Annotated in this window: 41 protein-coding genes and 1 pseudogene; 18 read left to right on the plus strand and 24 right to left on the minus strand. The window is 66.4% G+C overall.

Features of this window, described 5'->3' with window-relative positions; translation table 11 throughout:
• A partial coding sequence (locus tag JZ791_RS27485) for an alpha,alpha-trehalose-phosphate synthase (UDP-forming) (protein WP_216898156.1) occupies positions 1-1,310 on the plus strand: 1,310 nt, incomplete at its 5' end.
• Positions 1,311-1,633: 323 nt separating this feature from the next.
• On the opposite strand, the gene JZ791_RS27490 is transcribed toward JZ791_RS27485, so the two are convergent.
• From JZ791_RS27490 to JZ791_RS27545, 12 genes are all read right to left on the minus strand, one after another.
• Positions 1,634-2,122, minus strand: a complete 489-nt coding sequence (locus tag JZ791_RS27490) for an Rv1363c family protein (RefSeq protein WP_216898158.1) — start codon at positions 2,120-2,122, stop codon at positions 1,634-1,636.
• Positions 2,119-2,778 (minus strand): Rv1363c family protein, encoded by a 660-nt coding sequence (locus tag JZ791_RS27495; RefSeq protein WP_216898160.1) that lies wholly within the window; start codon positions 2,776-2,778, stop codon positions 2,119-2,121. Before JZ791_RS27495 ends, JZ791_RS27490 begins: the two co-directional genes overlap by 4 nt.
• Before the next feature lie 245 nt (positions 2,779-3,023).
• On the minus strand, positions 3,024-4,433 hold the full coding sequence (locus JZ791_RS27500) for an MCE family protein (protein ID WP_216898162.1): 1,410 nt from the start codon (positions 4,431-4,433) through the stop codon (positions 3,024-3,026).
• A complete protein-coding gene (locus JZ791_RS27505; RefSeq protein WP_216898163.1) occupies positions 4,430-5,668 on the minus strand; it encodes an MCE family protein in 1,239 nt (412 codons plus the stop codon). Before JZ791_RS27505 ends, JZ791_RS27500 begins: the two co-directional genes overlap by 4 nt.
• Positions 5,668-6,945 (minus strand): MCE family protein, encoded by a 1,278-nt coding sequence (locus tag JZ791_RS27510; protein WP_216898165.1) that lies wholly within the window; start codon positions 6,943-6,945, stop codon positions 5,668-5,670. Before JZ791_RS27510 ends, JZ791_RS27505 begins: the two co-directional genes overlap by 1 nt.
• Entirely contained in the window at positions 6,942-8,006 is a 1,065-nt protein-coding gene (locus JZ791_RS27515; protein WP_216898167.1) for an MCE family protein, read from the minus strand. Before JZ791_RS27515 ends, JZ791_RS27510 begins: the two co-directional genes overlap by 4 nt.
• A complete protein-coding gene (locus JZ791_RS27520) occupies positions 8,003-9,034 on the minus strand; it encodes an MCE family protein (protein WP_216898169.1) in 1,032 nt (343 codons plus the stop codon). Before JZ791_RS27520 ends, JZ791_RS27515 begins: the two co-directional genes overlap by 4 nt.
• Positions 9,031-10,245, minus strand: a complete 1,215-nt coding sequence (locus tag JZ791_RS27525) for an MCE family protein (RefSeq protein ID WP_254206403.1) — start codon at positions 10,243-10,245, stop codon at positions 9,031-9,033. The genes JZ791_RS27520 and JZ791_RS27525 overlap by 4 nt, the downstream gene beginning before the upstream one ends.
• A 5-nt stretch (positions 10,246-10,250) precedes the next feature.
• Positions 10,251-11,102, minus strand: a complete 852-nt coding sequence (locus tag JZ791_RS27530; protein WP_216898170.1) for an MlaE family ABC transporter permease — start codon at positions 11,100-11,102, stop codon at positions 10,251-10,253.
• A gap of 4 nt (positions 11,103-11,106) precedes the next feature.
• Positions 11,107-11,871, minus strand: coding sequence for an MlaE family ABC transporter permease (locus tag JZ791_RS27535; RefSeq protein ID WP_216898172.1), 765 nt, complete (start codon positions 11,869-11,871; stop codon positions 11,107-11,109).
• A gap of 283 nt (positions 11,872-12,154) precedes the next feature.
• Positions 12,155-13,060 carry a 3-oxoacyl-ACP reductase gene (locus JZ791_RS27540; RefSeq protein ID WP_216898174.1) on the minus strand — a complete coding sequence of 302 codons (906 nt, stop codon included), beginning with the start codon at positions 13,058-13,060 and terminating at the stop codon, positions 12,155-12,157.
• Positions 13,061-13,103: 43 nt separating this feature from the next.
• The gene (locus JZ791_RS27545; protein ID WP_216898176.1) at positions 13,104-13,292 is read right to left on the minus strand and encodes a ferredoxin; all 189 of its coding nucleotides are present in this window, start codon (positions 13,290-13,292) and stop codon (positions 13,104-13,106) included.
• Between the two features lie 176 nt (positions 13,293-13,468).
• On the opposite strand from JZ791_RS27545, the gene JZ791_RS27550 reads away from it, so the two are divergent.
• Entirely contained in the window at positions 13,469-14,662 is a 1,194-nt protein-coding gene (locus JZ791_RS27550) for an acyl-CoA dehydrogenase family protein (protein ID WP_216898178.1), read from the plus strand.
• Positions 14,663-14,678: 16 nt separating this feature from the next.
• The gene (locus JZ791_RS27555) at positions 14,679-15,803 is read left to right on the plus strand and encodes an acyl-CoA dehydrogenase family protein (RefSeq protein WP_216898180.1); all 1,125 of its coding nucleotides are present in this window, start codon (positions 14,679-14,681) and stop codon (positions 15,801-15,803) included.
• A gap of 172 nt (positions 15,804-15,975) precedes the next feature.
• Here the strand turns inward: JZ791_RS27555 and JZ791_RS27560 are convergent, their stop codons facing one another.
• Complete coding sequence (locus tag JZ791_RS27560) at positions 15,976-16,866, minus strand: aldo/keto reductase (protein ID WP_216898182.1); 891 nt, start codon at positions 16,864-16,866, stop codon at positions 15,976-15,978.
• Between the two features lie 223 nt (positions 16,867-17,089).
• Here JZ791_RS27560 and JZ791_RS27565 point away from each other — a divergent pair, with 223 nt between their 5' ends.
• From JZ791_RS27565 to JZ791_RS27585, 5 genes are all read left to right on the plus strand, one after another.
• The gene (locus JZ791_RS27565) at positions 17,090-17,602 is read left to right on the plus strand and encodes a TetR/AcrR family transcriptional regulator (RefSeq protein WP_254206408.1); all 513 of its coding nucleotides are present in this window, start codon (positions 17,090-17,092) and stop codon (positions 17,600-17,602) included.
• Positions 17,599-18,825 carry an MFS transporter gene (locus JZ791_RS27570; protein ID WP_216898186.1) on the plus strand — a complete coding sequence of 409 codons (1,227 nt, stop codon included), beginning with the start codon at positions 17,599-17,601 and terminating at the stop codon, positions 18,823-18,825. The genes JZ791_RS27565 and JZ791_RS27570 overlap by 4 nt, the downstream gene beginning before the upstream one ends.
• Positions 18,826-18,851: 26 nt before the next feature.
• Positions 18,852-19,697: a helix-turn-helix domain-containing protein gene (locus tag JZ791_RS27575; RefSeq protein ID WP_216898188.1), complete on the plus strand. Its 846-nt coding sequence runs from the start codon at positions 18,852-18,854 to the stop codon at positions 19,695-19,697.
• Positions 19,698-19,812: 115 nt separating this feature from the next.
• Positions 19,813-20,844 carry an alpha/beta hydrolase gene (locus tag JZ791_RS27580; protein WP_216898190.1) on the plus strand — a complete coding sequence of 344 codons (1,032 nt, stop codon included), beginning with the start codon at positions 19,813-19,815 and terminating at the stop codon, positions 20,842-20,844.
• 13 nt (positions 20,845-20,857) lie between these two features.
• Positions 20,858-21,610, plus strand: a complete 753-nt coding sequence (locus JZ791_RS27585) for a class I SAM-dependent methyltransferase (RefSeq protein ID WP_216898223.1) — start codon at positions 20,858-20,860, stop codon at positions 21,608-21,610.
• A gap of 117 nt (positions 21,611-21,727) precedes the next feature.
• Here the strand turns inward: JZ791_RS27585 and JZ791_RS27590 are convergent, their stop codons facing one another.
• Positions 21,728-22,126 (minus strand): nuclear transport factor 2 family protein, encoded by a 399-nt coding sequence (locus JZ791_RS27590; protein ID WP_216898192.1) that lies wholly within the window; start codon positions 22,124-22,126, stop codon positions 21,728-21,730.
• Positions 22,123-22,677, minus strand: a complete 555-nt coding sequence (locus JZ791_RS27595; protein ID WP_216898194.1) for a peroxiredoxin-like family protein — start codon at positions 22,675-22,677, stop codon at positions 22,123-22,125. The genes JZ791_RS27590 and JZ791_RS27595 overlap by 4 nt, the downstream gene beginning before the upstream one ends.
• A 71-nt stretch (positions 22,678-22,748) precedes the next feature.
• Here JZ791_RS27595 and JZ791_RS27600 point away from each other — a divergent pair, with 71 nt between their 5' ends.
• The 3 genes from JZ791_RS27600 (at position 22,749) to JZ791_RS27610 (ending at position 25,241) form a co-directional block, all read left to right on the plus strand.
• On the plus strand, positions 22,749-23,360 hold the full coding sequence (locus tag JZ791_RS27600) for a TetR/AcrR family transcriptional regulator (protein WP_216898196.1): 612 nt from the start codon (positions 22,749-22,751) through the stop codon (positions 23,358-23,360).
• Positions 23,361-23,449: 89 nt separating this feature from the next.
• Positions 23,450-23,866 carry a VOC family protein gene (locus JZ791_RS27605; protein WP_216898198.1) on the plus strand — a complete coding sequence of 139 codons (417 nt, stop codon included), beginning with the start codon at positions 23,450-23,452 and terminating at the stop codon, positions 23,864-23,866.
• Positions 23,867-23,960: 94 nt separating this feature from the next.
• Positions 23,961-25,241 carry a serine/threonine-protein kinase gene (locus JZ791_RS27610; protein WP_216898199.1) on the plus strand — a complete coding sequence of 427 codons (1,281 nt, stop codon included), beginning with the start codon at positions 23,961-23,963 and terminating at the stop codon, positions 25,239-25,241.
• A gap of 13 nt (positions 25,242-25,254) precedes the next feature.
• Here the strand turns inward: JZ791_RS27610 and JZ791_RS27615 are convergent, their stop codons facing one another.
• The 5 genes from JZ791_RS27615 to JZ791_RS27635 all read right to left on the minus strand — a co-directional run bounded on the left by JZ791_RS27615 (position 25,255) and on the right by JZ791_RS27635 (position 30,964).
• Positions 25,255-25,632: a DUF4189 domain-containing protein gene (locus JZ791_RS27615; RefSeq protein ID WP_216898201.1), complete on the minus strand. Its 378-nt coding sequence runs from the start codon at positions 25,630-25,632 to the stop codon at positions 25,255-25,257.
• Positions 25,633-25,839: 207 nt separating this feature from the next.
• Entirely contained in the window at positions 25,840-26,817 is a 978-nt protein-coding gene (locus tag JZ791_RS27620) for a sigma-70 family RNA polymerase sigma factor (RefSeq protein WP_216898203.1), read from the minus strand.
• 152 nt (positions 26,818-26,969) lie between these two features.
• A complete protein-coding gene (locus JZ791_RS27625) occupies positions 26,970-27,947 on the minus strand; it encodes an aldo/keto reductase (RefSeq protein WP_216898204.1) in 978 nt (325 codons plus the stop codon).
• Positions 27,948-28,113: 166 nt separating this feature from the next.
• On the minus strand, positions 28,114-29,760 hold the full coding sequence (locus JZ791_RS27630; protein WP_216898205.1) for an acyl-CoA synthetase: 1,647 nt from the start codon (positions 29,758-29,760) through the stop codon (positions 28,114-28,116).
• Positions 29,761-29,926: 166 nt separating this feature from the next.
• The gene (locus JZ791_RS27635) at positions 29,927-30,964 is read right to left on the minus strand and encodes an LLM class F420-dependent oxidoreductase (protein ID WP_216898225.1); all 1,038 of its coding nucleotides are present in this window, start codon (positions 30,962-30,964) and stop codon (positions 29,927-29,929) included.
• Between the two features lie 175 nt (positions 30,965-31,139).
• Between JZ791_RS27635 and JZ791_RS27640 the strand changes: the two genes are divergently transcribed.
• The 5 genes from JZ791_RS27640 to JZ791_RS27660 are packed head-to-tail and all read left to right on the plus strand — an operon-like array spanning position 31,140 to position 35,701.
• Positions 31,140-32,138: a Zn-ribbon domain-containing OB-fold protein gene (locus JZ791_RS27640; protein WP_216898207.1), complete on the plus strand. Its 999-nt coding sequence runs from the start codon at positions 31,140-31,142 to the stop codon at positions 32,136-32,138.
• 41 nt (positions 32,139-32,179) lie between these two features.
• Positions 32,180-33,238: a thiolase family protein gene (locus JZ791_RS27645; protein WP_216898226.1), complete on the plus strand. Its 1,059-nt coding sequence runs from the start codon at positions 32,180-32,182 to the stop codon at positions 33,236-33,238.
• Entirely contained in the window at positions 33,235-34,401 is a 1,167-nt protein-coding gene (locus tag JZ791_RS27650) for a thiolase family protein (protein WP_216898209.1), read from the plus strand. The genes JZ791_RS27645 and JZ791_RS27650 overlap by 4 nt, the downstream gene beginning before the upstream one ends.
• Positions 34,398-35,279, plus strand: coding sequence for a TIGR03619 family F420-dependent LLM class oxidoreductase (locus tag JZ791_RS27655; protein WP_216898211.1), 882 nt, complete (start codon positions 34,398-34,400; stop codon positions 35,277-35,279). Before JZ791_RS27650 ends, JZ791_RS27655 begins: the two co-directional genes overlap by 4 nt.
• Positions 35,279-35,701, plus strand: coding sequence for a nuclear transport factor 2 family protein (locus JZ791_RS27660; protein ID WP_216898213.1), 423 nt, complete (start codon positions 35,279-35,281; stop codon positions 35,699-35,701). Before JZ791_RS27655 ends, JZ791_RS27660 begins: the two co-directional genes overlap by 1 nt.
• A 71-nt stretch (positions 35,702-35,772) precedes the next feature.
• Here the strand turns inward: JZ791_RS27660 and JZ791_RS27665 are convergent, their stop codons facing one another.
• On the minus strand, positions 35,773-37,011 hold the full coding sequence (locus JZ791_RS27665; protein ID WP_216898228.1) for a cytochrome P450: 1,239 nt from the start codon (positions 37,009-37,011) through the stop codon (positions 35,773-35,775).
• A gap of 157 nt (positions 37,012-37,168) precedes the next feature.
• Between JZ791_RS27665 and JZ791_RS27670 the strand changes: the two genes are divergently transcribed.
• Positions 37,169-38,338 carry a steroid 3-ketoacyl-CoA thiolase gene (locus JZ791_RS27670; protein WP_216898215.1) on the plus strand — a complete coding sequence of 390 codons (1,170 nt, stop codon included), beginning with the start codon at positions 37,169-37,171 and terminating at the stop codon, positions 38,336-38,338.
• Between the two features lie 408 nt (positions 38,339-38,746).
• The gene (locus JZ791_RS27675; RefSeq protein ID WP_011207048.1) at positions 38,747-39,163 is read left to right on the plus strand and encodes a helix-turn-helix domain-containing protein; all 417 of its coding nucleotides are present in this window, start codon (positions 38,747-38,749) and stop codon (positions 39,161-39,163) included.
• 317 nt (positions 39,164-39,480) lie between these two features.
• Here the strand turns inward: JZ791_RS27675 and JZ791_RS27680 are convergent, their stop codons facing one another.
• The 3 genes and pseudogenes from JZ791_RS27680 to JZ791_RS27690 all read right to left on the minus strand — a co-directional run.
• Complete coding sequence (locus JZ791_RS27680) at positions 39,481-40,488, minus strand: hypothetical protein (protein ID WP_216898217.1); 1,008 nt, start codon at positions 40,486-40,488, stop codon at positions 39,481-39,483.
• A gap of 19 nt (positions 40,489-40,507) precedes the next feature.
• Complete coding sequence (locus JZ791_RS27685) at positions 40,508-41,017, minus strand: ImmA/IrrE family metallo-endopeptidase (protein ID WP_216898219.1); 510 nt, start codon at positions 41,015-41,017, stop codon at positions 40,508-40,510.
• Positions 41,018-41,105: 88 nt separating this feature from the next.
• Positions 41,106-41,303: pseudogene (locus tag JZ791_RS27690) on the minus strand (hypothetical protein); the annotation flags it as partial.

Consider the following 41,303-nt stretch of genomic DNA (forward strand, 5'->3'; position numbering starts at 1 on the left):
GGGCCGGGGTACCCGATGTGGATGTCGATCCGATCGTCCAGGACGGACTCGAGCTGCATCCGGTACCGCTGACGGCCACCGAGGTCGCCGACTACTACGAGGGGTTCTCCAACGCCACCCTGTGGCCGCTGTATCACGACGTCATCGTGCGTCCGGAGTACCGGCGCCACTGGTGGGCCGCATATGTCGAGGTCAACCGCCGTTTCGCGGAGCACACCGCGAAGGTGGCCGCCGAGGGGGCGACGGTCTGGGTGCAGGACTACCAGCTGCAACTGGTGCCCAAGATGCTGCGCATGCTGCGCCCGGATCTGACCATCGGCTTCTTCCTGCACATCCCGTTCCCGCCGGTCGAGCTGTTCATGCAGATGCCCTGGCGGACCGAGATCGTGGAGGGTCTGCTCGGTGCCGACCTGATCGGCTTCCATCTGCCCGGCGGTGCGCAGAACTTCCTTTACCTGGCCAGACGCCTTGCCGGACAACCGACCTCGCGCGGCACGGTCGGCGTGCGCTCGAAACTCGGTGTGGTACAGGTGGGTTTCCGGACCGTCCGGGTGGGCGCCTTCCCGATTTCCATCGCCTCGGCCGAACTCGACGAGCAGTCCCGGCGGCGCACGGTACGCGAGCGCGCGGCACAGATCCGCGCGGAACTGGGTAATCCCAAACACATTCTGCTGGGCGTGGATCGCTTGGACTACACCAAGGGCATCGACATCCGCCTCGCCGCGCTCGAGGAGCTGCTCGCCGAGGGCCGCATCGACCCGGCCGACACCGCGATGGTGCAGTTGGCCACCCCGAGCCGCGAACGCGTGGACAGTTACATCCAGATGCGCGGCGATATCGAACGCCAGGTGGGCCGCATCAACGGCGAATACGGGCGGGTCGGATATCCGGTCGTGAACTATCTGCACCGGCCGATCCCGCGCGACGAGTTGCTGGCCTTCTTCGTCGCCGCCGACGCGATGCTGGTGACACCGCTGCGCGACGGTATGAACCTGGTCGCCAAGGAGTACGTGGCCAGCCACAGCGGCCTCAACGGAGCACTGGTGCTCAGCGAATTCACCGGCGCCGCAGCCGAATTGCGGCAAGCGTATCTGTGCAACCCGCACGACCTGGACAGCGTGAAGGACGCCATCATCGCCGCGATCACCGACGACGCCGATGTGCGCCGCCGACGCATGCGCGCGCTGCGGCGTCAGGTGCTCGCCCATGACGTGGACCGTTGGGCGAGGGCGTTTCTGGACGCGTTGGCACAGGATCGCGTCGCGGGCAGCGCGCTACTCAGTGATCTGGACGTGGATCCCTCGAGCTGAGCTCGGCATACAGTGTTCCGAGGCGGGTCCACCGCCCGGGCGCACTACCGGAACGACCCCCGGAAACGTCCGGTTGTGCCGCGCGCCCTCCGACTCCCGGTCCTGGCCTCCGCCGGGACGGCGAATCCGCTCGCCAATCCCGCCGCCACCCCGGATTCCGCCGCACCCGTTCAAAAGACGCGCACGGACGGAACGGATCCTGGAAATCCTCCCCACCCCGGAACACTTCCTCAACGGTAGGGGCGGATGCGCGAGGACGACAAGAGTATTTTTCCCTACCGCCGCGCTCGACGTCGGCGCGTCGGCCACGGGAGCTGCGGCGATCAGATCGGTGTGACCTGGGACACAAGCCAGTGGCCGCCGTCGTCGTCGAGCGCGACGCGCACGCGGCTCGGCGTCACCACGCCCTGCGGCGAATCCTTGCTGGTCGTCACCTGATTCAGGTACACCAGCACCACCGCGTGCGACCGATCGGCCGAGACCACGCCCGCCGCCGTGGTGGTGGCCTGCACGGTCAACTGCTTCTGCTTGGCGCCCGGGGCGATGGCCTGGTTGATCAGCTTCAGGTAGTCGGCCCGGAACGACGGCGTCAGATTGTCGGCGGCCTTGGGCAACGCGGTGTCGACGGTCTTGAAGTCGTAGGTGAACATGGCCGCGACCGTGTGGCGGGCGGCGTCGACCGATGCCGCGCGCGCGTTCTCGGCCTGACGATCGGACCAGTACCGATATCCGGTGAACGCCCCGAAGGCCACGGCCGCGATGAGCAGCACTCCGGCGACGGCGAACAGGATCGTAGAACGTTTGTTTCTCATGCCACGAACTCCACCTTCGACGCGGTGACGGTGCCGTCATCGGCGCGGTTCACCGTGACCCGGAAGCGGTAGTACCGATCCTGCGGCTGGGCATCACCCGCGTTGGTCAGGGTCTGTTTGGCCGCGACGAGCACCGTCGCGGCGTCGTCGCCCTGGCTCTCGATGCCCGCCTCGATCACCTGGCCGCTGGCCTTCACCTTGGCCTGCTGCACGACCTGCGCGTACGCGTCCTTCTGCTGGGAGTATTCGGCCTTTAGATCGCCCGAGGCAACCGACAGCACGCGGTCGATGTCCTGCTGGGCGGTGTCGTCCTTGATATTGGTCAGGTTCAGGATTGCCTGTTTAGCGGTCTGGACGTATTGCGTGCGCTGAGAGGACAGCGCCTCGGCGCTGTTGCTGTGGTGGATATAGAAACCGCCCGACACGATCAACGCGATCAGCGAGACCGCGACGACCGCGACGGCGGCCCATTCGAGAGGGTGGAGCGTGCGGGATGCGGCGGTTTCCGAGGATTCGGTGTCCGCGTCGACCGGCTCGGCGGCCTTCGTCTTCGGATCGGTGGACGCAGCCGCTGCACCGGTGTCGTTCTTCGCGGCGCCGATGTCTTTCTTCGCGGCCGAATCGAGCTTCGCTGTCCGCTCGGCATCGGCGGTCACGGCGGTGGACTCTTTCGTACCAGCCGGCGCGGTCGCGGACTTCGCCGTGACCACCGCTTCGGCGCCGGTCTTCGGATCAGCCTTCGCCTCGGCCGCGGTCCCGGTAGTCCCCGTATCGGCACGCTCCGGGGTGACGGCCGCCGATTCTCCGGTGGTCGCGCCGACCTGGTCGTATGCGTCGACAGGCCCGGCCCCGCGGCTCGCGCGCCGCCGTGTCCGCCCTGCTGTAGGTGGTGTCGGTTCACTCATTGTTGCTGCTCCTCGAGCATCGCCTGCCACCCGGACGCTACCGTGCCCGAACCACCCGGCTTGACATCGCCCTCTCGGTAGGTCCGGCCATCGGGTCCGGTGAAGGTTCCGGTTGCCGTGTCGTAGCTCCTGTTCTCGAACGCCGCCGGATGCATACCGCCCGGCTGCGGCGCGGCGCCGCCCGAGGCCACCGGCTGCGGGGGGCCGAAGGGCGGATTGTTGCCCTCGGGCACATAGCCGCGCGGGTCGTCACACAGCTCCGGAGTCGGCGCGCGCTTACCCGGATGATCCTGGCACGGGGTGTTGCGGATACCGCGCACCGCCTCCTTGGCGTTCTGCGGGACCTTGCAGTACAGGTTGTCCGGTGTTGGCGGGGTGTCTACGAGCGCCGGCGAGCGCCACTGCGACGGCGGCAGGAAACCGGTGATGCAGCCCGGCGGATCGTTCAGACCGAGCATGAAGTCCACCATCGCGCCGTATTCGGCCGGCCCGCGCACGACGGTGAGCAGCGCCGAGATCATCTGCGGATAGATCACCAGGATCTGTTCCAGCCCAGCGTGATACGTGACGGCGGTCTGCCCGGTGCTGACCAGGTTGGACAGCAGGATGGGCAGGGTCGGTCGCAGGTCCTGGAACGTCTGGCTCACCTGCTGTGCGGCAGCCGGTGTGCGCTGCAACAGCTGGTTCAGCGACGGATCGTGCCGGCGCAGTTGATCGGTGACGACCGACAGATCATGGGTCCAGGTCCGGATCGAATCGGCCGACTGGTTCTGCGTATCCAGCAGTGGCCCGATCTTGTTCAGCAGATCCTTGGTGGGTCCGGTGTTCTTCTGCGCCTCCTGCACCAGCAGCGAGGCCGAGTCGATGAACTTCTGCAGGTCCGGGCCCGCACCGTTGAACGCGGTGAACGCGTCATCGATCAGCTCGCGCAGCTTGGTGTCCTGGATGGTGGACAGCAGCCGGTCGGCCTGATCGAGCATCGCGCCGACATCCTGCGGCAGTTGGGTGCGCTCGACCGAAATCACCGAGCCGTTGTACAGGTTGCCGCCCTGCGGATTCTGGACCGGAACCAGGTCGACGTACTGTTCGCCGATCGCCGAGACGCTCTTGACATACGCCTCGACGTCGCTGGGCACCTTGTAGTCGCTGTTGATCGACAGATGCGCGTCCACGCCCTGCGGGGTCAACTGGACACTGCTGACCTTGCCGATATTGGTGCCGCGATACGCCACGTTGGCCGTCGGGTACAGACCGCCGGTCGCCGCGAGTTTCACGGTGACGTTGTACCGGCCGATGCCGAACATCGCGGGCAGGTGTACGTAGCTGCCGGCCATCACGACCAGGCCGATCACGGTCAGGATCGAGAAGACGACCAGCTGGGTCCGGACGAATCGGGTGAGTTTCACCGGGCGCCTCCCTGTGACGCGCCGGGCACGGTGAGTCCCGGAATGGCGGGCAGGCCCGGAATCGGCGGCAGCCCGGGAATACTCGGCTTCGGCGCCGGGGTGGCGGGCGCGGGCGGCTGGATGTTCAGCGGTCCGGTGACCGGATCCCCCTTGCCCAGCGCGGTATTCGGGGCGATAGAGCCCAGTGCGCCCTCCACGCCGCCGAACCGGCCGCCGAGCGGGGTCCCGGTCAGGAAGTTGGAATCCAGACGCGCACCGGTCATGTCGACCGTCATCAGCAGATTCAGATAGTCGCCCCGCAGCGCGTTGTTCAGATTCTTCAACGGGAACGGGAAGGTCAGCAGGATCTGCAGCGAATCCGCGAGTTTGCCACCGGTGTCGGCCAAAGACTTCAGTGTCGGACCGAGATTCGCCAGATCCGCCTTCAGGTTGTCACCGCCCTGCTGGATGATCTGCTGCACCACATCGCTCAGACTGCCCAGCGCGGTAATGGTTTTGGTGATGTTCGCGCGGCGATCGGCCAGCACCGTCAGCGCGGGATGGATCTGGGTGATCGCGGTGGTCACCGCGTCCTTCTGCTGCGCGAGCACGCCCGCGAGACGGTCCAGACCACTCATCGCGTTGATGATGTCCGAGGTCTGGCCGTTGAGAGTGCTTGTCAGCTGGGCCAATTGCGGCAGCAGGTCGCGGATCGCGTCGGTCCGGCCGTGGAAGGCGGTGTCCAGTTCGTGCGTGATGGTCTCGAGCTGGGAGATGCCGCCGCCGTTGAGCACCACCGACAGCGAGGACAGTGTCTGCTCGGTGGTCGGGTAGTCACCGGCCCGATCCAGCGGGATCTCGTCGCCGTTGCGCAACTCGCCCTCGGGGGTCGTGGGCGGCTGCGGCGCGGCCAGTTCGACGTGGTTGCTGCCCAGCAGGCTGGTCTGCCCGATGCGCGCGATCGCGTTGGCGGGCAGCTTCACCCCCTTGTTCAGGCCGATGGTGACCAGTGCGTGCCAGCCCTCGACCTGAATGTCGGTGACCGTGCCGACCGTGACGTCATCCACCATGACCGGTGAATTGCGGGTCAGGGTGGTCACATTCGGCATCTGGATGCGCACCTGCCAGGAACCCTGCCCCGTCCCGGCCGTACCCGGCATCGGCAACGAGTTCAGCCCGTCCCACTGACAGCCTGTCACGCCCAGCGCCAGCACCAGGCCGATCGCCGCCCCGGCGATCTTCCGACGAACGCGCATCAGTGCCCACCTCCCGGAAGGGCCAGGCCCGCAATGCCGTTGGGCACGGTCACCGCGTTGCTGGAGACGTTACCCGCGAGCGGCTGCGCGGCCAGGCGGCCCGCCAGAGACGGCGTGCTGTAGGTCAGCTGGCTGGGGAACGCACCCTGCCCGGACGCCGGATTCAACAGCAGCGGTGGGTAATTCATCATCAGCTTCTGTATCACCGGCGCGACGTACTGCTTGCAGAGGTCCGCGGACCTCTGCGAATCGTTGTCCTCGAGCGCCTCGACCGAGCCGCACAGGAACGCGAACGGGTTGGCGAAGTTGTCCAGGACGACCGCACCGGTCAGCGAGCCCTGGGCGGGCTTGTAGATCTGATAGAAGTTGTTCAGTGCCACCGGGCCCGAATGCAGGACGCGCTCGACGTCGGACTTCTTGTCCACGAGTAGCTGTGTGACGTCGGCCAGCCGCTGCACGCTCTCGGTGAGCCCCGGACCGCGCTCCTGCAGGAATCGCTGCACATCGGCCACCGCGGTGTCCAGATTGTCCAGCCCCTGCCCCAGATCGCCCGAGACCCCGTCCAGCACCTGCGATACCGAGGCCAAACGCCCGCCGAACTGCACGATCTGATCGTTGCTCTTGGACAGCACGTCCACGAACTGCTGCAGATTGCGAATCGTGCCGAACAGGTCGGTTCGCCCGTCGGACAACGTGCCGAGCGTGTGGGACAACTCGGTGAGCGTATCCCGGAACGCCTGCGCGTTACCGTCCGCGAGATTGCTCTGCGCGGTGTTCACGAAACGCCCGAACGAACCCTGCGGATCCTGCACCGTCGGGCCGAGAGCCTTCGACAACTTGGACAGTTCGGCCTTGATGTCGTCCCATTCGACCGGCACCGCGGTGTGCTCGATCGGAATCACCGCGCCGTCGTGCATCTTCGGCCCGCCGGTGTAGGCGGGGGCGAGCTGGACGAATCGCGCCGACACCAGCGAGGGCGCGATGATCACGGCCTTGGCGTCACCCGGGATGGTGATGCCGCGATCCACGGTCATCGTCACCTTGACGTCGTCCTTGCCCGGATCGATCGAGTCGATCACGCCGACCTTCACGCCCAGCACCCGCACGTCGTCGCCGTTGTAGATGCCCGTGGTAGACGGAAAGTACGCCGTGATGTGGGTTTTCCCGATGTTCTCCACCGCGCTGTACGCGACCCAGCCGGCCAGCGCGACGACCAGCGCCACGGCGATATAGCGCGCCCAGCGCGGGACCTTGCGCACGGTACTCAATGCGTTCATCGCGGAGGCTCCTGGATGGAGGGACCGACGCTCAGCGGCGGGGTGTTCAGATACTTCAGGAACGACTGCGGCACATGCTGCGGCCACACCAGCGCGTCCACCAGCGGATGCAGCGTCATACTCGTCGCGTTCGACACGTAGGCCTGGAAGTACGGGCCGCTGCCGACCTGTTCGCCCAGGGCGCCGGTGAAGGGGCCGAGGGCGTCCAGGGCCTTGCCGAGCTGGTCCTTGTTCTTCTGCAGCAGGGCCAGCAGCTGATTGATCTTGTCCAGATCGGGTTTCAGCGAGGCCTCGTTGTCCTGGACGAATCCGGTGAGCTGCTGGGCCAATCCGTTGACGTACACGATCAGCTGGCTCAACGCGGTGCGGCGGGCGTCGAGTTCGCCGAGCAGGTTGTTGCCGTCCAGCAGCAGCGCGTTGATCTGGTCCGCGCGATCGGCCAGCACCTTGGTCACGTCCTGTGCGTGTCCGAGCAGATCGATCAGGGCCTTGTCACGGGCGTTGAGGCTGCGGGACAGGGCCGTGACGCCGTCCAGGGCCGATCGCAGCGGCGCGGGCGTCTGTGAGAAGGCCTGCGAGAGCGTGTCCAGGGTCTTGTTGACCTGATCGGTGTCCAGTCCCTGCACCGTCGTGGCCAGGCCGCCGAGCGCGTCCTGCAGCGAGTACGGGGAGGTGGTGCGCTCCAACGGGATCGTGTCGTCGCGCCGCAGCGCGCCCTCCCCGGACGGGATCACCTCGAGCGACCGGCGGCCGAGCACGGTGTTGGTCTTGATCTGCGCGGAGGTGCTGTCGCCCAGCACGATCGACTCGTCCAGGGAGAACTTCACCTTCACCTTGGCGCCGTCCAGTTTGACGGTTTCCACCTCACCCGAGCGCACCCCGGCGACCTGGACCTGGTCACCAGGTAACAGCCCACCGGCGTCGGCGAAAAAGGCGCTGAACTCCGCGCCGCTGCGGATGAACGGCAGTTTCTGGAATTGCAAGGCGGACAGCGCGATCGCGACCGCCAGGACGATACCGACGATGCCGACGTCGATCAGTGGGTTGCGTCGTTCGTTCACTTCGGGGCGCACCTTCCGGTCGTCTGCAAACCGGGCAGGTTGACATGCATCGGCTTACCGTTCGGACCGTCGATCAGGAAGTTCGTCCCGCACACGTACATGTTCAGGAACGAGCCGTAGGAGCCGAGCCGGACCAGCTGCTTGTAGGTGTCGGGCAACCGGTCCAGCACCCACTGCACATCGTCGGTGCGGTCGTCCAGGTTGCCCGACAGGCGACCGAGCTGGTCGAAATCGTTCTTCAGGTCCGGGCGGGCCTCGCTCAGCAGGCTGTCGAGGTCACCGGTCGCACCGGCCAGGCGCGGCAGCGCGTCGCCGATCGGATCCCGGTCCGCGGCCAGGCCGCTGATCAACCGCTGCAATTCGGTCAGCGTGGTGTCGAAATCCTTGTTCCGGCTGTCGATCGTGGCCAGCGCGGTGTTCAGGTTGTTGATCACGCTGCCGATCAGGGCGTCCCGGTCGGCGAGGGTCTTGGTGAACGAGCCCGAGCTGTTCAACAGCGCGACCAGCGTGCCGCCCTGCCCCTGGAACACCTGCAGCAGCGCATTGGTCAGGTCGTTGACCTGCTTGGGGTCCAGGCCGCGCAGCAGTGGTTTGAAGCCGCCGAGCAGCAGGTCCAGGTCCAGTGCCGGCGTGGTGTGATCGACGCCGATGGTGGCGTTGTCCGACAGCCGCTTCGCGTCGCCCGGACCGTCCATCAGCTCCATGTACCGGTCGCCGACGAGGTTTTCGTAGCGGATCGTCGCGCGGGTGCTGTCGTAGAGCGGGTACTGGTTGTCCACCGAGAAGTCGACGTGGGCCAGATGATCCTTGCCCACCGAGACCCGCTTCACCGATCCCACCGGCACTCCGGCGATGCGCACCTTCGAACCCGGCAGCATGCCCGAGGAGTTGGTGAAGATCGCGTGATACGTTGTCGCGCTGGCGAAACGCATCTGGCTGAAGACGACCGCGAGGAATCCCAGGACCACGATCATGACCACGGCGAACAGCGTCAGCTTGACCGTGACGGCGCGGGGTTTGAACCTCACTTGCCCACCCCCGGCAGTCCGGCGAACAATATCTGGAACACCCTGTCTCCGTTGAAGTGTGAGTTCAGCGACGGGGTCCACACCTCACCCTGCGAGGTGTCGGTGACCAGGTAGTTGGAGTGGCTGCCGGGCGTGCGGTTCTGGATGTTGTCGCAGCGCGGGCCGCCGGTGGCGTTCACCTTCGGCAGGTCCTTCGGGTACTGGTACGGCGTGCCGCCGGGCATGAAACTGGCGTTCAGGTTCACCCAGGGGCCCTGGCCGCCGAAGACCTTGTTCGCCACCGGCAGCGCGTTGGCCACGCCGACGACCAGGCAGCTCAACGCCGGGTTGTATTCGTTGAGCAGAGACAGGGTGGGCCGCAGCAGATCCAGCGCGGTCACCAGCGGCTGCTGGTTCTGTCGCAGGATCGGCTCGGTGGTGTTCACCAGCCCGGTCAGGTTGAGCAGCACCGCGTCCAGATCGTCCTTCCGGTTCACGATCGTCTTGCTCGTGACCGCGGCGTTGTCGGTGGTGCGCAACAGATCCGGCACGGTGTCGGCGTACAGGTTCGTCACCCCGACGCTGGTCCGCAGGTCGTTCTGCAAGTCGGTCAGGCTCGGGTTGATGTCCTTCAGGTACTGATCGCCAGTGGACATCAGCTGGCCCAGCTCGTCGCCGCGGCCCTGCAGTCCGGTGCCCAGCGCGGTGAGCGTCGCGTTCAGCTTCGACGGCTCGATCTTGCCCAGCACGTCGGTCAAATGCTGGAACAGCGTGTTGAATTCGACGGTCACATGGTTCGCGCTCAGCGTCGCGCCCGGTTGCAGGTGGTCCGCCGAGGGATCTTGTGGCACCGTGAAATTCACGTACTTCGCGCCGAATACAGTGGTGGAGCGGATATCCACACCGGCGTTGGCGGGCACCAGCTTCAGCTGATCCGGATTGATCGCCAGCGCCAGGCGCGCGCTGTCGCCGGTGAACGAGATCGAGGAGACCGTGCCGATCTGCACGCCGCGCATCTCGACCTTGGCGTCGCGGTCCATCACCAAACCCGCACGCGGCGAGTCGATGTACACGGCCCGGGTGCTGGTGAACCCGCCCGCGAACATGGTCAGCGCGACCGCGACCACAGCGGCCAGACTCAGCACGAAGCCCAGCCCGGCGAGCTTCACGCCCCACCCGGCGCCGAACATCTTTCCGGCGCCGCCTGTTTCGACGAGTTTATTGCGAGCCATACCGCCTACCCGGAGAGATGGAAATTGCCGGAGGTGCCGTAGATGGCCAGCGAGACCAGCAGGGTCACCGTCACCACCGCGACCAGGGAGGTGCGCACCGCGTTACCCACCGCGACACCGACACCGACCGGACCGCCCGATGCGTGATAGCCGTAGTAGGTGTGGATCATCATGACCGCCAGGGCCATGAAGATCGCCTGTACGAACGACCAGAGAATGTCGCTGGGAATCAGGAACGTCGAGAAGTAGTGGTCGTACACACCGGCCGACTGCCCGTAGATCACCACAGTCGCGAAGCGGCTGGCGACGAACGAGGCGATCACAGCGAGCGAGTACAGCGGGATGATCGCGATCATGCCCGCCAGCACCCGGGTGCCGACCAGGAACGGCACCGGCCGGATCGCCATGACCTCCAGGGCGTCGATTTCCTCGGCCACCCGCATCGCGCCCAGCTGTGCCGTCGCACCGGCGCCGATGGTGGCCGCCAGGCCGATGCCCGAGATCACCGGCGCGGCGATGCGCACGTTGATGAAGGCGGCGAAGAAGCCGGTCAGCGCCTCGACGCCGATATTGCCCAGGGAGCTGTAGCCCTGCACCGCGATGGTGCCGCCGGTGAACAGGGTGAGGAATCCGACGATCACCACGGTGCCGCCGATCACGGCCAATGCGCCGGTGCCCATGCTGATCTCGGCGACCAGCCGGATGGTCTCGAGCCGATAGTGGATGAGCGCCTTGGGCACCGCGCCCAGCGATTCGGCGTAGAACAGCGCCTGCCGTCCGATGCTGTCGAGCGACTCGGACATGCGGCGCACTCGTCGAACAGTACGCGGGAAGCGGGCGTGGATCACGAAGGACATGGGTTCACCGCACCGAGAACTTGATGCCGACCGCCGTGACCACGACGTTCAGTACGAACAGGACCATGAAGGAGAACACAACCGTCTGGTTGACCGCGTCGCCGACGCTCTTGGGACCACCCCGGACGTTCAACCCCAGATAGCAGGCCATCAGCCCGGCCGACAGGCCGAACAGGGTGGCCTTGACCTCGGCGATGATCAGCTCCGGCAGATGCGTCAGCAGCGTGATGCCATTGACGAACGCGCCGGGATTCACTCCTTGCAGGAAGACCGAGAACAGGAAGCCGCCGCCGATGCCGATCAGGCAGACCAGGCTGTTGAGCAGTGCCGCGACGAACATCGATGCCAGCACCCGCGGCACGACGAGCCGGTGGATGGGGTCGATGCCCAGCACCTTCATCGCGTCGATCTCCTCGCGGATGGTGCGGGCGCCGAGGTCCGCGCAGATCGCGGTGGCGCCGGCCCCGGCGACGATCAGCACCGTCACGATCGGGCCCACCTGGGTCACCGTGCCGAATGCCGCACCCGCGCCGGACAGGTCGGCGGCGCCGATCTCGCGCAGCAGGATGTTGAGGGTGAAGCTCACCAACACGGTGAACGGTATCGCGACCAACAGGGTCGGAACGATGGAAACTCGGGCGATGAACCATGACTGGTCGACGAATTCACGATGCTGAAATGGTGGCCGAAAGATGGCTTTGGCCACCGAGGCGGTGAGTTCGAAGAACCCGCCGACCGCTCGCAACGGCACGGCAAGAACCTCGTTCATTCCCGATTCCCTCCTCGCCCTGCCGAGCATGTGTAGCTTGTGACGGCGGTCTCACCCGCCGGTCCAGTGGAAGACTAGAACACGTTCACTGCATTGTCGAGCACCCATTCGGCAATTTCGAACTGCTCTTTCTCGCAAAACAGTGAACGCAAGTTGGAACGTGTTCATACGGCGTATGGAGTTCTGCCCGTTTAAGACAAATGTGACCGGACACCGTCGATCACCATGTCTACCAACTGGGAGACTGCCGATCAACCAACTCGAGCAACAGCTTGTGACTTACTTACCCGAGTTCGTTGAGTGAGGACGCGGAAAAGGTACGCCCCACAGGCGCTTCGGCGAAATAGCCGCCGAGCGTGTCGGCCAGGTCCGCGGGCGCCCATTCCGCGCCCGCGGCGTCGAACCGCCGCTCCACCACGGGAGCCGCCATCAGCGCGACCATCGGCCCGTAGACCACGAATACCTGCCCGTTGATCGCCTCGGAGGCCGGGGAGGCCAGGTAGGCGACCAAACGTGCCACATGATCCGGAGACAGCGGGTCCACGCCGCCTTCCGGTGCGTCGGAGAAGACCTTCTCGGTCATCGCGGTGCGCGCACGCGGGCAGATGACGTTGGCGCGCACGCCATATTGCGACAAAGCGCGCGATGCCGACAGCGTCAGCGCGGTGATACCCGCCTTGGCCGCACCGTAGTTGGCCTGCCCGACAGGTCCGAGCAGGCCCGCCTCGGACGAGGTGTTGATCAATCGACCATAGATCGGCGCACCGGATTCCTTGGATTTGCCGCGCCAGTAGGCGGCGGCGTTGCGCGACAACAGAAAATGTCCGCGCAGGTGAACGGCGATAACCGCGTCCCAATCCTCATCGGACAGATTAAAAAGGATTCTATCGCGAACAATTCCAGCATTGTTCACAACGATGTCCACGGCACCGAACGTCTCATCCGCGGTGCGAATCAAGGCGTCGGCGGTGGCTCGTTCCGCAATACTCCCTGCGACGAATTCGGCCTTGGCGCCCAAGGCCCGAATTTCGGCGAGAGTAGCTGCGACGGCATCATTTTCGGCCAGGTCGTTGATGACGACCGAGGCCCCGGCGGCAGCCAGGGCGAGCGCCTCCGCCCGCCCCAGCCCGGCGCCAGCGCCCGTCACGATCGCCGCTTTGCCAGCCAGGGTCAGATCCGTTTCACTCACACGGCGACTCTAGAACGTGTTCCAGTTATCGGCAAGCATCTGTTCACTGAAGCTTCAGTGCGGCCTTCGGACACTGGGCCACGGCGGTCCGCACATCGTCCAGCCGGTCGGCGGGTACGTCGTCGGCCGAGACGTGCAGGTTGTCCTCGTCATCGAGTTCGAACACGTCGGGGGCGTATCCGACACAGATTCCGTTGGCCTCGCACTGATCGAAATCAACCACGATCTTCATCAGAGAAACTCCTTAACGACGGCTACCGCCGAGCCTACAAGCCGGTCCCGGCACTCAGGGCTGTGATGGCCGGGTTCGACGTCCATACTGGAACATGTTTCAGTATTTATGCAATGATCAGGACAACTGCCTAGCCCATACCGGCTGGCTATCGAGGGAACGACGAGGTTACGGCGATGCGTATTGCGTATACCCCGCAACAGGAACAGTTGCGTGCCGAGCTGCGCGAATATTTCGCGAAGCTGATCACTCCGGAGCGACGCGCGGCGCTGTCTTCGCAGACCGGCGAGTACGGCGAGGGCAACGTCTACCGCGAGGTCGTCGCCCAGATGGGCCAGGACGGCTGGCTCGCGCTCGGCTGGCCCAAGCAGTACGGCGGGCAGGATCGCTCGACGATGGATCAGCTGATCTTCACCGACGAGGCCGCCATCGCCGGGGCCCCGGTGCCGTTCCTGACCATCAACTCCGTCGCGCCGACGATCATGCACTACGGCACCGAGGAGCAGAAGAGCTTCTTCCTGCCCAAGATCGCCGCGGGTGAGCTGCACTTCTCCATCGGCTACTCCGAGCCCGGCGCGGGCACCGACCTGGCCTCGCTGCGCACCTCGGCCGTGCGCGACGGCGACGACTGGGTCGTCAACGGCCAGAAGATGTGGACCAGCCTCATCCAGTACGCCGACTACGTCTGGCTGGCCGCGCGGACGGATCCGACCGCCAAGAAGCACAAGGGCATCAGCATGTTCATCATGCCGACCACGGCCGAGGGCTTCTCCTGGACTCCGGTGCACACCATGGCCGGTCCGGACACCAGCGCCACCTACTACCAGGACGTCCGCATCCCGCACAAGGATATGGTCGGCCCGGAGAACGGCGGCTGGCCCCTGGTCACCAACCAGCTCAACCACGAGCGGGTCGCGCTGACCTCGGCCGCGCCGCTGCAGATGGCGGTGGCACAGACCCTGGACTGGGCCAAGAACAACAAGGACGCCGGCGGCGGGCGCATCATCGATAACGAGTGGGTGCGCCTGAATCTGGCCCGGGTGCACGCCAAGGTCGAATACCTCAAGCTGCTGAACTGGGAGATCGCGTCCGGTGCGGACGCGGGCGGCGATTCGGCGCCCAAGCCGTGGAATGCCTCCACCTGCAAGGTGCTGGGCACCGAACTGGCCACCGAGGCGTACCGGACCTTGATGGAAATCCTCGGCCCGCAGGCATATCTGCGCCAGGACTCGGCCGGCGCGCAGTTGCGCGGACGGCTCGAGCGCATGCACCGCGCCTGCCTGATCCTCACCTTCGGCGGCGGCACCAACGAGGTGCAGCGCGACATCATCGCGATGACCGCCCTGAAGCAGCCGGCCGCCGCGCGTTGAAAGATAGGTAGCGACAATGGATTTCACTCACACCGAAGCGCAGCAGGATCTGGCAAGGCTCACCGCCGAGGTGACCGGCAAGCTGGTCACCGCCGACCGGCTGCGCGAACTGGACAAGAACACCGATTCCTCCGGCAACCCGACCGTGCGCTTCGACGAGACGCTGTGGAGCTCCCTGGCCGAGACCGGCGTGCTGGCCGCGACGCTGCCGGAGTCGGTGGGCGGCAGCGACCTCGGCGTGCTCGAGCAGACCGCGATCCTGCGTGAGCTCGGCAAGGCGGCCGTGCCGGTGCCCTACCTGTGGTCGATCGTGCTGGGCGCGGATGCGCTGGCGCGGTTCGGATCCGACGCTCAGCGCGCCGTGGCCGCCGAGGCCGCCTCGGGCGCGAAGGTTCTCACCGTCGCGCTGACCGAGGAGCGCAACTGGGAGCCGGACAAGCCGGTCACCACGGCCGCGCAGGACGGCGGCTGGCGGATCACCGGGCTCAAGATCACCGTGCCGTTCGCCCGCCAAGCCTCGCGAATCCTGGTGCCCGCCACGGTATCCGGCCAGGCCGCGGTATTCCTGGTCGATCCGTCCGACGCCTCGGCGCGCATCACCGATCAGGTCGTCACCGACCGCTCCCCCGAGGCCGAGGTCGAATTCTCCGGTACCCCGGCGGAATTGGTCGGCACCCTGGAACAGGGCCCGGAGATCCTGAATTGGCTGCTCGAGCGCGCCTGGCTGGGCCTGGCCGCCCATCAGCTCGGTGTCCTGGAGAAGGGCCTGGAACTGGTCGCCGAATACGCCCGCGAGCGCGAGCAGTTCAACAAGAAGATCGGCAGCTTCCAGGCCGTGGCCCAGCGCCTGGCCGACGGCTACATCGACGTCCAGGGCGTACGCCTTGCCGTCCAGCAGGCCGCCTGGCTGCTGTCCGAGGGCCTGCCCGCCACCTCCGAGATCCACACCGCCAAGTTCTGGGCCGCCGAGGCGGGCCACCGCGTGGCCCACACCGTCGTGCACATCCATGGCGGTGTGGGCATCGACCGCGACAACATCGTCAATCAGTTCTTCACCGCCGCCAAACACAACGAGTTCGCCCTCGGCGGCGCCACCGACCACCTGCGCGCCCTCGGCGCGCAGCTGGCGGAAAGCCACTGACACAGACGATTTCACAGTGACTGCGAACTGCCGTACCGACCGGCTCGGCCCGGATTCGGTGCGGCCGTTCGCTATCGAGCCAGTCTCCGGCTCGGGCCCTCGCCGATACGTCCTCGCCCCGTGTGTTCGCCCCTGGCTCGTGCTCGGTGAATCCGGCCGAATGATGCTCGCTCTACAAGTTTTCGAGTGTCTCCAGTAGTTCCGGTGGGAGGACGACGTTTCCGGCGGCGAGGTTTTCGTCGAGGTGGTCGGGGTTGGAGGTGCCGGGGATCAGGAGGGTGCCCGGGTAGTGGGCCAACTCCCAGGCCAGGCCTATCTGGGCGGGGGTCGCACCGAGGGCGATGGCGGCCTCGCGGACGGCCGGGTGGTCGGTGACCTTGGGAATGCCCTCGAAGGCCGAGCCGAGGGGGAAGTACGGGACCCAGGCGATGGCCTGGGTGCGGCACAGGTCCAGAACGGGCTCGGACGTGCGATCGAGCATGTTGTGCATATTCTGGACGCAGACGATTCCGGCGGGCAGGGCGCGGCGCAGCTGATCGACGGAGACGTGGCTCAGGCCGATTCCCGCGATCTTGCCCTCGTCACGCAGCGAGATCAGCTCGGCCAGCTGATCGTCCAGGTCGACGATCTGGTCACCCTCGGCGGTGATGCCCGGCGGCATGTCCGCACGGCGCAGGTTGACCACGCCCAGGGTGCTGGTATTCAGCGCCGCCAGGTTGTCCTCCACCTGTTCACGCAGCTGACGGGGCTGCTGAGCGGCCAGCAGGCGTGCGGCCTCGTCGTAGACCGCGCCGACCTTGGTAGCCAGCACCAAGTCCTCGCGATACGGCGAGAGCGCCGAGCGAATCAGGTCGTTGACCACCCCCGCTCCGTAGAACTGGGCGGTGTCGATATTGGTCACGCCTCGCTCGACAGCGCGGCGAAGGATGGCGGTGGCCACCTGCTTGTCGTAGGTGCGGCCGTGATGGTCGGCGAGCTGCATCGCGCCGAATCCGATGCGCGCGACGCGACGATCGCCGAGCAGCGCGGTGCCACCGGGTGCGACTGATTCCTGACGTGCCATCTGCTTGGTCCCGTTCTGGATGAGATAGTGGAATCGAGAGTTATTCGGAGGAGCCTCCGTATAACGACCACCCTAGCAGAAACGGAGGAGCCTCCGCTTGTCTACCGGAAAACGCGGCAGCAGAGCGAGCCACGAACCCGCCGAACCTGCGGTAGCCGCCACCTCGACCGGGAACGGCGGCGCGAAACCCGCGCGGGCGGACGCCGAACGCAATCGGCAACGCCTGCTCGAAGTCGCACACGACGCTTTCGCACTGGGCGGCAAGGTGACGCTCGAAGGCATCGCCCGAGACGCCGGAGTCGGCATCGGCACCCTCTATCGGCACTTCCCCACCCGCGAGGCATTGATCGAGGCGGTCTACCGCACCGAACGCCGCCGCCTCTGCGACGAGGCGGCCGACCTCGCGGCCACCGGCGACGCGGCGGTGGCCCTGCGCACGTGGATGGACCGCTTTTCCGACTACATGGCGACCAAACGCGAGATGGCCGACGCTCTGCGCGCGGTCATCGCCTCGGGCGCGGTCACCGCCGCGGAGGCCCGCTCCGAAATGTCCACCGCGATACAACCCATCCTCGACGCCGGAATCGCCTCCGGCACACTGCGGGACGACGTCCTCGCGCAGGACGTGATCGTCAGTCTGCTCGGCATCGCGCTCGCCAGCGGCCGCCCCGAGGAGCGCGAACAGGCCGGGAGGATGATGGATCTGCTCTTGGCCGGCGTGCGGAGATGCCCATGATCCAGCGCGCGACCGCGATCCCGATCCTGGCCGCCTGCTGCGGCATCACCTCGGCCAACATCTACCTGCTGCAACCCATCGCGGTGCTGGCCGCACACCACTTTCACGTGGCCGGCAGCTCGGCGGGATTCCTCGCATCCGCCATGCAGATCACCTACGCGATCGGGATCGCGGTCTTCGTGCCGCTCGTCGACCTCGTCCGGGCCCGCTCGCTGCTGCTTCCCTTGATCGGGGTCAGCACAGCGTGCCTGGCGGCCATGGCTATCGCGGCGGCGACGGGATCGTGGCCCGTATTCGTGGTCGGCGGGTGCGTACTCGGGCTGTTCTGCCCGATACCGCAGATCATCATCCCGGCCGCGGTGGGCATCTTCGACGACGCCGGCTCCAAGCTGATCGGACTGCTGCAGTCCGGCCTGCTCGCGGGAATCCTGTTCTCGCGCTTCTATTCCGGGCTCGTCGCCTCCGCACTGTCGGTGGCGGCCGTATTCGCGATCTCCTGCGTGCTGACGGCGATATCCGGCGCGCTGGCGATGGTTGCCCTGCCGAGTAAGCGAATCCCCGGTGGCTCCCGTGCGGCGTTGATCCCCGGTGTCGCGTTACTGGCCGGACTTCCCCGCTTCCTTCAACGTCCCGCGACACTGTTCACCTGCCTGTCGGGCCTGCTGGTCGGCGTCTCGTTCGGCATGTTCTGGAACAGCCTCACCTTCTTCTCCACCAGCTGGTACGGCCTCACGTCCTCGCAGATCGGCCTGTTCGGGATCGTCGCCGGAGCCTCCGGCGCGATGTCGCCGATCGCGGGCCATCTGGCCGACCGTTTCGGGCTCGGCCGGGTGCAGATCGTGGTGTGCTGCCTCATCGTCGTCGGCTGGATCCCCCTGCTGTGGGGCGAGCGATCCCTCGTGATCGCCGTGCTCGCGACGATATTCATCGACGTCGGCGTGTGGTCGAATCAGGTGCTCAACCAATCCGCGATCTTCGCCGACACCGCGATACCGCGAGGGCTGTCGAACACCCTCTACTTCACGCTGCGCTTCCTGGGCATCTCCGCCGGCTCGGCGATCGGCTCGACGCTGTTCATCGACCATCACTGGCCGGTGGTCGTGGTCGGCGCGGTGATACTGACACTGCTCGGACTCGTGATCTTCCTCTGGGCGGCGCGGCGCGGCGCTGCCGAGAATGACGACTCTCCGCGCACCGAGGCGGTACAAACGTCCGGCGGCTAGTCCGCACACTCTCGTACCATGGCAGCATGCCTGTCGTCCCGGCGCTACTGGCCGGAGTGGCGGTGGATATCGCCACTCCGCCGCCCTCGACTCGCCTGGCCGGGGTGAGTATGGCCGGGTTTCACAGCAAGGCAGCACAGGCGGCCGAGCTTCGGATAGTCCCCCATCCGGCACTCACGATATTCCTCGATTTCGGCGACGCGGTACTGGTCGACGACGTCAGCGGCGAGCGCAGGCACGGCGCCATCGCCATGGGTCTCGCACCCGCGGGAATCCGAGGATCCGGGCGCAATGTCGACCTGCTCCAGGTGCGGCTGTCCCCTCCGGTCGCGCATGCGGCGCTGGGAGCCTGTGCGGAGTTGGGCGGGTCGGTGGTCGCACTCGAAGATCTCTGGGGGCGCGAGGCCGGGCGAATCCTGGAACGGTTGCACGCCGCCGGATCCTGGGACGAGCGGTTCGCGATCGCGCGGGCCGCACTCCTCGAGCGATGCGCCGCGGGTCGGACGGTGGATCCGGAGGTCGCCCACGTCTGGCGGCAGATCATGACCAGCCGCGGACAGGTCCGGGTCGAGCATCTGGCAGACGAGGTGGGCTGGAGCCGCAAGCGGCTGTGGTCCCGCTTCGGCTCCCAGATCGGTCTCACGCCCAAACGCGCCGCGACGCTGGTTCGTTTCGATCATGTGGCGCATCGTCTCGCCGCGGGCCAGCGTGTCGCTGCGGTGGCGGCGGACAGTGGCTTCGTCGATCAATCACACCTCAATCGTGACGTCATGACGTTCGCCGGCATGACACCCACTGCCGTGGCGGACGCACCGTGGCTGTCGATCGACGACATAGCCTGGGCCGCAATCGCACACACGTGCCGAGTGTGACCGGGGCATCGCTCGTGGGCGCGGAACATTTCTCCAATACTTTCGCCCGCGCGGCGACGACCCTGACAGATATGTCCGTTTACACGAATTCCGGCATCCGTCCCCGGAGGCCACGATGACCAGCAAGGCTCCGTTTCGCACCCGCATCCTGAGGGACGGCACGGACTGGGAGACCATCACCGAGGATCACCTGATCGCCCAGCGCGAGAAGGTCGATCGCCTGGCGTCCTCGCGGGCCGCGCGGATCGTCTCGGGGCTTCCGGACCGGCACGCCCGCATCGACGGCACGGCGATCGACCTCCCCGGGCGCCGCCTGACGCTGCGGGTACTCCGCCCGAAGACCGCTAACCATCCACTGCCACTGATCGTCTCGTTCCACGGTGGCGGATTCATCGGTGGCACCGCCGCGCAGAACGACTGGCTCAACAGCCATCTCGCGGCGCGCTGCCCGGCGGTGGTCGTCGCGGTGGAGTATCGCCTCGCCCCGCGGCATCCGCTACCGGAGCCGGTCGATGACGGCTACGACACGCTCGTCCGGTTGGTCGACGAGGCCGCTGCATGGGGCATCGACCCGAATTCCGTTGCGGTCGTGGGTGAAAGCGCCGGGGGCATGATCGCGGCGCTCATCGCACTGCGGGCCCGTGCGGACGGCCCGGCGCTGCGAGCCCAAGTCCTGAACTATCCGGCGACGGACTGGACCGACACCGCGACCGACTACCCGTCGATCACCGAGAACGCCGACAACCCCACGCTCCCGCTGTCCAAGTTGCGCGCCGCGCGGCGGCTGAGCCTGCCGCCGAACCTCGACCCGCGCAGCGTCTCTCCGCTGAAGTTCGACGATCTCGGCGGTCTGCCACCGACATTGGTCGTCACCGCCGAATTGGATCCCGTCGCCGATCACGGACGGCGTTACGTCGAACGGCTCCGCGAGGACGGCACCGACGCCCGCCTGTCCTGCTATCCGAGGGCCACCCACGTATTCCTCAGCACCCCCGAGCTGGTCCCGGCCGCCCGGCCCGCGCGCCGGGAGATCCTCGGGTTCCTGCGCGGGCACCTGCATTCGGCCGTTCCGGAATACCCCGGCAACACAAGACGTTCCGCGAAATTCGCGACCGAGAAAGCACTACCGCGAGGCGACAATGAGTGATGTAACAATCGAATTGCACCGCCGCAAAGGCGATTACGGGATCGACGGGGACTTCGAGAAGATTTCGGCAGGATGGGTGCTCACGGGTGTCGCCGCGATCCTCGTTGCCCTCGTCGTGGCCACGGTGTGGACCCTCGCGGCAGGCCTGCTCATCACCGGGGTGATCATCGGCGTACTCACACTCGCTTTCATGTTCTTCCAGGGCACATATCTGTGGACGACACTGATCGGCAAGTTCCGAGTGTGGGCGCGGATACTCGGCAACCTGCGGCTGCGCGGCGATGAACAGGTGCTGGACCTCGGCTGCGGGCGCGGTGCACTGCTGCTCACGGTCGCCCAACTGCTACCCCGAGGTCGGGCGGTCGGCATCGATCTGTGGACCGCCGACCAGAGCGGCAACAGCCCCGAGGCCACCCTGCGCAATGCCGACCTCGAGGGCGTGGCCGACCGCATCGAACTGCACACCGGCGACATCACCACCCGACTACCGTTCGCCGACAACACCTTCGACCTGATCCTCAGCAGCCTGGTAGTACACAACATCCCCTCCGCCGAGGGCCGTCGCGCCGCCATAGACGAGGCCGTCCGAGTCCTACGCCCGGGTGGCCGCATAGTCATCGCGGACCTCCTCCACACCGCCCGATACGCCACCCGCCTGCAAGAACTAGGACTGACCGACATCCACCGCCGCAACCTCGGCCCACACATGTGGTGGGGCAGCCCCCTACTCGCCACCCGACTAGTCACGGCGACCAAGCCCACCTGACCCAACCGAGAACCGGCCTCGAGCTCCATTCTGCCGACCCATTCGCCGGAAACCCGCATTCTTCGGCCGGAGAATGGAGCAGGAGGCCGGGCAACGCTATTAGTCCGCGCCGGGAAATCACGACACGGTTCGGGTGCATTGATCGATCGCGCTGATGCGGCCGTCGTCGGCGAGGCGGCCGAACAGGTAGACCTCGGTGGAGATCGTGGCGCCGGTGCGCATGGTGGCGGCCAGGGTGTAGCGGGCGGAGATTCGGTCGCCCGAGAGGAGTGCCTCATGCACGTCGACGTGCAGTGTGCTGGCGTTTCTGCGGGCCGGGCGGACGTGATCGATCAATCGCTGTCGCTCCAGTGGCAGACCGTCGTTGCGGAAGGTGAATCCGGGGGCGAACCAGCGATCCATCACGTGGCCGGGTTCGTCGTCCCCGAACGCCATCTGTTCGGGATAGCGGATCAGGAAGTCGATGAGGTCTGCTTCGGTGCGCAAGGGATTGCGATCGGGGGTGGGCGCGCTCATCGAACCGTCCGTTCCGCTGGGACCTGCGTGAGCAGTTCGTCGACCGACCACTGGTCGTCGGCATGTGCGCCGTGCTTGGCCGCCAGGACCTTGCCATCGGAAGCGATCAGGTAGTCGGCGGGCAGTCCGAATCTGCCGCCTTCCGGATTGCGGGGTGGCATCGGCCGGGCCTCGTACCGCACAGCCCGCAGCTCCTGCGTTACGCCGCGCGCGATGGCCGACCAGGCGTGCGGATCGAGCAGTGCCTGAGCCCCGGATTCGACGCCGAACTCCCGATACAGCACATGGTCCGGATCCGCGATCACGTGCAGCGGAAGGTCGGCAGTGTACTTTCGCAATTCCATTGCACTGGAATGAAATACGACCACCTCGGTGATTCCGGCCCCGATGATCTCGCGATGACGCGACACGATCGAACGTAGGTGCAGACTGCATACCGGACAACCCGCGAAGCGGCGAAATTGCAGATGGATCAGGCGATCCGGATCGGGAATGGGCACCTCGACCCCCTCGATCGTGGTCAGAACTCGGGCGGACACCGTGGACAACATGTTTTTCCCTTTCGTAGGAGTACTCCGTACGCCTACGTCCAGTATGCGCGTATCTTGTACGCTGTCAATCCATGCCGCGCCCCCGCTCGCTGACCACCGACGACCTCGCCGCCGCCGCCCTGACGGTGATCGATCGGGACGGGCTGTCCGCACTCACCATGCGGTCGGTCGCGAAGGAACTGCGGATGGCCACGATGGCGCTGTACCGATACGTCACGGATCGCGACCAATTGGAGATCCTGGTCGCCAATCGGATTCTCGATCCGCTCGACGTGTCGATCCCCCCGAATCCCGATTGGCGCGAGCGTGCCGCGATCCTGCTCGACCGCGTCCGCGTCACCGCCTCGGCGCATCCCGCGGCGATACCACTGACGCTGAAACATCGCCAGGCATCGCCACCGACCATGCACTGGATCGAGGCGATGCTGACCGTCCTGACCCACGCCGGATTCACCGGCCGAGACCGGGTCGTCGCCCAGCGCACGATGATCGATTTTCTGCTCGGATTCCTGCAGAACGAGCACTACGCCTCGATCACCGGCTACGGAACCGCCACGCTCGCGCAGGCCCCCGGCGACGAATTCCCCCTCCTGGCACAGACCGCGACCGAGGCGCACACCATGTCCGCCGATGACGAATTCCACAGCGGCGTCGCCGTCATCCTGCGCGGCCTGGCGCCCTGAACGAAATCCGCAATCATCCGATGAGTTTCGGCCGTTCGGATCGTCGGTATCCGTGACAACCGTTCGTCTGTCCGGGTGGAGGATCGCCGATGGCCAGCAAGATGATCTTCGTCAACCTTCCTGTGGATGATCTGGACAGGTCGAAGCGGTTCTACGAGGCGCTGGGGTGGACGGTGAACAGAAATTTCACCGACGACAACGCCGCATGCGTGGTGGTCGACGACAACATCTGCCTGATGCTGCTGATCAAGCCGTTCTTCGAGACCTTCACCCGGCGCCCGATCGCCGACACCATCGGCACGACAGGATCGATCTACGCGCTGTCGCTCGGCAGCGCCCGCGAGGTCGACGATCTCACCTGCGCCGCCCTGGGCGCCGGCGGCACCGAGGAGATCGACGCGGACAAACGCGCACAGGAACGCCAAGTCGGAATGTACGGCCGCACCTTCGTCGACCCGGACGGCCACCACTGGGAGCCGTTCTGGATGAACTACCCGCGCAACTGATTCCGCGACGACGAGCGCCGTCGATTGCGCTAGATTCTCGTGACGTCCGCAACACTGTCAGGGGTGGGGCTCATGCGTGATCGGGAGGGACGTAGTGCGATTGCAGCCGGGTGCTGTATTTGCTGGATTCACCGTCGAGCGGATGCTCGGGGCGGGTGGTATGGGCACGGTGTATCTGGCCCAGCAGCCGCGATTAGGACGGCGGGTGGCACTGAAGGTACTCACCGAAACCTTCGGCCTGGATCCGAAGACGCGCTCCGCCTTCGACCGCGAGGCGGCCGTCGCCGCGAGGCTCGATCACCCGAATATCGTCCCGGTCTACGATCGTAGCCCTGCCGGCGATCCGTCCCTGTGGTTGACGATGCGCTATATCGACGGCGGTGACGTGGCCACACTGCTGGACGTCAATCCGGGCGGGCTGGCGCCCGCACGGGCGATACGGATACTCGCCGACGCCGCGCGGGCACTGGATTACGCGCATGCGCAGGGTGTGCTGCACCGGGATGTGAAACCGGCGAATCTGCTGATCGACAACGATCAGCGCCATGGCGAGCGCGCGGTGCTCACCGATTTCGGCATCGCCCGCACCCTCGACGACACGGTCACTATGTCCGGCATCGCCGTGAGCTTCGCCTACGCCGCACCGGAGAGGTTCACCAGCGCGGACTCCGATCATCGCGCCGACATCTACTCACTGGGCTGCACACTGTTCCAACTGCTGACCGGGCAACCGCCGTTCCCGCGCAAGGATCAAGCGGCGGTGGTCGGCGCACACCTGACGGCGCCCCCGCCCGCGCCCCGCGACGTGCGACCGGAACTCCCGGCCGAACTCGATGCTGTGATCGCCACCGCGCTGGCCAAGGCCCCGCAGGAGCGATATTCCAGCTGCCTGGCCCTCGCCGAGGCCGCGACACAGGCTCTCTACCCTTCCGAGGAGGTCTCGCCCACTGTCCGCGCGACGATTTCGCTGGTACCACTGCATATCGATGCGACGCCACGACGCCGGGCGACCAAGGCCCCTGGTTCGGCTCGTCGCCGGATCGCGGTCGGCTCGGGACTGTTCCTGGCCGCGGCCGGTCTGACCGTCGGCATCATCTCAGCGACGCACGGCCACTCCGGATCCGCCACGAGGACGCCGTCGCTGACCGTTGCGCCACAACAGATTACGTCGACGGCCCCACCGATCCGGCACAGCAGCCCGCTCGCCTCGCCACCGCCGGCCGACACCTCGCTGGCTACGGCCGAACAGCCCGCCACAGAGCAGCCCACCGAACAATCACAACCCAGGGGCACCACCGCACCGCCGCAGGGCCACACCTTCTTCCAGCCACCGCCGGTGGTTCCCCAGACGCGGTCGTTCCAGTGGAACGGGTGAGACCAGGTCGTGCTCATCGGGCATTCGAGGTGCAGATGGTGTCCAAGACGAACGCCGGCTTCGTTACCGGGGTGACCGGCGGGCTCATGGACTCGAACAGTTTCGCCTCACGTTCCGCAGCAACAGCCGTGACACCGGCCCCGACAAAGTAAACGGGCCCGGTAGTCAACAGCTTCCGTGCGTCGCGCTCAACAACCGACGCACACGCGTTTTGCACCCGCGCCTTGATGCGACAGAGGAACGGGTCCCCGTGATCGCACGCTCGCAGAGCAGCCTCGTCTGCTGCGATCTGGGTCGGATAGTCGGTCGCCTCGCCGACCTGGTCACTCCCCACGGCGATGGCTGCGTACAAACTGCCCGCCGCGTGCGCGGTCCCGGCCGCGATGACCATGAGCAACCCAGCGCACGCAATCACTATGGCCAGTAAGGACTTTCCCGACAACATCGATGAACCCCCGCAATCGAAAACCGTATCGGGCGATCATTGCGGCAATCCTGCCGACTGTCCACCCTCAGCAGCTCGGCGCGATGCGTAGCCCGCGCCGAGCTCTTCACTCCAGGCAGATTCGGCGACAGTCCAACGAGTCTCGACGTGTGACTAAACCCGCAGCTCCGGTGGCAGGCCGAACAGGGGGAACAGGCGTTCGGTGTCGAGGAAGAAATTCAGCCCGCTGATAGTGCTGCCCTCGAATTCGAGCACGACCACTGCCCACGGCGTGAACACATCGGGCTGCTCGCTGGGCTTGTACTGACCGAAGGCGGGCAGGCCGTTGGCGCCCTCGAGGGGGATCAGGTGGGAACCGCGGCAGGCGGAGGGGCCGGGGCTGGTCATGAAGGCGGCGACGTCGGCGGGGCCGCGGACCCAGAGTGGCAGTGGCGGCATCGAGAACGTGACGTCGTGTTTGAGCAGGGCGGTCAGGGCGTCCATGTCGTATGCCTCGAAGGCCTTCACGAAGCCGTCGACGAGTTTGCGCTGTTCGGCGTCGGACTCGTCGTAGCCGCCCTCACCGGGCTGCACCTTGGACATCGTCGCTCGGGCGCGCTGCAGGGCGCTGTTGACCGAGGCCGGGGACATGGTGAGCATGTCGGCTGTCTCGCTGGCGGAGAAGCGCAGCACCTCGCGCATGATCAGGATCGCCCGCTGACTGGCCGGAAGATGCTGCACCGCGGCCACGAACGCCAGGCGCAGCGAATCTTTCGCGGTGGCGTGCTCGGCGGGGTCGGCGCCGAAGGCCAGGCCGTTGGGGATCGGCTCGACCCACACGTAGTCGGGTTCCGGCGGGGGGATCGGGCTGTCTGGACGGGACGGGCCGGACAGGTCCATCGGGCGGGCCCGGCGCTGCGGGCCGTCGAGCATGTCCAGGCAGACGTTGGTGGTGATCTTGTAGAGCCAGGAACGCAGGCTGGCCCGGCCCTCGAACGAGTCGTACGCCTTCCACGCCCGGGTGAACGCCTCCTGCACGGCGTCCTCGGCCTCGAACGACGATCCCAACATGCGGTAGGCGTAAGCGCACAGCTCCCGCCGGTACCCCTCGAACTGCTGCAGCACCTCGTCTATGGAACGCGACTCACTCATATCGGCTCCCGTCAGCGCTCTGCCGCGTATCTGATTCGTTGATTCATGCCCACACTGTGACACAGGGCACCGACAAGTAGACACCCCCGAAATCGGGGCATCCGCGACTCAAACGTGACATACGCCACTTCCGCGACGTGAGGTCCGCCCCGCTAGGAACCCGACCGAGCCGTCCCGTGCGCGGCGAACGATTGCCGGTCACCCGCCCACGCCTCGGCACGCACGATCTTCTCCAACTCGGCGAGATCATCGGCGCTCAACTCGACCGCCGCGGCCGCCGCGTTCTCCACGATCCGCCCGGCCCGGCGACTGCCGGGAATCGGCACGACGTCCGGTCCCTGCGCCAGCAGCCAGGCCAGCGCCAACTGTCCGGCCGAAATACCCAGCCGCCCAGCGAACTCACGCAGCGCGGTGACCTGCGCCAGATTGCTCGCCAGGTTGTCACCGGTGAATCGAGGATCGTTCCGGCGAAAATCACTGCTCGCGACGGTATCGGAATCCAATGTCGCGGTGAGCAGTCCGCGTCCGAGCGGGCTGTAGGGCACCAGGGCGATACCGAGTTCGCGGGCGGCGGGCACGATATCGCCCTCCGGCTCACGCCACAGCATCGACCATTCGAACTGCACCGCAGCGATGGGATGCACCGCGGCCGCCTGCGCGATCTGCTCCGGCGTCGCCTCGGAGATCCCGATCTGCCGCACCTTGCCCGCGCGCACCAATTCGGCCATGGCACCGACGGTTTCGGCGATCGGCACCTCCGGATCGACACGATGCAGGTAGTACAGGTCGATCACATCCCGCTCGAGCCGAGCCAGCGAGGCATCGCAGAACTCGCGCACCCGCTCGGGCTTCGCGTCAAGGCCCACACCGGCATCGGTGCGCACGATGCCGAACTTCGTCGCCACGCGGACACTCTCGTCCGCGTCACGCAACGCCCGCGCGAGCAGCCGCTCGTTGTGCCCGCCGCCGTAGCTCTGCGCCGTATCGAAAAGCGTGATGCCCGAACCGATCGCCGTACGAATGGCGGCGATGGACTCGTCATCGTCGACAGAACCATAGCCCTGGGAGAACCCCATACATCCCAAGCCGATCGCGGAAACGGTCAGACCACCAAGTTTGCGTTGCTGCATGCACCCATCGTGGTCCGAGCCGGAAGGTCACACCAATAGGATTTCCGATCGGATCCATTCCTCCGCCGATGAATCCGAGGCCGAAGACCACAACCAGCAGCATGCCGAGGCGACGACCCGCTCGAGCAACTCGGGATGCCGGCGCAGCAACCCGAAAAATCATCCGTCACTTGGTGGTCGGCGCGTGCGCTTCCTCGTCGGCCGGACGCGACTCGGCGTGCGCGTGCGCCCACTTGTAGTCGGGCTTGCCCGCGGGCGAACGCTTGATCTCGTCCACGAACCACAGGCTGCGCGGCAGCTTGTAGGGCGAGATCTCCTGGGACAGCACCGGACGCAGGTCATCGAGCGTCGGCCGCACCGCGCCGCGACACTGCACCACCGCCGCCACCCGCTGACCCCAGCGCTCGTCGGCGACGCCGATCACCAACGCGTCGAAGACCTCCGGGTGACACTTGAGCGCGCCCTCGACCTCCTCCGGATAGATCTTCTCGCCGCCGGAGTTGATGCTGACCGAACCGCGGCCGAGCATCGTGACACTGCCGTCCTCCTCCACCCGCGCGAAATCGCCCGGGATGGAGTAGCGAGTGCCGTTGATCTCCTTGAACGTCGCGGCGGTCTTGACCGGGTCGTTGTAGTAGCCCAGCGGGATATGTCCCTTGCGCGCGAGAATGCCGACCTCGCCGGATCCGGGCTCGACCGGGTTGCCGTCCTCGCCCAGAACCTCGGTGGCGGTGTCGATCTTGACCCGGGGGCCGCCGGTGTGGTTGGCGCCCTTGGCCGCGACGGACAGCCCGCCGAATCCGGTCTCCGACGACCCGATCGAATCGGTGATCATCGTCGAGGGCAGATGCTCCATGAACTTGTCCTTGAGCGCCGGGGAGAACAGCGCCGCACTGCTGGCCATCGCCCACAGCACCGAATGCTTGTAGGGCTCACCGGTTTCCGGGTGCCCGGCCTCCAGCGCGTCCAGCATCGGCCGCGCCATGGCGTCGCCGGTGATGAAGATGAGGTTGACGTCGAATTGATCGATCGTCTGCCACACACCGTGCCCGGTGAACTCCGGCAGCATGATCGCCTTACCGCCGCCGAACAGGCTGTGGAACACCGCGGCCTGCGAACCACCGTGGATCAGCGGCGGGATCGGGAAGCGCACCATCTGCGGACTGCCCGCGCCGATCTTGGCCTGCTCCCATTCATCCTCGACGTATTCGCCGGTGACGAAGTTGATGCCGCCGCCGAGCACCCGCCACCAGTCCTCCTGACGCCACATCACGCCCTTGGGCATGCCGGTGGTACCGCCGGTGTAGATCATGAAGATGTCGTCGGTCGAGCGATCACCGAAATTCCGCTCGCCGGACGAAGCCGCCAGCGCCGCTTCGTATTCCACCGTGCCCTCGGCGGTCGGCGCATCGGTGCCGTCGTCCACCACGATGACCGTCTTCAGCAACGGGGTATTCGGCCGCACGCCGGCCACCTTGCCGGTGTAGCGACGCTCGTGGATGAGTGCGACCAAATCCGAGTTGTCGAAGATGTACTGCAGCTCGTTCTCGACATAGCGGAAGTTCACATTGACCATCACCGCCCGCGCCTTGAACACCGCGACCATGGCCTCCACGGCCTCGATCGTGTTGCGCGAGTAGATGCCGACCTTGTCGCCCGGCTTGACACCCTGTGCCTGCAAATAGTGCGCCAGGCGATTGGCCCGATCCTCCAGCTCGGCGTAAGTCACCGAGCGGGTGTCGTCGGCCAGCGCTACGCGCTCCGGCACGAGGTCGATGGCATGTTCGACTAGGTCCGCAATGTTGTGGGTCACACGACAAAAATAGAACGTGTTCCTACGGCTGACAAGTACTGATTTACGGGGTTCACTAAATACGTTCAGTCGACGGGAGAGCAGTGGACCGGCGGCGCGTCGCCCGCCCGGCTTCCGGGCGGGTACGACTCATACCCCGGCGTGAACCTCGCGTTCACCGTCCAAACTACCCCTGAATCAGCGGCGCCAACCTACGCATCTGCTGCACGTCCCGCACACCGACCAACAGCATGGTCACGCCCGCTTTCTCCCACACCGCGAGCTGCTCACGCACATGCGCCTCATCACCGATGATGGTGGTATCCAGGATCATCTGATCCGGCACAACAGCCGCGGCCTCATCCTTGCGGCCGGTGCGGAACAGGCGCGTGATTTCCTCGACCTCCTGGCCGTACCCCATGCGCCGGTACACCTCGGCGTGGAAGTTCACATCCTCGGCGCCCATACCGCCGATGTACAGCGCCATGAAGGGCCGCATCCGATCGAGTTCGCCGGATACGTCGTCGGTGAGGACCACCTGGGCGGTCGCGGCGATCTCGAAGTCCGCGCGCGATCGCCGCGCGCCCGCACGGGCGAATCCCTCGTCCAGCCAGGCGTTGTACATATCGGCCAGCCGCGGCGTGTAGTAGATGGCCAGCCAGCCGTCGGCGATCTCCGCGGTCAGCGACACATTCTTGGGCCCCTCGGCGCCCAGCCAGATCGGCAGATCCGCGCGCAGCGGATGGGTGATCGGCTTGAGTGGCTTGCCCAGACCGGTCGCGCCCTCGCCCTGGTAGGGCAGCGGATAGTGCGGTCCGGGGCTGGCCACCTTCGCCTCCCTGGCCAGCACCTGCCGAATCACCCCGACGTACTCGCGGGTGCGGGCCAGCGGCTTGCCGAACGCCTGCCCGTACCAGCCCTCCACCACCTGCGGCCCGGAAACTCCCAGTCCCAGGATGTGCCGCCCGCCGCTGAGATGATCCAGCGTCAGCGCCGCCATCGCGGTCGCGGTGGGCGTGCGTGCGGACAGCTGCACCACCGATGTGCCCAGCCGCACCCGCTGCGTCCGCGACCCGTACCAGGCCAGCGGCGTGAACGCATCCGAACCCCAGGACTCGGCGGTGAATACCGCGTCGAACCCGGTCTCCTCCGCGGCGACCACGAGTTCCTGCGCGTTGACAGGCGGCTGCGCGCCCCAGTATCCGAGCTGCAATCCGAACCGCATCATGTTCCTTTCGTCCGCGGCCCGCGCGCCGCATTTTTCCGCCCGCTCAGCGGGCTCATCCACCACTTCCGACGATCCGACGACCGCCAGTCTGCGGAGATTGGCCCGCGAACCGCTACTCTTGCCACCAGAATAAGAACCTGTTCTACTCGATATTGTGACCCAAGGGAACACCATGACCGGCACAATCGCGAAGGGAAGCGGTCCGGAATCGGAACCGGCTCCCGAAGTGCTCGCCGCAGAGCTGCGGATGACATTCGACTACACCCGATCGGTCGGCCCGACCATCGGCCGATTCCTGACCGGATTACGCGAGGGCCGCATCGTCGGCGTCCGCGGGTCCGATGGCCGGGTGATCGTGCCCCCGGCCGAATTCGATCCCGTCACCGCCGAGGCGCTGACCGACTTCATCGACGTGGCCGATGTGGGCACGGTACGAAGCTGGAGCTGGGTGGCCGAGCCACTGCCCGGACAGCCCTTCGACCGCCCGTTCGCCTGGGCGCTGATCCAGCTCGACGGCGCGGATACCAGCCTGCTGCACGCGGTCGACGTCGCTTCGCCCGAGCAGATCCACACGGGTTTGCGGGTACGGGCGCGCTGGGCGGGCGAGCGGACCGGAAGCATCCACGACGTCGCGGCCTTCGAGCCGGGCGAAACCTCCGCGCCGGCGAGTGCGTCCGGCGGCGACGCCGAACCGATCACCGGCATCGTCACCCCGATCGACCTGAGCTACAAACACACCGCGTCACCGCAGGAGACGGTGTTCCTGAAGGGAATCGCCGAGGGCCGCCTGGTGGGCGCCCGCGCGGGCGACGGCAAGGTGTACTTCCCGCCCCGCGGCGCCGATCCGCGCACCGGCGAGCCCACCGAGGATTACGTCGACCTGGTCGACACCGGGATCGTCACCACCTACTGCGTGGTCAACGTCCCGTTCCAGGGCCAGCGCATCAAGCCGCCCTACGTGGCCGCGTACGTGCTGCTGGACGGCTCGGACATCCCGTTCCTGCATCTGGTTCTGGGCATCGACCCCAGCGAGGTGCGCATGGGCATGCGGGTCAAGGCCGCGTGGAAACCCCGCGAGGAGTGGACGTACAACGGGCTGGACAACGTGTCCCACTTCGAACCCAGCGGCGAGCCCGATGCCCCGTACGAGACCTTCCAGCAGCATCTGTGAGAGGCGCTGAACATATGAACACAGCATCGCGAAGCGATTCCATGGGGGGTGGCGGCCGGGTGACGGGTGGGCGCGACAACGTAAACGACATCGCGGTCGTGGGTTTCGCCCACGCGCCGCACGTGCGGGAAACCTACGGCACCACCAACGGTGTCGAAATGCTCGCGCCCTGCTTCCACACGCTGTACGACAAGCTGGGCATCAAGGTGTCCGATATCGACTTCTGGTGCTCGGGATCCTCGGATTACCTGGCCGGACGCGCCTTCTCGTTCATCTCGGCGATCGACTCCATCGGCGCCGTGCCGCCGATCAACGAATCGCATGTGGAGATGGACGCGGCCTGGGCGCTGTACGAGGCGTGGGTGAAACTGCGCTCCGGGCAGGCGAAGACGGCGCTGGTATACGGCTTCGGCAAGGCCTCGGCCGGAACGCTGCGGCAGGTGCTGACCCTGCAGACCGATCCGTACGTGGTCGCGCCGCTGTGGCCGGACGCGGTCTCGATCGCCGGGCTGGCCGCCCGCGCCGGACTGGACAGCGGACGCTGGACCGAACGGGATATGGCCGCGGTCGGCTCGGCCGACGACGCCGAGACCGAGAAGCGTTTGGCCGCACCGTATGTGGCGAATCCTTTCCGCGAGCACGACATCGCGCCGATCACCGACGGCGCGGCCGCGATCGTGCTGGCCGCCGGTGACCGTGCGCGCGAGCTGTGCGAGCGCCCGGCCTGGCTGACCGGCATCGCGCACCGGATCGATACCCCAATGCTGGGTGCCCGCGATCTGGCCTCCTCCCCCTCGACCGCCGCGGCCGCCAAGGCCGCAACCGGCGGGGATGCAGGCGGATTCGATCTCGCCGAACTGCACGCGCAGTTCACGCACGAGGAGCTGATCCTGAAGCAGGCCATCGGCTTGAACGGCAAGACCCGCATCAACCCGTCCGGCGGCGCGCTGTCCGGGAATCCGATGTTCGCCGCGGGCCTCGAGCGAATCGGCTTCGCGGCCACCGAGATCATGAACGGCACCGCCGAGCGGGCCCTGGCGCACGCGTCGAGCGGCCCGGCGTTGCAGCAGAACCTTGTGGCTGTTCTGGAGGCGAAATGACAAACCTCGCAGCGGTGCTCGGCACCGGACAAACCCATCATGTGACGAAACGCTCCGACGTGTCGATGCCGGGCATGGTGCGTGAGGCCATCGATCGCGCGCTCGACGACGCGGAACTCACGATGGCCGACATCGACGCGGTCGTCGTCGGCAAGGCGCCGGACCTGTTCGAGGGCTCCATGATGCCCGAGCTGTTCATGGCAGATGCCCTGGGCGCCACCGGAAAGCCGCTCCTGCGCGTGCATACCGCGGGCTCGGTCGGTGGCTCGACCGGCATCGTGGCGACCAGCCACGTGCAGGCCGGAGTGCACGGCAAGGTCCTCGCGGTCGCGTGGGAGAAGCAGTCCGAATCCAATGCCATGTGGGCACTGTCGAATCCGGTCCCGTTCACCAAGCCGGTCGGCGCGGGCGCGGGCGGATACTTCGCACCGCATGTGCGCTCGTACATTCGGCGCGCCAACGCACCACTGCATATCGGCGCGACGGTCGCGGTGAAGGACCGGCTCAACGGATCTCGCAATCCGCTGGCCCATCTGCAGCAGGCCGATATCACCATGGAGAAGGTGCTGGGCTCCCAGATGCTCTGGGACCCCATCCGACTCGACGAGACCTGCCCATCCTCGGACGGCGCGTGCGCGATCGTGCTGGGCGACGAATCCTCCGCGCGGGCGGTCGAGTCGTCGGGTAAGAAGGTGGCGTGGGTGCACGGCACGGCCATGCGCACCGAACCGCTGGCCTACACCGGCCGCGATCAGGTGAGCCCGCAGGCCGGTCGGGATGCTTCGGCCGCGCTGTGGAAGCAGGCCGGGATCACCAACCCGCTCGAGGAGATCGACGCCGCCGAGATCTACGTACCCTTCTCCTGGTTCGAGCCGATGTGGCTGGAGAACCTGGGCTTCATGCCCGAGGGCGAGGGCTGGAAGCTGACCGACGCCGGGGAGACCCGCATCGGCGGCAAGCTGCCGGTCAATCCGTCCGGTGGCGTGCTGAGTTCCAACCCGATCGGCGCGTCGGGCCTGATCCGGTTCGCCGAATCCGCCAAACAGGTGATGGGCCGGGCCGGCGACTACCAGGTGGACAACGCCCGCAAGGCGTTCGGCCACGCGTACGGCGGTGGGTCGCAGTACTTCTCGATGTGGGTGGTCGGGAGCGAGCGCCCATGAAGTTCACCCTCGGCATCGCCCTGAGCCCACTCGAACAACTTCCCGCGTTGGCGAAAACGGCTGAGGAGTGCGGCTTTTCGAGTATCGCACTGCCGGATTCGCTGTTCTACATGGAATCCCAGTCCGAGAAGTACCCGTACACCCCCGACGGCAGCCGCTTCTGGACACCGGACACCCCGTGGGTGGATCCGCTGATCGGAGCCGCCTCGATGGCGGCGGTCACCAGCCGGATCCACTTCTACACCAACGTGTTGAAGCTCGGTTCGCGCAATCCACTGCTGCTTGCCAGGCAGGTGGGATCGATCGCGGCCATGAGCGGCAACCGGTTCGGCTTCGGCGTCGGCATCGGCTGGGCCCCCGAGGAATTCGAGTGGTGCGGGGTGCCCTACGCCCGCCGCGGCGCGCGGGTCGACGAGATGATCGAGGTCATCAAGCTCGTCCTGGGCGGCGGTATGGTCGAATTCCACGGTGAATTCTACGATTTCGACAAGCTGCAGATGAGCCCGGCGCCGTCGGTTCCGGTGCCGTTCTACATCGGCGGGCACACCGGCCCCGCGCTGCGGCGGGCGGCCAAGGTCGGCGACGGCTGGACCTCGGCCATGATGAAATACGACGACATCGTCTCGACGATCGCCGAACTCACCAGGCTGCGTACCGAATACGGGCGCTCCGCCGATCCGTTCGAGATCCAGGTGGTCTGCATCGACCGGTTCGGCCGCTCGGGTTACCAGCAGCTGGCCGAGGCCGGGGTCACCGACAGCATCGTGGTGCCGTGGGTCTTCGACGGGCTGGGCTTCGATGCCGAGCTGAGCGCCAAACAGGATTCACTGCGCCGCTTCGCCGAGCAATACATCGCCGAACCGATCGGAGTGGGGTAATGACCACGACCACCGATCACCCGGCGCGCATCGCCGGGCGGGCCTCACAGGACGCGGTGCGCGCCCGGGACAAGGCCGCGTGGCTGGACCTGTTCGCCGCCGACGGCATCGTCGAGGATCCGATCGGGCCCTCGGTGTTCTCCCCCGACGGCTCCGGACATCGCGGCCGCGAGGCGATCTCGGCGTTCTGGGACAAGGCGATCGCGCCCACGGAGTCGATCGAGTTCGTCTTCGGCGACTCCTTCGCCTGCGGTAGCGAGATCGCCTTCACCGGGCTCATCCGCACCCGCATCGGCGGCCAGGTGATCGACGCCGAGGGCGTGTTCACCTACCGGGTCGACGCGGCGGGCAAGATCGCGGCGCTGCGCGCGTTCTGGGAGACCGACCGGGCGGTGAAGACCATGCGGCCGGATCAGGCGTGAATCCGGCGTAACGCATCGGCACGAAAGAGGGCGGGTACCGAACCGGTACCCGCCCTCCGTCGTCTCCGGAGCTAGTGTGCGCCCGGGGTGTAAGCCACAGGGAACTCCTTGAGCCCGTTCAACCACCCCGAGTGCAGCCGCGTGGGGTCACCCAGGCGGCTGATGTCGGGCAGGTGGTCGGCGATCGCGTTGAAGATCAGGTCGATCTCCAGGCGGGCCAGGTTGGCGCCGATGCAGAAGTGCGCGCCGGTGCCACCGAAGGCCAGGTGCGGGTTGGGGTCCCGAGTGATGTCGAAGGCGAACGGATTGTCGAACACCTCCTCGTCGAAGTTGGCCGAGCGGTAGAGCATCACCACGCGCTGGCCCTTCTTGATCTGCACACCGGCGAGTTCGGTGTCCTCGAGCGCGGTGCGCTGGAACGAGCTCACCGGGGTGGCCCACCGGATGATCTCGTCGGCCGCGGTGGCGGGCCGCTCCCGCTTGTAGAGCTCCCACTGGTCCGGGTTCTCCAGGAACGCGACCATGCCGTGCGAGATGGCATTGCGCGTGGTCTCGTTGCCGGCCACCGACAGCAGGATCACGAAGAAGCCGAACTCCTCCGAGGTCAGCGCCTCGCCATCGATATCGGCATTGACCAGCTCGGTCACGATATCGTTCGCCGGATTGGCCTTGCGTGCCTCGGACATCTGCCAGGCGTAGCCCAGGACCTCCATCGTCGCCGCCACGGGATCGGCGGTCGACTCGGGATCGTCGTACCCGGTCATATCGTTGGACCACTGGAACAGCTTCATCCGGTCGTCCTGCGGCACGCCGATCAGTTCGGCGATCGCCTGTAGCGGCAGCTCACAGGCCACCTGCGAGACGAAGTCGCCCGCACCGGATTTCGCGGCGGCCTCCACGATCGACTTGGCCCGCGAAGACAATTCGTCGCGCAGGCTGTTGACCGCGCGCGGGGTGAAGCCCTTGGAGATCAGCTTGCGCATCCGGGTGTGCTGCGGAGCGTCCTGGTTCAGCAGGATCACCCGCTGCATCTCGATCTTGTCGCGGGGGATGTCGTCGCTGAAGCGCGGGATCGCGGTGTTCTCGAAATTGGAGAACACATCGCTGCGCCGCGACACCTCCTTCACATCGGCGTGCTTGCTGACCACCCAGAAGCCGTCGTCATGGAAGCCGCTGACATCGGGTGACTGCGGGTTCCACCAGATCGGCGCACTGCGCCGTAACTCGGCGAGCTCCTCGGCCGGGACCTGATGGGCCCAGAGCTCCGGGTCGGTCACGTCGAACCCTTCGGGCAGGTTCGGTGCAGTCACTGCGTCTACCACCAGCTGACTCCTTCGGCTAACTGATTCGGCTAACTGAAACGTGTTCTACCTTCATTGCAGCATAGGTGGTATCAGTAGTAAAGAAGCCATTGTCGGCTCCTGCCCGCATCCACAGAACTTGTTTCAGTTTTACCGGAGGAACATCATGGGAACACCGGTCATCGTCGAGGCCGCACGCACCCCGGTCGGCAAGCGCAACGGCTGGCTGGCAGGCCTGCACGCGGCCGAACTGCTAGGCGCGGCACAGCAGGGCATCCTGGACAAGGCCCAGGTGGACCCGGCCTTGGTCGAGCAGGTCGTGGGCGGCTGTGTCATGCAGGTCGGCGAGCAGGGCAACAACGTCACCCGCACCGCGTGGCTGCACGCCGGGCTGCCCTGGACCAGCGGCGCGGTGACGATCGATAATCAGTGCGGCTCGGCACAGCAGGCCGTGGGCCTGGTCGCCGGCCTCATCGCCACCGACGCCATCGAGATCGGCCTCGGGTGCGGCATCGAGTCGATGAGCCATGTGCCCCTCGGCGCCAACGTCGGCGAGAACGCCGGACCGCGCCGCCCCGCGTCCTGGGATATCGACATGCCGAACCAGTTCGAGGCGGCCGAACGAATCGCCAAGCGGCGCGGCATCACCCGTGACGATGTGGACGAATGGGGCGAGCGCTCGCAGCGCCTCGCCGCACAGGCCTGGGCCGAGGGCCGGTTCGACCGCGAGGTGCTTACCGTCGCAGGAGCGCCCCAGGTGGACAAAGAGGGCAACCGCACCGGCGAGACCAAGGACGTCACCCGGGATCAGGGCCTGCGTGAGACCAACCGGGAGGGCCTGGCCAAGCTGAAGCCGGTGCTCGAGGGCGGCGTGCACACCGCCGGAACCTCCTCCCAGATCTCCGACGGCGCCGCCGCGGTGCTGCTGATGGACGAAAAGGTCGCGCGGCACAGGGGTTTGCGCCCGCGCGCCCGCATCGTCACGCAGTGCCTGGTCGGCGGTGAGCCGGAATTCCACCTGGATGGCCCCGTACAGGCTTGCCAGCGGCTGCTGGACAAGTCCGGTATGAGCATGGGCGATATCGACCTGTTCGAGATCAACGAGGCCTTCGCCTCGGTGGTGCTGTCGTGGGCGTCGGTGCACAAGCCCGATCTGGACCGGGTGAACGTCAACGGCGGCGCGATCGCGATCGGACATCCGGTCGGCAGCACCGGATCTCGGCTGATCACCACGGCTCTGCATGAACTCGAGCGCTCGGGTAAGAGCACCGCGATGGTCCTCATGTGCTGCGGTGGCGCATTGGCCACAGGCACTATCATCGAGCGGATAGGGTAACTGTGCCATTGGCGTACATGTGCCATTCAAGATCAAGGGGTCTGGTACAAAGTGTGGCCTTATCTGCCCAGGTTGAACGTTCATCCCATGAATACCCCAAACGTGGCGTACGCCACACAATCCCCAGTACAGACAAGATCATGAGATGTCAGCTATTCGAGGGCAACTGAAGAGTCGTTTCCGACGACCCTTCCGACAGGCAAGAACCGGTCTCTACCAGCGGTTCCCGACAACCGTTGGGGTGGCCCGCAAACGACCCGGCCACCACCGGTTCGCGATCCGGGTACCTGGAAGCTTCAAGGAAATCCCGAATCAGGCGTAGGTTTTCAGTTACTCAGCCGCTAATATCAATGATACGTATCCGAGATAACGACTGTTAGTACAGCGAAGGGAATTGGGCGGCTCACAATGGCTGATTTCGCGGCGCGGCTGAACAAGCTGTTCGAAACCGTGCATCCCCCGGGGCGTAAGCCGCACACCAACGCCGAGGTGGCGGCTGCGCTGACGGCCTCCGGCCATCCGATCTCGAAACCGTATCTCTCACAGTTGCGGTCAGGACAGCGCACAAACCCCTCTGACGAGACGGTGGCCGCGCTGGCGAAGTTCTTCAAGGTCAAACCGGACTACTTCTTCAACGACATCTACGCGGCCAAGATCGATCATGATCTCGAGCTGTTGTCCCAGCTGCAGGGCTATGGACTCCGTCGTCTGTCGAGTAGGGCGTTCGATCTGTCGGAGGAATCGCAGAACCTCCTGACCTCGATGGCCGAGAAGCTTCGGGCGAGTGAGGGTCTACCCGAGATCCCGCCGGACGGCACGGAATAGGAAGTCCCCCAGGGCAACACAGTGCGGTGCCTCGGATTCGCACTGTGTTGCTTTTGGGCACCCGAAGCGAAGGGTCGCTTCGGTCTCAGTCATGCGCTCTTGACGGTATGAGTTCGAGATAACGACCCGGAGTGCTTCGGGCTTTTGTCATGTCCGGATATCGTCGCGGCCGATAGCGGACAACCGACAATGCGCCACCTCCGTTCTCGGAGTCGGCGTGCGGGAAACGACAATGTGATCTACAACGCCAAACCGGTCGGTTCGGCGAACGTTGAGCGTCCTATTCGGACCTTCCGGACATAAGGGTGCGCGCGGCGCTATACCGCCGGGGTTCCGCCGAGGGCGTCGAAGGCCCGGGCGATCGCCTGTACCCAGCCACGAGGACTCAGCCCCTGCGGCGGCGCGATCCACCGCGCATCGATGACGACATCACCGAGCGGGTTGTGCGCCCACCGGGCGACGCGTTCGGCGCGCTCGTCGGCGGACGTCGACGGCGTGCCGGCGGCCGCCAGCTCAACCCCGCCGCCGGACTGGATATACAGCGCGTCCATGATCTGCGCGACGTGGTCGGACGCCTTGAGCTGGCTGGTGGTCCCGGTCTGATCGTGCGCCACCACCTCCGGGAAGCGCTTGATCATGATCATGCGCAACGCGCGAATCCGCCGCAGCAGCACCCGCGCTCGCACCCACAGCTCGATCACGATCCACACCGCGCCGACCGCGATCAACAGGCTCGCCACCTGCCAGACCGGCCAGAACCAGCCCGCGTGGGACGGCCGGGCCGGCGGTTCGCCGAGGGCCAGACGTCGGATGGTCAGCACCGACAGCACGCCGACCCCGATGGTGCCGAAGGTGTAGAGGGCGATACCTCGGCCCAGTGCGGTCCAGTCCAGATTGCGCAGACCGGTGAGCGCGATGAACGCGCAGCCCAGCAGCGTCACGACCCAGCCGAACAGGACCGACCACAGCAGCGTCGCCACGATGGCGGCGATGCCGATGGCGTAGATCACCAGCGCGATCTGGCGCAGATTCCGCCGCGACACCACCGGCCAGGCCGCCGCGGCGACCACCGAGGTGGCGTCGGCGAACAGCAGCCATGCGGCCGCGACCATGCGATCGCCGAACATGGCGCCGTGAATGCCGTGCGGCAGCAGGTTGTCCAAGGCCAGGCTCACCTCGGGAATCGAGAACGTCGCGGCGGCCGCGACCGCCGCGACCGCGACCACGATCGCGACGCGCGCGGTGGTCGCCGGTTTCACCAGCACGCGCCCGACCCGCGCGCCCGCGGCCATCCAGACCAGCAGAGCTGTCAGCCAGAATGTCATGTCGTCCCCCTCAGCCCGGTCATCCGAGAGCCTCGTCGAACCTGAGCACCGAGACGCCCGCGCCCCGGTTACCGAAGACCCGCAGGCGGGTCATGAGCATATTGGCGAAGGTCTCGGCCTCCCACTCGGCCAACTCGTCCTCGCCGTCGTCGACGATCTGCTGATGTGCGCGCTGGCTGAGCATGTAGGCGATCAGGTCGTCGCTGGCCTCGAGCGTCACCTCCTGCGCCTCCTGGCCGGGGTGGTCGAAGATGATGTGCCCGAGCTCGTGGGCCAGCGTGTGTTCGCGACCCGGCAGCGCCTCGGCCAGCACGATCACGTCCCTGTCCGGATAGCTGCGCCGCTGACCGCAGACACCGGGCCCGAGCTGGGCGTTGGCGATCTCGATCGGGCGGCGGCGTTCGGCCGAGATCGCCAGCACGACCTCGTCGAGGTCGGTGGCGTCGAAGTCCGCGGCGACCGCGCAGACCGCGTCGACGGCGGCCGCGACGCGGCGATAGGAGCGGCCCTGGGTCCGGCTCTCGGTCATTTCGTCACCCCCCTCGAGCTGTGCCCGTCGGCGCGTGAACGCGGGGCATGCGTGATTATTCCGCGCCACCACCCGCGGCCCTGCCCGGTCATGCGCGAGGCCCGAAGAACTCGGCGCGCGCCGCATCGATACGAGCCTGTGCCGCCGAGGCGCTCTGGAAGCTGATCGCGCCGGAACCCGCCGCGGCCAAGGCCATGGCGATGATGCCGCCGATAACGGTCAGCACATTCGGCTTGGGCAGACCGGTATTGGCCGAGGTCGGACGCACATCCGGATTCGGCTGGGC

This window comes from Nocardia alni (assembly GCF_019038435.1).
Lineage (GTDB): Bacteria > Actinomycetota > Actinomycetes > Mycobacteriales > Mycobacteriaceae > Nocardia > Nocardia alni.

Excerpts from the sequence above, each read along its gene's own strand:
- JZ791_RS27490 (WP_216898158.1), bottom strand. The coding sequence starts at position 2,122 with ATGAGAAACAAACGTTCTACGATCCTGTTCGCCGTCGCCGGAGTGCTG.
- JZ791_RS27505 (WP_216898163.1), bottom strand. The coding sequence starts at position 5,668 with ATGCGCGTTCGTCGGAAGATCGCCGGGGCGGCGATCGGCCTGGTGCTG.
- JZ791_RS27510 (WP_216898165.1), bottom strand. The coding sequence starts at position 6,945 with ATGAACGCATTGAGTACCGTGCGCAAGGTCCCGCGCTGGGCGCGCTAT.
- JZ791_RS27525 (WP_254206403.1), bottom strand. The coding sequence starts at position 10,245 with ATGGCTCGCAATAAACTCGTCGAAACAGGCGGCGCCGGAAAGATGTTC.
- JZ791_RS27530 (WP_216898170.1), bottom strand. The coding sequence starts at position 11,102 with ATGTCCTTCGTGATCCACGCCCGCTTCCCGCGTACTGTTCGACGAGTG.
- JZ791_RS27535 (WP_216898172.1), bottom strand. The coding sequence starts at position 11,871 with ATGAACGAGGTTCTTGCCGTGCCGTTGCGAGCGGTCGGCGGGTTCTTC.
- JZ791_RS27545 (WP_216898176.1), bottom strand. The coding sequence starts at position 13,292 with ATGAAGATCGTGGTTGATTTCGATCAGTGCGAGGCCAACGGAATCTGT.
- JZ791_RS27550 (WP_216898178.1), top strand. The coding sequence starts at position 13,469 with ATGCGTATTGCGTATACCCCGCAACAGGAACAGTTGCGTGCCGAGCTG.
- JZ791_RS27555 (WP_216898180.1), top strand. The coding sequence starts at position 14,679 with ATGGATTTCACTCACACCGAAGCGCAGCAGGATCTGGCAAGGCTCACC.
- JZ791_RS27560 (WP_216898182.1), bottom strand. The coding sequence starts at position 16,866 with ATGGCACGTCAGGAATCAGTCGCACCCGGTGGCACCGCGCTGCTCGGC.
- JZ791_RS27570 (WP_216898186.1), top strand. The coding sequence starts at position 17,599 with ATGATCCAGCGCGCGACCGCGATCCCGATCCTGGCCGCCTGCTGCGGC.
- JZ791_RS27575 (WP_216898188.1), top strand. The coding sequence starts at position 18,852 with ATGCCTGTCGTCCCGGCGCTACTGGCCGGAGTGGCGGTGGATATCGCC.
- JZ791_RS27580 (WP_216898190.1), top strand. The coding sequence starts at position 19,813 with ATGACCAGCAAGGCTCCGTTTCGCACCCGCATCCTGAGGGACGGCACG.
- JZ791_RS27590 (WP_216898192.1), bottom strand. The coding sequence starts at position 22,126 with ATGAGCGCGCCCACCCCCGATCGCAATCCCTTGCGCACCGAAGCAGAC.
- JZ791_RS27595 (WP_216898194.1), bottom strand. The coding sequence starts at position 22,677 with ATGTTGTCCACGGTGTCCGCCCGAGTTCTGACCACGATCGAGGGGGTC.
- JZ791_RS27600 (WP_216898196.1), top strand. The coding sequence starts at position 22,749 with ATGCCGCGCCCCCGCTCGCTGACCACCGACGACCTCGCCGCCGCCGCC.
- JZ791_RS27605 (WP_216898198.1), top strand. The coding sequence starts at position 23,450 with ATGGCCAGCAAGATGATCTTCGTCAACCTTCCTGTGGATGATCTGGAC.
- JZ791_RS27615 (WP_216898201.1), bottom strand. The coding sequence starts at position 25,632 with ATGGTCATCGCGGCCGGGACCGCGCACGCGGCGGGCAGTTTGTACGCA.
- JZ791_RS27620 (WP_216898203.1), bottom strand. The coding sequence starts at position 26,817 with ATGAGTGAGTCGCGTTCCATAGACGAGGTGCTGCAGCAGTTCGAGGGG.
- JZ791_RS27625 (WP_216898204.1), bottom strand. The coding sequence starts at position 27,947 with ATGCAGCAACGCAAACTTGGTGGTCTGACCGTTTCCGCGATCGGCTTG.
- JZ791_RS27635 (WP_216898225.1), bottom strand. The coding sequence starts at position 30,964 with ATGCGGTTCGGATTGCAGCTCGGATACTGGGGCGCGCAGCCGCCTGTC.
- JZ791_RS27640 (WP_216898207.1), top strand. The coding sequence starts at position 31,140 with ATGACCGGCACAATCGCGAAGGGAAGCGGTCCGGAATCGGAACCGGCT.
- JZ791_RS27645 (WP_216898226.1), top strand. The coding sequence starts at position 32,180 with ATGGGGGGTGGCGGCCGGGTGACGGGTGGGCGCGACAACGTAAACGAC.
- JZ791_RS27650 (WP_216898209.1), top strand. The coding sequence starts at position 33,235 with ATGACAAACCTCGCAGCGGTGCTCGGCACCGGACAAACCCATCATGTG.
- JZ791_RS27655 (WP_216898211.1), top strand. The coding sequence starts at position 34,398 with ATGAAGTTCACCCTCGGCATCGCCCTGAGCCCACTCGAACAACTTCCC.
- JZ791_RS27660 (WP_216898213.1), top strand. The coding sequence starts at position 35,279 with ATGACCACGACCACCGATCACCCGGCGCGCATCGCCGGGCGGGCCTCA.
- JZ791_RS27670 (WP_216898215.1), top strand. The coding sequence starts at position 37,169 with ATGGGAACACCGGTCATCGTCGAGGCCGCACGCACCCCGGTCGGCAAG.
- JZ791_RS27675 (WP_011207048.1), top strand. The coding sequence starts at position 38,747 with ATGGCTGATTTCGCGGCGCGGCTGAACAAGCTGTTCGAAACCGTGCAT.
- JZ791_RS27680 (WP_216898217.1), bottom strand. The coding sequence starts at position 40,488 with ATGACATTCTGGCTGACAGCTCTGCTGGTCTGGATGGCCGCGGGCGCG.
- JZ791_RS27685 (WP_216898219.1), bottom strand. The coding sequence starts at position 41,017 with ATGACCGAGAGCCGGACCCAGGGCCGCTCCTATCGCCGCGTCGCGGCC.